This is a genomic window from Mycobacterium sp. 852002-51613_SCH5001154 (assembly GCF_001667425.1).
Lineage (GTDB): Bacteria > Actinomycetota > Actinomycetes > Mycobacteriales > Mycobacteriaceae > Mycobacterium.
Map to the genome: position 1 here is coordinate 1 of NZ_LZII01000058.1, position 56,032 is coordinate 56,032.

A 56,032-nucleotide genomic window follows, 5' to 3' on the forward strand; every position below is an offset into this window, starting at 1 on the left:
GCGGGGCCGATATCGGGCTGGCCTTCGACGGGGACGCCGACCGCTGCTTCGTCGTCGACGAACGCGGCCGGGGCGTGTCGCCCTCGACGGTGACCAGCCTGGTGGCCGCCCGCGAGCTGGGGCGCGAGATCGGCGCCACCATCATCCACAACGTGATCACGTCGCGGGCGGTGCCCGAGCTGGTCACCGAACGCGGCGGCACGCCGCTGCGCTCGCGCGTCGGGCACTCCTATATCAAGGCGATGATGGCCGACACCGGCGCCATCTTCGGCGGCGAACACTCGGCGCACTATTACTTCCGCGACTTCTGGGGTGCGGACTCCGGAATGCTCGCCGCGTTGCATGTGCTGGCCGCCCTCGGCGAGCAGGACCGGCCGCTGTCGGAGTTGACCGCCGACTACCAGCGCTACGAATCCTCCGGCGAGATCAACTTCACGGTGGCCGACGCCGCGCTGTGCACGGAGGCGGTGCTGAAGTCCTTCGGCAGCCGGATCCACTCCATCGACCACGTGGACGGGGTGACGGTCGACCTGGGCGACGGCAGCTGGTTCAACCTGCGCAGCTCCAACACCGAGCCGTTGCTGCGGCTCAACGTGGAGGCGCGCAGCACCGAGGACGTCGACGCGGTGGTCGCCCAGATCAGTGGGCAGATCCACGCGCAGTCGGCGCCCGCCGGGGCCGCGCCGTGAGCGCGGTCCGGGCGATCGATCTGGAGGACACCGAGGGCCTGCTGGCCGCCGACCGGGATGGCCTGCTGCGCTCGGCGTCGTCGGCCGGCGCGCAGGTGCGCGCGGTTGCCGCCGCCGTCGACGAGGGCGCGCTGGATGCGCTACGGGCCGACGACCGACCGCGCAGCCTGATCTGGGTCGCCGGTCGCGGGGCCGCCGAAACCGCCGGCGCCATGGTGGTCGCGACGGTGGGCGGTGCGGCGTCCGAGCCGATCGTGCAGACGGCCGAGGTTCCGCCGTGGATCGGCCCGCTCGATGTGTTGATCGTCGCGGGCGACGACCCCGGCGACCCGGCGCTGGTCACCGCCGCCGCGACCGGGGCACGCCGCGGGGCGCGGGTCGTCGTCGTTTCGCCCTACGAGGGTCCGTTGCGGGATGCCACGGCCGGCCGGGCGGCGGTGCTGGCGCCGCGGCTTCCGCTCCCGGACGAGTTCGGGTTGTGCCGCTACCTGGCCGCCGGCCTGGCCGTGATGCAAAGCGTGGACCAGCGACCCGGCATCGACCTGGGCGCGCTGGCCGACCAGTTGGACGCCGAGGCGCTGCGCAACAGCGCGGCCCGCGAACTGTTCACCAACCCGGCCAAGACGATTGCGGCGCGCATCGCCGACCGACAGGTGGCGCTGGCCGGCGACTGCGCCGCGACGCTGGCGCTGGCCCGGCATGGCAGTTCGGTCCTGCTGCGGATCGCCCACCAGGTGGTCGGCGCCACCGGATTGTCGGATGCGGTAGTCGCGCTTCGCGCCGGGGTGTCCGGCGGCTTCCGGGACCCCGCCGAAGCGCTGTTCCACGACGAACAGATCGACGGGCCGCTGCCCGCGCGCCCGCTGGTGCTGGCGCTCACCTTGTCCGCCGAACAACCGGTCGTGGCGGCCCGGACCGCCGGGCTTGACGACGTGTATCTGATCGCCGCCGAAGATGTGCCGGACGGGCCCGGCGGCTCGGCGGGCTCGACGGTCGCGCCGGCGTTGGGTGGCGCCATCAGCGCAGAGCAGCAACTGGCAGTATTGGCCGTTCGACTGGAGATGGCCGCGGTTTACGCGCGGCTGGTGCGGGGATAGATAGAACAGTGGAACTGCTTCGCGGAGCCTTGAGGACCTACGCCTGGGGATCGCGTACCGCCATAGCGGAGTTCACCGGGCGTGCGGTTCCGGCCGCTCATCCTGAGGCCGAGCTCTGGTTCGGCGCGCACCCGGGCGACCCGGCCTGGCTGGAAACCGACGCGGGCGAGGTGTCCTTGCTCGACGCGCTGGTCGCCGACCCGGAAGGGCAGCTCGGCCCCGGGGCGCGCGCCCGGTTCGGTGACGTGTTGCCGTTTCTGGTGAAGGTCCTCGCGGCCGACGAGCCGCTGTCCCTGCAGGCCCACCCGAGCGCGGCGCAGGCGGCCGAGGGTTACCTGCGTGAGGAGCGGCTGGGCATTCCGCTGTCCTCCCCGGTGCGCAACTACCGCGACACCTCGCACAAACCCGAGCTGCTGGTGGCGCTGCAGCCGTTCGAGGCGCTGGCCGGATTCCGGCAGGCCTCCCGCACCGTCGAGCTGCTGCGGGCCCTGGCCGTCTCCGACCTCGACCCCTTCATCGACTTGCTCAGCGACCAGTCCGACGCCGACGGCCTGCGCGCGCTGTTCACCACCTGGATCACCGCACCGCAGCCCGACATCGACGTGCTGGTGCCGGCCGTGTTGGACGGTGCCATCCAGTACATCAGCTCCGGCGCAACGGAATTCGCCGGGGAGGTCAAGACGGTGCTGGAGCTCGGGGAACGCTATCCGGGCGACGCCGGGGTGCTGGCGGCCTTGTTGCTGAACCGCATCACCCTGGCCCCGGGCGAGGCGATCTTCGTGTCGGCCGGCAGCCTGCACACCTACCTGCGGGGCTTCGCCGTCGAGGTCATGGCCAACTCCGACAACGTGTTACGCGGCGGCCTGACCCCCAAGCACGTCGACGTCCCCGAGCTGCTGCGGGTGCTGAACTTCACGCCGACCACCGAGGCCCAGGTGCGGCCCCACATCCGCCGCGAGGGCTTCGGCCTGATCTACGAGACCCCGGCCGACGAGTTCGCGGTCGCGCTGCTCGAACTCGACGGCGACTATCTGGGCCACGAGGTCGACGCCTCGTGCAGCCACGAGGGTCCGCAGATCCTGCTGTGCGCCGAGGGCTGCACGACCGTGCACGGCAAGTCCGGGTCGCTGACCCTGCAGCGGGGGATGGCCGCCTGGGTGGCGGCCGACGACGCCCCGATCCGGCTGGTCGCGCGCGAGCCCACCAAGCTGTTCAGGGCGACTGTAGGGCTGTAACGGCCCGCCGGTCCTTCGCGGCCTGACGGCGCTCGCCCAGCCACAGCCGCAGGTTGTGCGCGATGGTGCGTCCGACGATGCGCGGCGGCGGAACCATGTAGAGGCTGTCGAGCAGCGAGAAGCGGCGCAAAAACCATTCCGCCAGAACCGGATCGGTTTCCGCGGCCCCCAGGAACTGGTCGAACAGCGCACCGGAGGGCCGCCACCACCAGGGGATGGGCCCCTTGGTGCCGGCGTGGTGGAAAGTGACGTCGCCGATGGCGTTCATCGTCCACACCGGAAACGTGCTCTTGGCCGTCGCTCGGTTCAATGCGACGGCCACCTCGTCGTCCGGCAACTGCAGGGCGCGGCGTAGGTGACCGGCCTGCAGCGAGGTCATTGTCATGCCCTGCCCGAAGGTGGGGTTGAAGCTGGCGACGGCGTCGCCGAAAGGGATGATGCCCGCCGGCAAGCGGTCCAGCTTGTCGTAGCGGCGCCACTTGCTGGCCGGGAAGGCGTGGAACGCGGGCTCCCCGATGGGGTCGGCCTGCTTCAGCGCCGCGTTGACATGCGCCGGGACCAGCTCTTCGGCCAGTTCCAGCATCTCGGGAAAGGTCTGCGGCGGCTTGACGTTGGCCACCCCGAAGGTGGTCAGCACCCAGGTCCCGTCCTCGTAACACAGCATGCCCAGCCCCAGCGACTTGTCGTGTGAGGCGCCGGCGACCACCACCTTCTCGGCGATCAGGCCTTCGGGGATGCGGAACTGCTGGGTGGCGTAGTAGATGCCGATGTCGAGCAGGTCTTCCCTGGGGCGCTCGTACCCCCACTGCTCCAGCCACACCGGCAGCCGGGTGCCCCGCCCGGCCGCGTCGACGACTAGGTCGGCCCCGACGAATTCCGGTTCGCCGCCGTCGGCGGGATCCAGCACCACCCCGGTCACCCGCTGGCGCGCCGGATCGAACCGCGGTTCGGTCACGGAGCGGCGCGCCATTGTGACGTTGTCCGTGTTCTGGACTCGTTTGCGCAACTGCCACTCCAGGTGCGGGCGGCTGGGCACGTAGGCGGTGAATTCGTCGCGCAGGGTGTGCGCCGTCCCGAGCACGTGGCCCGCGGCGCCGAGGTGGATGCAGTCGGGCCTGTTCTCCAGAATCGGCACGCCGGCGGCCACCATGTCTTCCAGCAGCCCGGGGAACAGGCTCTCGAACTCCATTGCGCCGCGGGCCATCAGCATGTGTAGGTGCCGGTCCTGCGGGACCGTCGCCCGGTTCGTCGGTGTGCTCGGCAAGTCGTCGCGTTCGTAGACGGTGACGCGCGAATACGTATCCGAGAGCACCCGTGCGGCGCACAGGCCGGCGATGCTGCCCCCGATGACCACCGCATGGTCCCTGGTGTTTGCTTTGGTGTCCGGCATCTCGGCAGAGTACCCAGTACTGTCACGGACCAATGGGTCCCAGTGAATGGGAAAGGGCGGCGGATGGCCAACCGATGGCGCATGAAGTCGGTAGAACAATCGATCGCCGACACCGACGAGCCAGACACCCGGCTACGCAAGGAACTGACCTGGTTCGACCTGGTCGTTTTCGGGGTCGCCGTGGTGATCGGCGCCGGGATCTTCACGGTGACCGCGTCGACGACCGGCGACATCACCGGCCCCGCGATCTGGATTTCGTTCATCATCGCCGCGGTCACCTGCGCGCTGGCGGCCCTGTGCTACGCCGAGTTCGCCTCGACGCTGCCCGTCGCGGGCAGCGCCTACACCTTCTCGTATGCCACGTTCGGGGAGTTCCTGGCCTGGATCATCGGCTGGAATTTGCTGCTGGAGCTGGCGATCGGCGCGGCGGTGGTGGCGAAGGGCTGGTCGAGCTACCTGGGCAATGTGTTCGGATTCGCCGGCGGCACAAGCAGCCTCGGGTCTTTCGATCTGGACTGGGGCGCGCTGCTCATCGTCGCGGGGGTGGCCACCCTGATCGCCCTGGGGACCAAGCTGTCGTCGAGGTTCTCCGCGATCATCACCGGCATCAAGGTCTCGGTGGTGCTGTTGGTCGTGGTGGTCGGCGCCTTCTACATCAAGTCCTCCAACTTTTCGCCGTTCATTCCCAAGCCCGAAGCCGGGCACGAGGCCTCGGGCGTCAACCAGTCGGTGCTGTCGCTGCTCACCGGGGCGCACAGCAGCCACTACGGCTGGTACGGCGTGCTGGCGGGCGCATCGATTGTGTTCTTCGCGTTCATCGGGTTCGACATCGTCGCGACCATGGCCGAGGAGACCAAGCGGCCCCAGCGCGACGTTCCGCGGGGGATCCTCGCGTCGCTGGCGATCGTGACCGTGCTCTACGTGGCCGTCTCGGTGGTGCTGTCCGGGATGGTCTCCTACACCCAGCTCAAGACCGTCCCCGGCCACAAGCCGGCGAATCTGGCCACGGCGTTCACGGCGAACGGAATCCACTGGGCCAGCAAGATCATCGCGATCGGGGCGCTGGCCGGACTGACCACCGTGGTGATGGTGTTGATGCTCGGCCAGTGCCGGGTGCTGTTCGCGATGGCGCGCGACGGGCTGTTGCCGCGTCAGCTGGCGAAGACCGGCTCGCGCGGCACCCCGGTGCGGATCACCGTGCTCGTCGCGCTGGTGGTGGCCGTCACGGCGTCGGTGTTCCCGATCGCCAAGCTCGAGGAGATGGTCAACGTCGGAACGTTGTTCGCGTTCATCCTGGTCTCGGCCGGCGTCATGGTGCTGCGCCGCACCCGCCCCGACTTGGAGCGCGGCTTCCGGGCCCCCTGGGTTCCGGCCCTGCCGATCGCCTCGATCTGCGCGTGCGTGTGGCTGATGGTCAACCTCACCGCGCTGACCTGGGTGCGGTTCGGCGTCTGGCTGGTGGTGGGAACCGCGATCTACGCCGGCTACGGATACCGGCACTCGGTGCAGGGCCGCCGCGAGTCGGAGGGCGTCGAAGCGCCGGCGGGTGCCGAGCCCGGCGCCGTGCCCTAAACGGTCAGCTTTACAAAATGACGTCTTGTGTCTAGACACGAGACGCATATGGCGATATTGTCAATCTCCAACGTGGTGTGACTCACAAGGAGGTTTGGCATATGACCACATTCGAACCGCAGGTGACGCCCGAAGCGGCCGACCCGCCCGTCTGGCGCGACAAGAAGCGGCGCCTCTGGCTGATGGGGCTGATCGCGCCGACTGCGTTGTTCGTGGTGCTGCCGCTGGTCTGGGGGATGAACCGACTCGGCTGGCAGACCGGCTCGCAGGCGCTGCTGTGGATCGGTCCGATCCTGGTCTACGTCCTGCTGCCGATCCTGGACCTGCGATTCGGGCCCGACGGGCAGAATCCGCCCGACGAGGTGATGGAGCAGCTGGAGAACGACAAGTACTACCGCTACTGCACCTATATCTTCATCCCGTTCCAGTACCTCAGCGTGGTCTTCGGCGCCTACCTGTTCACCGCTTCGAACCTGAGCTGGCTGGGCTACGACGGCGCGCTGGGCTGGGCGGGCAAGCTGGGCGTGGCGCTGTCGGTCGGCGTCCTCGGCGGCGTGGGCATCAACACCGCCCACGAGATGGGCCATAAGAAGGATGCGCTGGAGCGGTGGCTGTCCAAGATCACCCTGGCGCAGACCTGCTACGGCCACTTCTACATCGAGCACAACCGCGGCCACCACGTGCGGGTGTCCACGCCGGAAGACCCGGCGTCGGCCCGCTTCGGAGAGACCTTCTGGGAGTTCTTGCCGCGCAGCGTCTTCGGCAGCCTGCGCTCGTCGCTGCGGCTGGAGGCCCAGCGCCTGCGCCGGCAAGACAAGAACCCGTGGAACCCGGTGACGTATCTGTCCAACGACGTGCTCAACGCCTGGCTGTTGTCGATCGTGTTGTGGGGAGTGCTGATCGCGGTCTTCGGCCCGGCGCTCATCCCGTTCGTGATCATCCAGGCCGTCTTCGGCTTCAGCCTGCTCGAGGCCGTCAACTATCTCGAGCACTACGGGCTGCTGCGGCAGAAGAACGCCAACGGTCGCTACGAGCGTTGCGCGCCGGTGCACAGCTGGAACTCCGACCACGTCGTCACCAACCTGTTCCTGTACCACCTGCAACGGCACAGCGATCACCACGCCAACCCCACGCGCCGCTACCAGACGCTGCGCAGCATGGAGGGGGCGCCCAACCTGCCGAGCGGGTACGCGTCGATGATCTCGCTGACCTACATCCCGCCGCTGTGGCGCAAGGTGATGGACCACCGGGTGCTGGAGCACTACGACGGCGACATCAGCAAGGTCAACATCCACCCGCGGATGCGCGAGCGGGTGCTGGCGCGCTACGGGGTGCGCGCATGATCGCCTACCGCTGCCCGGGTTGCGACTACATCTACGACGAAGCGAAAGGCGCCCCGCGGGAAGGCTTTCCGGCGGGCACGCCCTTCAGCGACATCCCCGACGACTGGTGCTGCCCCGATTGCGCGGTGCGCGAGAAGGCCGACTTCGAAACGGTAGGAGTGAATCAGTGACCGACTACAAGCTCTTCATCTGCGTGCAGTGCGGGTTCGAGTACGACGAGGCCAAGGGCTGGCCGGAAGACGGCATCGCGCCCGGAACCCGCTGGGACGACATCCCGGAGGACTGGAGCTGCCCGGATTGCGGCGCCGCGAAATCCGACTTCGAGATGGTGGAGATCGCCCGTTCGTGATCGCCACGAACACGGTTGAAGAAGCGGAAACGGTCGCAAAAGCAGCTATTGTCGCGCCTGTGAAGCGGATGCCGTACCCCGAGGCGTCGCGCGTCCTGCTGCGCGACTCGGTGCTGGACGCCATGCGCGAGTTGCTGGGGACCCGCGACTGGTCCGCCATCACGCTTTCGGACGTGGCCCGCGCCGCGGGCATCAGCCGGCAGACCATCTACAACGAGTTCGGGTCGCGGCAGGGCCTGGCGCAGGGTTACGCCCTGCGCCTGGCCGATCGCCTCGTCGACGCGGTCGGGGGCGCGATCGAGGCCAACGTCGGCAACATCTATGAAGCGTTCCTGCAGGGCTTTCGCGCCTTCTTCGCGGAGTCGGCGGCCGACCCGCTGGTGATCTCCCTGCTGACCGGTGTCGCCAAGCCGGACCTGCTGCAGATCATCACCACCGACAGCGGACCCATCATCACGCGGGCGTCGGAACGGCTGAGTGCGGCATTCACCCAAAGCTGGGTGGCCACCAGTGACGAGGACGCCGGCGTGCTCGCGCGCGCCATCGTGCGGCTGGCGATGAGCTACGTGTCGATGCCGCCCGAGGCCGACCACGACGTCGCGGCGGACCTGGCCCGGCTGATGACGCCGTTCGCGGAACGTCACGGCGTCGTCAACGTGCCCTGACGCCTGCTGCCCCCGCGGCCGCCGACTACAGTGGCGCAAGAGCGCATACCTAAGCTAAGTAATCCTCTTGGACCCTAAGCCGCAGAAGGAATGAGATTTATGACGACGACCGAAAGTTCGCTGACCGCCGACGTCCGCAACGGCATCGATTTCAAGGTCGCCGACCTGTCGTTGGCGGACTATGGTCGCCGGGACATCGAGCTCTCCGAGCAGGAGATGCCGGGTCTGATGTCGCTGCGCCGCGAGTACGCCGAAGTGCAACCGCTCAAGGGGGCGCGGGTCTCGGGCTCGCTGCACATGACCGTGCAGACCGCGGTCCTCATCGAGACCCTCGTCTCGCTGGGCGCGCAGGTCCGGTGGGCGTCGTGCAACATCTTCTCCACCCAGGACCACGCCGCCGCCGCGGTGGTCGTCGGCCCGCACGGCACACCCGAGGAGCCCAAGGGCGTCCCGGTGTTCGCCTGGAAGGGCGAGACGCTGGAGGAGTACTGGTGGGCGGCCGAGCAGATGCTCACCTGGCCGGACGAGCCGGCCAACATGATCCTCGACGACGGCGGCGACGCCACCATGCTGGTGCTGCGCGGCGCGCAGTACGAGAAGGCCGGCGTGGTGCCCCCGGCGGAGGACGACGACCCCACCGAGTGGAAGGTCTTCCTGGAGCTGCTGCGCAAGCGCTTCGAGACCGACAAGGACAAGTGGACCAAGATCTCCGAGTCGGTCAAGGGTGTCACCGAAGAGACCACCACCGGCGTGCTGCGCCTGTACCAGTTCGCCGCGGCCGGTGACCTGGCGTTCCCGGCGATCAACGTCAACGACTCGGTGACCAAGTCCAAGTTCGACAACAAGTACGGCTGCCGGCACTCCCTGATCGACGGGATCAACCGCGGCACCGACGTGCTCATCGGCGGCAAGAAGGTGCTGGTCTGCGGCTACGGCGACGTGGGCAAGGGCTGCGCCGAGTCGGTCAAGGGCCAGGGGGCGCGCGTCGTCGTCACCGAGATCGACCCGATCAACGCCCTGCAGGCCCTGATGGAGGGCTACGACGTCGAGACGGTCGAGGACGCGATCGGCCAGGCGGACATCGTCATCACCGCCACCGGTAACAAGGACATCATCACCCTCGAGCACATGAAGGCGATGAAAGACTATGCGGTGCTGGGCAACATCGGGCACTTCGACAACGAGATCCAGGTCGCCCAACTGGAGCGCTCGGGCGCGACCAAGACGAACATCCGGCCGCAGGTCGACGTGTGGACGTTCAAGGACAGCGGCAAGTCGATCATCCTGCTGTCCGAGGGGCGGCTGCTGAACCTGGGTAACGCCACCGGCCACCCGTCGTTTGTGATGAGCAACAGCTTCTCCAACCAGGTGATCGCCCAGATCGAGCTGTGGACCAAGAACGACGAATACGACAACGAGGTCTACCGGCTGCCCAAGCACCTCGACGAGAAGGTGGCCCGCATCCACGTCGAGGCGCTCGGCGGCAAGCTGACCAAGCTCACCAAGGAGCAGGCCGAGTACATCGGCGTCGACGTTGACGGCCCCTACAAGGCCGACCACTACCGCTACTGAGCCGGGTCGCTCTGCCGAACGTGAAACTAGTTTCACGTTCGGCACCGAGTGTGAAAGTAACTTCACGCTCGTCGGCCCGATAGGCTCGGCGCCGTGCTGATCGCGATCGAAGGGGTCGACGGCGCGGGCAAGCGGACGCTGTCCGACGGACTTCGCAGAGCCTTCGAGGCGGCCGGGAAGTCGGTCGCGATCGTGGCGTTCCCGCGCTACGGGAAAACGGTCACCGCCGACATCGCGGCCGAGGCCCTGCACGGCCAGCACGGTGATCTCGCGTCATCGGTATATGCGATGGCGTTGCTGTTCGCCCTCGACCGGGCGGGCGCCGTGGAGGACATCGAGGCCCTGCGCCGCGACCACGACGTGGTCATCATGGATCGCTACGTCGCATCCAACGCGGCCTACAGCGCCGCGCGCCTGCACGAGGATGCGGGCGGGGCGGCGGCCGCCTGGGTGCTCGAGCTGGAGTACCGGCGGCTCGGGCTGCCCGCCCCCGACTGGCAGGTGCTGCTGGCGGTGCCGGCCGAGCTGGCCGGGCAGCGCGCCCGCAGCCGGGCGGAGTCCGACCCTGGCCGGGCGCGCGACAGCTACGAACGCGACCACGAACTGCAGCTGCGCACGGGCGCGGTCTACGCCGAGCTGGCAGCCGCGGGCTGGGGCGGACCCTGGCTGGTCGCCGACGCGCAGGTCGATCCGGACCGGCTGGCCGCCACCCTCATCGGCGCCAAAGAGGTCCCCGCAACCGCCCGGGAGGGCACGCCGGGAGCGTCGAGCACCGGAATTTGACCGAATTTGCATCCATTTTTGCGGCTCGGCGCAAGAAACGCCCGTGTGGCGCGCCGGGTTTGTCCCGATCTGGTGACACCATGGACTCCATGAGGCAAAGGATCTTAGTCGTCGATGACGACGCTTCGCTCGCCGAGATGCTCACCATCGTGTTGCGTGGGGAGGGTTTCGACACCGCGGTCATCGGTGACGGCACCCAGGCCCTGACTGCGGTGCGCGAACTGCGCCCCGATCTGGTGTTGTTGGACCTGATGCTGCCGGGCATGAACGGCATCGACGTCTGTCGCGTGCTGCGCTCCGATTCGGGCGTGCCGATCGTGATGCTCACCGCCAAGACCGACACCGTCGACGTGGTCCTCGGCCTCGAGTCGGGCGCCGACGACTACATCATGAAGCCGTTCAAGCCCAAGGAGCTGGTGGCCCGGGTGCGCGCGCGGCTGCGGCGCAATGACGACGAGCCGGCCGAGATGCTGTCCATCGCCGACGTCGAGATCGACGTGCCGGCGCACAAGGTGACCCGCAACGGCGAGCAGATTTCCCTGACACCGCTGGAATTCGACCTGCTGGTCGCGTTGGCGCGCAAACCGCGGCAGGTGTTTACTCGTGATGTGCTGCTCGAACAGGTGTGGGGCTACCGTCACCCAGCGGACACCCGCTTGGTGAACGTGCATGTCCAGCGTCTGCGGGCCAAGGTTGAGAAAGACCCTGAGAACCCGACCGTGGTGTTGACCGTTCGAGGAGTGGGTTACAAGGCCGGACCTCCGTGATCCGCATCGGAGACGATGCAGAACGGAGCGATGCTGAGGAGCGCCGTCATTGATCTGGGGCTCCCGGCGACGCACTCGGAGCCGTTGGGGGCGCTCCGGCCCCATGACTCGCGGCGTGGGTGCGGTGAGTCGAGCCGTTGCCGTTGCGTGGCGCCGGTCGTTGCAGCTGCGTGTCGTGGCGCTGACGCTCGGGTTGTCCCTGGCGGTGATCCTGGCGCTCGGCTTCGTGTTGACCAGCCAGGTGACCAATCGGGTTCTCGACGTCAAGGTCAAGGCCGGCATCGAACAGATCGAGCGCGCGCGCACCACCGTCGGCGGGATCGTTAGCGGCGAGGAGACGCGCTCGCTGGACAGCAGCCTGCAGCTGGCCCGCAACACGTTGACGTCCAAGACCGACCCCGCGTCGGGCGCCGGGTTGGCCGGAGCGTTCGACGCGGTGCTGATCGTGCCGGGCGACGGGCCGCGCGCGGCGACCACGGCCGGGCCCGTCGACCAGGTGCCGAATTCCCTGCGCGGCTTCGTCAAGGCCGGGCAGGCGTCGTACCAGTACGCCACCGTGCACACCGACGGCTTTTCCGGTCCGGCGCTGGTCATGGGCACGCCCGCGTCGTCCCAGGTTGCCAACTTGGAGCTGTACCTGATCTTCCCGTTGAAGAACGAGCAGGCCACCATCACGCTGGTGCGCGGCACCATGATCACTGGCGGCGCCGTCCTGCTGGTGCTGCTCGCCGGGATCGCGCTGCTGGTCTCGCGCCAGGTGGTGGTGCCGGTGCGGTCGGCGTCGCGGATCGCCGAACGCTTCGCCGAGGGGCACCTGTCCGAACGGATGCCGGTGCGCGGCGAAGACGACATGGCCCGGCTGGCGGTGTCGTTCAACGACATGGCCGAGAGCCTGTCGCGCCAGATCACCCAACTCGAGGAGTTCGGCAACCTGCAGCGCCGGTTCACCTCCGACGTCAGCCACGAACTGCGCACCCCGCTGACCACCGTGCGGATGGCCGCCGACCTCATCTATGACCACAGCGCCGACCTCGACCCCACGCTGGCGCGGTCCACCGAGCTGATGGTGAACGAGCTGGACCGGTTCGAGTCGCTGCTCAACGACCTGCTGGAAATCTCCCGGCACGACGCGGGTGTGGCCGAGTTGTCCGTCGAGGCAGTGGATCTGCGCACCACCGTGCAAAGCGCGCTGAGCAACGTGGGCCACCTGGCCGAAGAGGCCGGCATCGAGCTGCTCGTCGACCTGCCCGACCAGGAGGTGATCGCCGAGGTCGACACCCGGCGGGTGGAGCGGATCCTGCGCAACCTGATCGCCAACGCCATCGACCACGCCGAACACAAGCCCGTGCAGATCCGGATGGGCGCCGACGAGGACACCGTCGCCGTCACCGTCCGCGACTACGGGGTGGGGCTGCGGCCCGGCGAGGAGAAGCTGGTGTTCAGCCGGTTCTGGCGCGCCGACCCGTCGCGGGTGCGCCGGTCCGGCGGCACCGGGCTTGGCCTCGCGATCAGCGTGGAGGATGCGCGCCTGCACCAGGGCCGGCTGGAGGCCTGGGGCGAGCCGGGCGAGGGCTCGTGCTTCCGGCTCACACTTCCGCTGGTTCGCGGCCACAAGGTCACCACCAGCCCGCTGCCCATGAAGCCCATTCCGCCGACCGCCGGCGCGAATCCGGCGGGCCCGCCAACCGCGAAAGACCGCTCGCGCCAACGTGAACACGCCGAGAGGAGCGGGTGATGCGGCGCCTGCTCGGGTTGTTGCTGGTGGCGCTGCTGCTGGGCGGCTGCGCGGGGGTGCCCAGCTCGTCGGCGCCTCAAGCCATCGGCACCGTCGAACGGCCGGCCCCGTCGAATCTGCCCAAGCCGACGCCGGGCATGGACCCCGACGTGTTGCTGCGCGAATTCCTCAAGGCCACAGCCGATCCCGCGAACCGGCATCTGGCGGCCAGGCAGTTCCTCACCCAGTCGGCGTCCAACGCGTGGGACGACGCCGGTAGCGCGCTGCTGATCGACCACGTGGTGTTCGTGGAAACCCGTGCCGCCGAACGTGTTTCGGCGACCATGCGGGCGGACATCCTGGGATCGCTGTCGGACATGGGGGTGTTCGAAACCGCCGAGGGGGTGCTGCCCGACCCGGGTCCGATCGAGTTGGTCAAGACCTCGGGCGGGTGGCGGATCGACCGCCTGCCCAACGGGGTCTTCCTGGACTGGCAGCAGTTTCAGTCCACCTACAAGCGCAACACCCTGTACTTCGCCGACCCCACCGGCAAGACCGTGGTCCCCGATCCGCGCTACGTCGCGGTCGCCGACCACGATCAGTTGGCCACCGAGCTGGTGTCCAAGATGATCGCGGGGCCGCGGCCGGAGATGGCCCACACGGTCCGCAACCTGCTCGCCCCGCCGCTGCGGCTGCGCGGACCGGTGACCCGCGCCGACGGCGGCAAGAACGGGATCGGGCGCGGCTACGGCGGCGCGCGCATCGATCTGGAGAAGCTGTCCACCACCGATCCGCACAGCCGGCAACTGCTTGCCGCGCAGATCATTTGGACGCTCGCCAGGGCCGATATCCGGGGTCCCTACGTCATCAACGCCGACGGTGCGCCGCTGGACGACCGGTTCGCCGAGGGGTGGACGACCTCCGACGTCGCCGCCACCGACCCGGGCGTGGCGGACGGCGCGGGCGCCGGGCTGCATGCCCTGGTGAACGGCTCGCTGGTCGGCCTGGACGGACAGCGCATCAGCAACGTGCCGGGGGCCTTCGGGCGGATGGGGGATCAGACCGGGGCCGCACTGTCGCGCAGCGGGCGGCAGGTGGCGTCCGTCGTCACGCTGCACCGCGGCGCCCCGGACGAGGCGGCGTCGCTGTGGATCGGTGACCTCGGCGGCGAAGCGGTCCAGTCCGCCGACGGGCACAGCCTGTCGCGGCCGAGTTGGTCGTTGGACGACGCGGTCTGGGTGGTGGTGGACGGCAACAACGTGCTGCGCGCGATCCAGGAGCCGGCGTCGGGGCAACCCGCCCGCATCCCGGTCGATTCCGTCGCGGTGTCCACCCGGTTCCCGGGGCCGATCACCGACCTGCAGCTGTCCCGCGACAGCACGCGCGCCGCGATGGTGATCGGCGGCCAGGTGATCCTGGCCAGCGTCGAGCAGACGCAGGCCGGCCAGTACGCGCTGACCTACCCGCGGCGGCTCGGCTTCGGGCTGGGCAACTCGGTGGTGTCGCTGTCCTGGCGAACCGGCGACGACATCGTGGTGACCCGGACCGACGCCAGCCATCCGGTGTCGTACGTCAACCTCGACGGGGTGAACTCGGACGCGCCCGCCCGGGGTCTGCAGATGCCGGTGATCACGGTCGCGGCCAACCCGTCCACGGTCTACGTCGGCGCACCCCAAGGGGTGCTGCAGTATTCGGCCTCGGCGGCCGAAAGCCAGCAGGGCTGGTCGGAGGTGCCGGGTTTGACGTTGTTCGGCGCGGCGCCGGTGCTGCCGGGCTGAGACGGCCAAGGCCTTGTCGGTCCCGCCCGCGACACTGGCCCCATGCTCGACCTCATCCTGCCGCTGCAGTGCGGCGGCTGCGGGGCGCCGTCGGCCCGATGGTGTGACGCGTGCGCGCGGGAGCTGTCGGTGGCCGCCGACCAACCGCACGTGGTGAACCCCCGGATCGACCCGCAGGTGCCGGTGTTCGCCCTCGGGCGCTACGCCGGCGCGCGCCGGCAAGCGATCCTGGCCCTCAAGGAGCAGGGCCGCGTCGATCTCGTCGGGCCGTTGGCGGTCGCGCTGGCCACCGGCGTGCACCGGCTGCTGTCGTGGGGAATCGTCGAGACCCCGCTGACCGTCGTGCCCGCGCCGACGCGTCGTTCGGCGGCGCGCCGGCGCGGCGGCGACCCGGTCACCCGGCTGGCGCGCACCGCGGTGGGCCGCCACCCGGGCATCGCCGTCGCCCCGGCATTGCGGATGCGGGCCCTGGTTCGCGACTCGGTGGGCCTGGGCATCACCGCCCGCGAGCGCAATGTCACGGGGCGGGTGGTGCTGCGCGGAACACCGCCGCGAACCGAGGTTTTGATCGTCGACGACATCGTCACCACCGGGGCGACGGCCCGCGAGTCGGTGCGAGTGCTGGACGCCGCGGGCGTCCGGGCGACCGCCGTGTTGGCGGTCGCTGTCGCGTGAGGCTGTGCGGTCGCCAAGCGGATGTGAAGAACTCGCAACAGCTCAGCGAAATTAGTGGCATGGCGAGGCGAACAAGAGCTAACGTCGAGAACAACGTTAACCAACTCACTGGTCTGCCTCACTGGTCGCGACATTCCCAAAGTTGAGACCCCACTCGCGGGAAGGGGTGAGTATTCGACACCTTGCATCGGCGAGCACTCTGCGGCGGTGACTTCTCCTAAGGACCGCTCTCCCACCTCGTCGGCGCGTCGTTAGCAAGCCGGGCACGCAGGGCGCGTGCGACGTGAAAGAGAAACGAGTTGTCACGTATGTCAAGGCTATCCGTGGATTCCGGTCAGATTCTCGACCAACCGCCGACGCAAACCGACGGCCAACCTCAACCGACGACCACTGCCGAAGTCGTTTTCAAGGGCCGCAATGTAGAAATTCCCGACCACTACCGGCTGTACGTCTCCCAGAAACTTGCCCGCCTCGAGCGGTTCGATCGCTCCATCTATCTCTTCGATGTCGAGCTCAAACACGCGCCGAACCGGCGCCAGCGCAAATCGTGTCAACGCGTGGAGATCACCGCCCGCGGCCGCGGGCCGGTCAGCCGGGCGGAGGCCTGCGCCGACAGCTTCTATGCGGCGTTCGAGTCCGCGGTGGACAAACTGGAGAACCGGCTGCGTCGCGTCAAGGACCGCCGCAAGGTCCACTACGGCGACAAGACGCCGGTGTCGCTGGCCGCCGCCACGGCGGTCGTCCCGCCGCCGCGGCAGGAACGCATGCCGGAGCCAGCCGTCGACCATGACGGCGCCGACGCCGGCCACGAGCCAGGGCGGATCGTGCGGACAAAGGAGCACCCGGCCACGCCGATGACGGTCGACGACGCGCTCTACGAGATGGAGCTCGTCGGGCACGACTTCTTCTTGTTCCACGACAAGCAGACCGAACGGCCGTGCGTGGTCTACCGCCGGCACGCCTACGACTACGGGCTGATCAGGCTTTCCTGACGGGGCCTTCGGGCGGCGGCCCGCAGCGCCCGGCGGTGCCGCGCTTGCGATCGCCGCTACGACGGCCTTTGGGGGGTTGTCACCTACCATGGGAGTCGCTTAAGAGAAGAGACTCCTACCAACAGGGGACATAGCTGTGCTGTCGAAGTTGCTGCGCCTTGGCGAAGGTCGCATGCTCAAGCGTCTCAAGCGGGTGTCTGACTACGTCAACACCTTGTCCGACGAGGTCGAAAAGCTGACCGACGCGGAGCTGCGGGCCAAGACCGACGAGTTCAAGAAGCGGCACGCCGACGGTGAAAGCCTCGACGACCTGCTGCCCGAGGCGTTCGCGGTGGCCCGCGAGGCGGCCTGGCGGGTGCTCGACCAGCGCCCGTTCGACGTGCAGGTGATGGGCGCCGCGGCGCTGCACTTCGGCAACGTCGCCGAGATGAAGACCGGTGAGGGCAAGACCCTGACCTCGGTGTTGCCGGCCTACCTCAACGGGATCGGCGGCAAGGGCGTGCACGTCGTCACGGTCAACGACTACCTGGCCAAACGCGACAGCGAGTGGATGGGCCGTGTGCACCGCTTCCTCGGCCTGGACGTCGGCGTGATTCTCGCCCAGATGACGCCGGACGAGCGCCGCGTGGCCTACGCCGCCGACATCACCTACGGCACCAACAACGAGTTCGGCTTCGACTACCTGCGCGACAACATGGCGCACTCGCTCGACGACCTGGTGCAGCGCGGGCACAACTTCGCCATCGTCGACGAGGTCGACTCCATCCTGATCGACGAGGCCCGCACCCCGCTGATCATCTCCGGGCCCGCCGACGGGGCCTCCAACTGGTATCTCGAGTTCGCCCGGCTGGCGCCGCTGATGGAAAAGGACGTCCACTACGAGGTGGACCTGCGCAAACGCACCGTCGGCGTGCACGAGCTGGGCGTCGAGTTCGTCGAGGACCAGCTCGGCATCGACAACCTTTACGAGGCCGCCAACTCACCGCTGGTCAGTTACCTCAACAATGCGCTGAAGGCCAAGGAGCTGTTCAACCGCGACAAGGACTACATCGTCCGCGACGGCGAGGTGCTCATCGTCGACGAGTTCACCGGCCGCGTGCTCTATGGCCGCCGCTACAACGAGGGCATGCACCAGGCGATCGAGGCCAAGGAGCACGTCGAGATCAAGGCCGAGAACCAGACGCTGGCCACCATCACGCTGCAGAACTACTTCCGGCTCTACGACAAGCTCGCCGGCATGACCGGTACCGCCCAGACCGAGGCGGCCGAGCTGCACGAGATCTACAAGCTGGGCGTGGTGCCCATCCCGACAAACAAGCCGATGGTCCGCACCGACTGCTCCGACCTCATCTACAAGACCGAGGAAGCCAAGTACATCGCGGTGGTCGACGACGTCGCCGAGCGTTACGAGAAGGGCCAGCCCGTCCTGATCGGTACCACCAGCGTCGAGCGCTCGGAGTACCTGTCGCGGCAGTTCCAGAAGCGCCGCGTCCCGCACAACGTGCTCAACGCCAAGTACCACGAGCAGGAGGCGACCATCATCGCCGTGGCGGGCCGCCGCGGCGGGGTCACGGTGGCCACCAACATGGCCGGCCGAGGCACCGACATCGTGCTGGGCGGCAACGTCGACTTCCTCACCGACCTGCGGCTGCGCGAGCGTGGCCTCGATCCGGTGGAGACGCCCGAGGAGTACGAGGCGGCCTGGCACGAGGAACTGCCGCTGGTCAAGGAGGAGGCCGGCAAGGAGGCCGCCGAGGTGGTCGAGGCCGGCGGTCTGTACGTGCTGGGCACCGAGCGTCACGAGTCGCGTCGCATCGACAACCAGCTGCGCGGCCGCTCCGGCCGGCAGGGTGACCCGGGCGAGTCGCGCTTCTACCTGTCGCTGGGCGACGAGCTCATGCGCCGGTTCAACGGAGCCGCGCTGGAGGCGATGCTGAACCGGCTGAACCTGCCCGACGACGTGCCGATCGAGGCCAAGATGGTCACCCGGGCGATCAAGAGCGCGCAGACGCAGGTCGAGCAGCAGAACTTCGAGGTCAGAAAGAACGTCCTCAAGTACGACGAGGTGATGAACCAGCAGCGCAAGGTCATCTACGCCGAGCGTCGCCGCATCCTGGAAGGCGAGAACGTCAAGGATCAGGCGCTGGGCATGGTCCGCGACGTGGTCACCGCGTACGTCAACGGCGCGACGGCCGAGGGCTACGCCGAGGATTGGGACCTGGAGGCGTTGTGGACGGCGCTCAAGACGCTGTACCCGGTCGGCATCGAGCACGAGACGTTGATGCGTCTGGACGGTGACTCCGAGCGCGACGACCTCACCCGCGAGGAGTTGCTCGACGAGCTGCTCAAAGACGCCGAACGTGCTTATGCCACAAGGGAAGCCGAGCTCGAAGAGCTCGCGGGCGAGGGCGCGATGCGGCAGCTGGAGCGCAACGTGCTGCTCAACGTCATCGACCGCAAGTGGCGGGAGCACCTCTATGAGATGGACTACCTCAAGGAAGGCATCGGGCTGCGCGCGATGGCGCAGCGCGATCCGCTGGTGGAGTACCAGCGCGAGGGCTACGACATGTTCATGGCCATGCTCGACGGCATGAAAGAGGAGTCGGTCGGCTTCCTGTTCAACGTCACCGTCGAGGCGGTGCCGTCCCCGCAGGTCGCGCCGGTGGAAACGCCCGAGGGGCTCAAGGATCTCGCAACCGCCGCAGACCAGGGCGAGGCCACCCCGCCCGCGCGGGAAGAGCCCCCAACTCAGTTGCGTGCCAAGGGCATTGACAACGAGGCGCCGGCCATGACCTACTCCGGGCCGTCGGAGGACGGCTCGGCGCAGGTGCAGCGCAACGGCGGCGACGGGAAGGCCCCGGCCGGGGTTCCCGGCGGGGCGAGCCGGCGCGAGCGGCGGGAAGCCGCCCGCCGGCAGGGCCGCGGCGCCAAGCCGCCCAAATCGGTGAAACGGCGCTAGCCCCCACCTTTTCGCGAGTGTGCGGCTGGCTTCACGTTCGGCGCCGAGTGTGCGGCTGGCTTCACGCTCGGCGGTGCCGGAAAATTTGAGGCCCCAGCACGTACGCGCTGCGCAACGGACTAGTCAAAAATGCCTAGGGCCCGGCTCGCGGAAGATGAGGCAAACGACCTATATCCGAACGTGCCTGGCCGGCGGACACTTAACCCCATGAATCGATACTTGACGCTTGGTTACGGCGCCGCGGCGTACCTGCTCTTCCTCGCGGCCTTTCTGTATCTCATTGGTTTCGTGGGCAACCTCGTGGTGCCCCGAAGCGTCGACCATGGGCTCGCGGCGCCCGTCGCCGCGGCGATACCGATCAACGTGGCGTTGGTCGTCTTGTTCGGCGTCCAGCACAGCGTGATGGCCCGGCCCGCGTTCAAGCGATGGTGGGCGCGGTTTGTGCCTTCGTCGATCGAACGCAGCACCTACGTGCTGCTGTCGAGTGTGGTGCTGGCCCTGCTGTACTGGCAGTGGCGAACGATGCCAACGGTCATCTGGGATGTGCGGATGCCGGCGGCCCGCGCGGTGCTGTGGGCGCTGTTCTGGCTCGGCTGGGCGATTGCGCTGCTGGCGACGTTCCTGATCAACCATTTCGATTTGTTCGGGCTCCGGCAGGTATATCTGGCGTCGCGCCAAAAGCCTTACACCAGCGTGGAATTCCGCGTACGACTGCTCTACCGCGTGGTGCGCCACCCCCTGATGCTCGGGATGCTCATCGCGTTCTGGGCGGCGCCGGCCATGACGGCGGGGCACCTGCTGTTCTCGATCGGCATGACGACCTACATCCTGATCGCCACGCAGCTCGAGGAGCGTGACCTGGTCGCGTCTCTCGGCCACCCGTACCGCGAGTACCGCCGCGAGGTGTCGATGCTGCTGCCGATTCCGCGCCGCCAGGCCACGAGCATTGCCCGGCAGGGCTGAATCTTTGTAATTCGTTAGCAGCTCGGCGATCGGGTGCGGCGCCTGCGGCCGACCTGTCAGGATTGACGGATGGATGTCAAGGAGGTGCTGCTGCCGGGCGTCGGCCTTCGCTACGAATTCACTGATCACAAAGGCGACCGCATCGGCATCATTGCGCGGCGGAGCGGCGATTTCGAGGTCGTCGTCTATGCCCGGGAGGACCCGGACGAGGCCCGGCCGCTCCTGCACCTCAGTGACGAAGAGGCCGAGGCGGTGGCCCAGATCCTGGGGGCACCGCGCATCGCGGAGCGGTTCACCGAGCTGGCCCGCGAAATACCCGGACTCGAGACGGGGCAGGTCCACATCCTGGCCGATAGCCCCTTCGTGGGCCATCCCTTGGGCGACACCCACGCCCGCACCCGCACCGGCGCCTCCATCGTCGCGATCGTGCGTAACGAGGAAGTGCTCGCCTCGCCGGGTCCGGCCGAAATGCTCTATGCCCGAGATGTTTTGATCGTCATCGGCACCCAGGACGGCATCGCCGGCGTCGAACAGATCATCGACAAGGGCTGAGCCGGTGCAGGTTTCGTGGGCGCTGCTGTTACAACTCGGCGCCCTCCTGGCCACGCTGGCCGTAGTGGGCGCCATCGCACGCCGATTCGCCTTGTCTCCGATCCCGGTGTACCTGCTGGCGGGCCTGTCGCTGGGTAAGGGCGGGATTCTGCCGCTGGATGCCGGCGGCCAGTTCATCACCACGAGCGCGCCCATCGGCGTCGTGCTGCTCCTGCTCACCCTGGGCCTGGAATTCTCCGCGGCCGAGTTCGCCGCCAGCCTGCGCCACCACCTGCCGTCGGCGGGGGTCGACATCGTCCTCAACGCGGCGCCCGGCGCGATCGCCGGCTGGCTGCTGGGATTGGACGGCGTGGCAATCCTGTGCCTGGCCGGCGTCACCTACATCTCCTCCTCGGGTGTCATCGCGCGGCTGCTGGAGGACTTGCACCGGCTCGGTAACCGGGAGACGCCGGCGGTGCTCTCCGTGCTGGTCCTCGAGGACTTCGCGATGGCGGCCTACCTGCCGCTGTTCGCCGTCCTGGCATCCGGGGGCGGCTGGTTGCACGCCGTCGTCGGCATGGTGGTGGCGGTGGCCGCGCTGTTGGCGGCGTTCGCCGCGTCCTACCGCTGGGGCCACCATGTCGGCCGGCTGGTCGAGCACCCCGACTCCGAACAGCTGCTGCTGCGGGTGCTGGGCATCACGTTGATCGTGGCGGCGCTGGCCGAATCCCTGCATGCGTCGGCCGCGGTCGGCGCGTTCCTGGTGGGGCTGACGCTGACCGGGGAAACGGCGGACCGAGCGCGCCGGGTGCTGGGGCCGCTGCGGGATCTGTTCGCCGCCATCTTCTTCCTTGCTATCGGCTTCTCGGTCGATCCGCACGCGCTGATCCCGATGCTTCCCGCGGCGCTGATCCTCGCCGCGGTGACCGCGGCGACCAAGGTGGCCACCGGGATCTTCGCCGCCCGGCGCGACGGAGTCGCGCGGCGCGGGCAACTGCGCGCGGGCACCGCGCTGGTCGCCAGGGGAGAGTTCTCGCTGATCATCATCGGCTTGGCGGGCACGTCGATCCCCGCGGTCGCCGCGCTGGCGACGGCGTACGTGTTCATCATGGCGATCGTCGGGCCGGTGCTGACCCGCTACACGGGCGGCCCGCTGGTACCGACTGCCGGGGCCCCGCACTGACCTCGCGATCAACCGATGTGCAAGGCCACCACCAGCCAGCGGGCGCCGGCGCCGGCGGACACCCGCTCGATGCGGCAGGCGATGGCGTGGATCCGGTTGCCGCGGCTATACGAGCCGGAAACCTCGGCCGCGGCCTCGGGGTCCCGACCGGCCGGCTGCAGGCGCAGCCGCCGAAGCACCGCCGCGCCCTGCTGACCGGCGGCCGCCTGGCCCATCGAGACGACGGAATCCACCAGGCTTGGCGTCAGCAACGGGCGCAGCTGGGCGGCGGGGCGGCGGCGGTCGATGACCTCCAGCACCCGGCGCAGCGCCGCGTCGGCGAATATCGCGGCCTGCCGCGTCGGCTCCGATATCGCGGCCCGCGGCTCCTCGGCCGGCTGCCTGCCGGGCGGGCAGGGAAGATGCGGCGGGTGGGCGCTGCGCCTGCGCAACGGCGCTCGCGACGACAGGCAGGAAGCGACGCTTCGTGGTACGTCTTGTGCCGGGGGCTCGTAGTCGACGACGGGTAGGACGGCGAACGCGCCGGGTGGACCCGCGACAGGACTGATGTTCAACGCGCACTCTCCAACTCTTCGGTCGAACCGGGAGCCCGCTGGAGAGTGGCAGGCAGTGGTCATCATGGCACAACTCGGGCCCGCGCGTACCCGCGCTCGGACGCTGCCCCGCCGGACGATTACCGTGGGCGCAACATCTCCTTCAGCAACAGGGCAATGATTCGGTGAGGAGGACTGCGCCCTATGGTGACCCGGCTGTCCCCATCGGACGCGGCGTTTTTTCGGCTGGAAAACACGGCCACCCCGATGTACGTCGGATCACTGTCGATCCTGCGCCGACCGCGCGCCGGATTGAGCTACGAGACGCTGCTGGCCACCATCGAGCGGCGGCTGCCGCAAATTCCGCGCTATCGGCAAAGGGTCCGGGAGGTGCGGGTGGGATCGGCCCGGCCCGTCTGGGTCGACGACGGCGACTTCGACATCACCTATCACGTCCGGCGCTCCGCCCTGCCCTCCCCGGGCAGCGACGAACAACTGCACGAGCTGATCGCCCGGCTGGCCGCCCGGCCGCTGGACAAGTCGCGGCCGCTGTGGGAGATGTATCTGGTCGAGGGCCTGTCCAAGAACCGCGTCGCCCTCTACACCAAGTCGCATCAAGCCCTCATCAACGGCATGACGGCGCTCGAGATCAACCACGTCATCGCCGATCGCACCAAGCGCCCGCCGTCCTTCCCCGAAGACATTTGGGTGCCGGAACGCGACCCGGGTGGCGCGCGGCTGATCTTCGGGGCCATCGGCGACTGGTTCGTGGGGCCGGGCACCCAGCTGCAGGCCGTCGGTTCGGCCATCGGCGGCCTGGCGACCAACCATGGCGAACTGCTCGCCGCCGGCCGCCGGGTCCTCGATTTCGCGCGCACCGTGGCGCGCGGCACCGCACCCAGCAGCCCGCTCAATGCCACCGTGTCGCGCCACCGGCGCTTCACGGTCGCATGCGGCAACCTCGACGACTACCGCACCGTGCGCGCCCGGTACGACTGCGACGTCAACGACGTGGTGCTCGCGGTGATCGCCGGCGCCCTGGGCAGCTGGCTGATGTCACGCGGGGTGGCTGTGTCGGCGACCGCGACGGTGCGGGCCATGGCGCCGCTGCCCATCTACGCCGACGGTCAGCTCGATGCGACCGGCCCCGGTCAGGCCATCAGCCAGGTGACGCCGTTTCTGGTCGACCTGCCGGTGGGGGAGCCGAACGCGGTGGTGCGGCTGTCGCAGATCGCGCATGCCACCGAATCGAACCCGACGGCCGCGCGCCTGGTGGACGCCAGGACCATCGTCACGCTGTCGGGATTTGCGCCACCCACGCTGCACGCCATGGGTATTCGGGTGGCCACCAGCTTCCCCAGCTTTTCCAGGCGGACGTTCAACCTGCTGATCACCAACGCGCCCGGGGCACAGTCGCAGATGTACATCGCCGGCACCAAGTTGCTGGAGACCTACGCCGTCCCACCGCTGTTGCACAACCAGGCGCTGGCCATCAGCGTGACGTCGTATAACGGCATGCTGTACTTCGGCATCAATGCCGACCGCGAAGCGATGAGCGACGTCGAGCTGCTGCCGGGCCTGTTGAACCAAGCGCTCGAGGAATTGCTGGAAGCTTCCCGCCCGTAGTCGGAGGTGAACCTTGCTGCCTGGAACTATCATCCGTTGATATGAGCATCGGGACCAAAGACGGCGAGTCTGCGAAGGCGCACACAAAGAAATCGGCTTCGCCGCCTGTGCGGAAGGTCCCCGACGAGGTATATCGAGCTGAATTGTTCCGCCTGCAAACCGAATTCGTCACGTTGCAGGAGTGGGTGCGGAACACCGGCGCCCGCGTAGTGGTCATCTTTGAAGGCCGCGACGGAGCGGGTAAGGGCGGAACCATCAAGCGGATCACCGAATACCTGAACCCACGGGCCGTCCGCATCGCGGCACTGCCCGCGCCGACGGAGCGGGAGCGCGGACAGTGGTACTACCAGCGCTATATCGCCCATTTGCCCGCCAAAGGGGAGATCGTGCTGTTCGATCGGTCGTGGTACAACCGCGCCGGTGTCGAGAAGGTGATGGGATTCTGCACGCCGCAGGAGTACGTGTTGTTCTTGCGGCAGACGCCCATCTTCGAGCAGTTGCTGATCGATGAGGGGATCCTGCTCCGCAAGTATTGGTTCTCGGTTTCCGAGGCCGAACAGCTGCGCCGGTTCAGGGCGCGGCTGAATGACCCTGTGCGGCAATGGAAACTGTCCACCATGGACCTGCAATCGGTCTACCGATGGGAAGAATATTCGCGGGCCAAGGACGAGATGATGGTGCACACCGATACCTCGTTCAGCCCTTGGTATGTGGTGGAATCGGATATCAAGAAGCACGCGCGGCTGAACATGATGGCCCATTTGTTGTCCACGATCGACTACCACGAAGTGGAGCGGCCGAAGATCAAACTGCCGAAACTTCCGCTCCCTGCCGTGAGTTACCGGCGCCCGCCGCGCGACCTGGCGACGTATGTCGACGACTACGTGGCCACGCTGATCGGGGACTGAGCCATCCAGGTCTACATTCCGGCCACGCTGGCCATGTTGCAGGGGCTCGTCGCCGACGGCTCGTTGCGGCCCGTCAACGGCACCGCGTTCGCCCTGACTCCGACGTTGCGCGAGGCGTACGCCGAGGGCGACGACGACGAACTCGCCGAGGTCGCCCTGCGCGAGGCGGCGCTAGCGTCGCTGCGGCTGCTGGCCGACACCGAACCCGAAGGGGTGGCCGGATCCCTGCCGCCGCGGCGCGCGGTGCTGGCCGCCGAGGTCGGCGACGTCAGCTTCCGTCCCGATCTCGACGACGCGGTGGTGAGACTCGCCGGGCCCGTCGCGCTGGAGGACGTGATCGCCGCGTACGTCGACAACGCGGATGCCGAGCCAGCCGTGAAGAAGGCGATTGAGGCCATCGACGCCGCCGACCTCGGCGACGAGGACGCCGAACTGATCGTCGGCGACGCGCAAGACCACGACTTGGCGTGGTACGCCAACCAGGAGCTGCCGTTCCTGCTCGAGCTGCTGTAGGGGCAAAGGGGATGTGATCGCGGCCACCGAGAGCTGGCTACGCAACCGTAGGTTACGGTACCGTAGGTTTCGTGAGGCCCACCGAATCGACCACAATGGTCAACACAAGCAAGACACCGCGTAGTGAGCAGGAGCCTCCCCTGGGCAGACGTAACCCATCGATCACGGGCAACGTCGTCGAGACCAAGCGGCCAGTCGTCGCGGGCGCCGACCGGCACCCCGGTTGGCACGCAGTGCGCAAGCTGGCCGCCCGCATCACGACGCCGCTGTTGCCCGACGACTACCTGCATCTGGCCAACCCGCTGTGGTCGGCGCGGGAAGTGCGGGGCCGCATCCTCGAGGTGCGCCGCGAGACGGAGGATTCCGCGACCCTGGTGATCAAGCCGGGGTGGGGCTTCAACTTCGACTACCAGCCGGGCCAGTACATCGGGATCGGCCTGCTGATGGACGGACGCTGGCGCTGGCGGTCGTATTCGCTCACGTCCAGCCCCGCCGCGACGTCCGGATCCGGCTCGGCACGCACGGTGACCATCACGGTGAAGGCGATGCCCGAAGGATTTCTGTCGTCGCACCTGGTGGCGGGTGTGGAGCGGGGGACCATCGTCCGGCTGGCCGCCCCGCAGGGCAACTTCGTGCTGCCCGACCCGGCGCCGTCATCGATCTTGTTCCTCACCGCCGGATCCGGAATCACGCCGGTGATGTCTATGCTGCGAACACTGTTGCGCCGCAACCAGATCGGCGATATCGCGCACGTCCATTCGGCACCCACCGAATCCGACGTGATGTTTCGGGCCGAGTTGGCCGCGCTGGCGGCCGACCATCCGGGCTATCGCCTACTACTGCGGGAGACCCGTACCCAGGGCCGTCTCGACCTCGCCCGGCTCGACCACGAGGTACCGGACTGGCGCGAACGACACACCTGGGCCTGCGGCCCGGAAGGCATGCTGACCCAGGCCGAAAAGATCTGGTCGGCGGCGGGCATCGGCGACCGGCTGCACCTCGAGCGGTTCGCGGTGTCCAAGGCCGCGCCGGCCGGTGCCGGTGGGACGGTCACCTTCGCCCGCAGCGATCGCGCCGTCGCCGCCGACGCTGCCACGTCGTTGATGGACGCGGGGGAGGGCGCGGGCGTGCAGATGCCGTTCGGCTGCCGAATGGGTATATGTCAGTCGTGCGTGGTTGGTCTGGTGGAGGGGCACGTCCGTGACCTGCGCACCGGCGCGGAGCACGATCCGGGCACCCGGATTCAGACCTGCATCTCGGCCGCTTCCGGCGACTGCGTGCTCGACATCTAAAGGCTACTCACTGGTAACCTACGGATTCGTAGGTTACGATAGCGTAGGTCTGGACCTGGTCTAGGACGGACAAAATCGACCGCAGGGAGAAGGAACGATGGCGATCACCGACATCGACGTATTCGCCCATCTGACGGACGCCGACATTGAAAACCTGGCCGTTGAGCTGGACGCGATCCGCCAGGACGTTGAAGACTCGCGCGGCGCGCGGGATGCCCGCTACATCCGGCGCACCATCGCGGCCCAGCGGGCGCTGGAGGTGTCCGGCCGGCTGCTGCTGGCCGCCGGTTCCCGCCGCTCGGCCTGGTGGGCGGGGACGGTAACGCTGGGCGTGGCCAAGATCATCGAGAACATGGAGATCGGCCACAACGTCATGCACGGCCAGTGGGACTGGATGAACGACCCGGAGATCCACTCCTCGACGTGGGAGTGGGACATGAGCGGGTCGTCGAAGCACTGGCGCTACACCCACAACTTCGTGCACCACAAGTACACGAACATCCTCGGGATGGACGACGACGTCGGCTACGGCCTGCTGCGCGTTACCCGCGACCAGCGCTGGAAGCGCTTCAACATGTTGAACCTGTTCTACAACACCATGCTTGCCCTCCTCTTCGAGTGGGGTGTCGGCCTGCAGCACGTGGAGCTCGGGAAGATCGCCAAGAAGCGGATGGATTCCGACGACGCGCGCCAGCGGGTGGACGAGTTCCTGGCCAAGGCGGGCCGCCAGGTGGTCAAGGACTATGTTGCGTTCCCGGCGCTGACCGCGCTGTCGCCCGGCGCGACGTACCGCTCCACGTTGAAGGCCAACGCGGTCGCCAACGTGATCCGCAACGTGTGGGCCAACGCCGTCATCTTCTGCGGCCATTTCCCCGACGGCGCAGAGAAATTCACCAAGACCGACATGATCGGCGAGACCAAGGGGCAGTGGTACCTGCGCCAGATGCTGGGCAGTGCCAACTTCGAGGCCGGGCCCGCGCTGCGGTTCATGAGCGGCAACCTGTGCCACCAGATCGAGCACCACCTGTTCCCGGACCTGCCGAGTAACCGGTACGCGGAGATCGCGGTGCGGGTGCGCGAGATCTGCGACAAGTACGACCTGCCCTACACCACCGGCTCGTTCCTCGTGCAGTACGGCAAGACCTGGCGCACGCTCGCCAAGCTTTCGCTGCCGGACTCCTACCTGCGCGATGACGCCGACAACGCTCCGGAAACCCGCAGCGAGCGCATGTTCGCCGAATTGGAGCCCGGTTTCGCGGGCATCGACCCGGAGACGGGCCGGCGGCGGGGGCTGAAGACCGCCATCGCGACCGTGCGTGGCTGGCGGCGCGCCAAGCGCGCGCAGCGGGATGCGCAGCGCGCGGTCGGCGGCGCGGACGACCTGGCGGCCTAGCGCTCTTCGCATCGAGCGTGTACTCAGGGCGAGATTTCGGGCTATCTTTCGCCGTAAGTGCACGTTCGGCGTTGGGGGCGATCTAACCGCCCGTCACACCGCCGTTCGCCATACTGGGACACGTGCAGGTGTTCGTCGGGTCGCAGGTTTCGCACTGGGATTTCCCGCGTAGCACGGCCAGCGTTGCGTTGATGACCGAGTTCGGTTGCGAGAACGGCCTTGCCGTGGCGGACCTGCTCGAGGGAACCGGTCTGTCGCAGGCCGACCTGCACGACCACAACCGGATGATCGTCGGGCGCCAGGAGCTGGCGGTCGTGACGAACCTGGTGAACCTGCTCGGGGACCCGGCCGACCTCGGCGTTCGGGTGGGCGCCGGCTATCACGTCGGATCGCTGGGCATCTTCGGATTCGCCTGCCTGACCAGTTCGACGCTGGGTGACGCCGTCCGGTTCGCGGCCCGGTTCTACGAGCTGAGCTACGGCTTCTGCCTGCCGACCGTCACCCTTGACGGGCCGGTGGTGGCGATGTGGCTCGACCTGCCCGACCTGACCGGTCCGGTGGCGGAGTTTTTGGTGCGGCGCGACCTGGCGGCCATCGCCCGGATCATGGCGGAGATGCTGGGCCGCCCCGTCCCATTCACCTCGATCGAGTTCGCGAGCCCGGCGCCGGCATCGGGAGACGCATTGGCCCGCAAGGTATTCGGCGTCACACCGCGTTACGACTCACCCGCCAACGTGGCGCGCTGGCCGGCCGCGTTGCTGGACAACCCGCTGCCCCGGGCCAGTGAGATAACGGTGGCCATGTGCGAGCAGCAGTGTCGAGCTTTGTTGGAACGCCGCCGGGAGCGCACCGGTGTCGCTCGGCTGGTGCGCGAGCGCCTGGCGTCGATCGACGGCGAACCCCACACGATCGCGGCCGTCGCCCGGCAACTGGCGATGAGCGAGCGGACGCTGCGGCGGCGCCTGGCGGAGGAGAACACGACCTTCCGCGATCTGGTCGAGGAGGTGCACCGGGTCCTCGCCGAGGAGCTGTTGGCAACCGGCGCACTGTCGGTTGAGGACGTCGCGCTGCGGCTGGGCTACGCCGAGGCGACGAGCTTCATCGCCGCGTTCAAGCGGTGGACGGGCACCACCCCCGCGCGCTATCAGCGGTCGGTGGCGCCGCGGGCCCGGCTCCAGGCCGTCTGATCGTGGCCGGAATCATGGATTTGCCGACCGCAATCGGCTGCCCGCAACCCGCAGCCCGCCCCTAGCGTTGGAGTCATGACTTCGACTCGTCCTCGCGTGCTGGTGATCGGCGCCGGATTCGGCGGCCTCGCCGCCGCCTACGAGCTGTCCAGGGATGGCCTCGCCGACGTGACGGTGCTGGAGAAGGCCGACGACATCGGCGGCGTCTGGCGGGAGAACACCTACCCGGGTGCCGCCTGCGACGTCCCGTCGAACCTGTACTCCTACTCCTTCGCCCGGAAGACCGACTGGGGCCGGCGATACGCCGAGCAGCCCGACATCCTCGGCTACATCCACGACACCGCCGACCGGTTCGGCCTTCGCGACGTGGTGCGCACCGGTGTGGAGGTCACCTCGGCCTGCTACGACGACGGCACCGCCACCTGGCGGGTGGAGACCTCGACGGGCGATGTGTTCGAGGCCGATGTGTTGGTGCCCGCGGTCGGGCAGCTGTCGCGGCCGGCGCTGCCGAACATCCCGGGACTCGACACGTTCGCGGGCCCCTCGTTCCATTCGGCGCAGTGGCGCCATGACGTCGACCTGGCCGGCAAGCGCGTCGCCGTCCTGGGCACCGGCGCGTCGGCGATCCAGTTCGTGCCGCGCGTTCGTGAGACCGCCAAGCATGTCACCGTCTTTCAGCGATCCGCCCCATATGTGCTGCCGAAGCCGGATCGTGCCTACACGCATGCCCATCAGGCCGCCTTCCGGACGGTGCCCGGGTTCGCGGCTGCGATGCGGAACCTGATTTGGGAGATCTCGGAATTCTTCGGCCTCGCGCTGACCAGGGTGGCTCCGCTCGCCCGGCTGATCGGCATCGCCGCGTCGGCAAACCTCAAGCGCCACATCAAAGATCCGGTCTTGCGGGCCAAGCTCACGCCCGACTACCCGATCGGCTGCAAGCGGGTGCTGTTCAGCAGTGACTGGTATCCGGCGCTGGCCAGTGCCAACGTCGACGTCGAGACCGAGGCGATCACCGAGGTGACACCCGCGGGTGTACGCACGGCCGACGGCCGGGTGCACGAGGTAGACGCCATCATCTACGGCACCGGGTTCAAGGCGACCGAATTCCTCGCGCCGATGACGATCACCGGCCGCGACGGGCGGGACCTGCAGTCCGAATGGGCGGAGGGAGCGCGGGCACATCTCGGCATGGCCGTGCCGGGTTTCCCTAACATGTTCCTGATCTACGGCCCCAACACCAATCTCGGCAGCAGCTCGATCATTTTGATGATGGAGCAGCAGGCCGGTTACATCCGCCAGATCGTCGAGGAGCTGGCCCGCGGGGGCGTGGCCCGCGCGTTCGAGGTGCGGCGCGCCGTGGAGCAGGTCTACGACGCGGAGGTCCAGGCCCGCCTGGACGCCGGCGTCTGGACTACCTGCGATTCCTGGTACCGCGTCGCCTCCGGTCGGGTCACCACCAACTGGCCGGGGCTGGTGCACGAATACCAGCACCGCACAACGGCAGTGGCCTTCGCGGACTACGACGTGGTCCTTCCCGACCGCGCGGCGAATAAGGTCGGCGCTTAACCCGGTCCGACGGCCGGGACTACGCTTGCAGACATGCTCGCAGCGTTTGGATTCGAAACCCTGGGCGTCGTCGTCGGGGACATGTTCTTCGTCGACCCGAACCCCAACAAAGGTCAAGAAACCCCGGAGCGGGGAGTCAGACTGGAGCTGCGCCTCGTCGACCGGGATGAGCCGCAGGGGTCGATCTACGCCGGTGTCCCGATCGGCTTCAACCGCCCGGTGTGGCGGGTGGACCTCTTCGGCTCCACCGAGAGCCCGCCCGGGACGCTGGACCGGGCGCATCACCATCCCCGGTTCGACGGGTGGGAACCCGGCCGGCGGCATTTCGTTCCCGAGCTGTCCGCCGATCCGGTTGCCTGGCTGGCCGATCAGCTGGCCGACCCGGCCGCGGTGCTGGCCCGGGCGGGCGTCGACCCCGACGAGATTCCCGAAGCCGACAAGGCCGGCCTGGCCGCGGCGGCCCCGGACATCGTCGCCGCGGTGAAGCGGATGCTCGACGGCGTGCGCGACGGCGACTTGGCCCCGGCGCCGCCCGAGCCGGTGGCCGCCGCCCGCACCGGCTGGCTCTGAGTTCTCGAGTTCGGTTGCCTAGCAAAGGCTACCGGGAGTCTTCCGCGGAAAAGACGTCGATCGCTCGCACGGGCGTCAACATCACCAGCGGGATCTGACGGCTGGTTGACTGCTGATAGGTGAGGTACGGCGGATACAGGTGAGACATGTACGCCCACACCTGATGGCGTTCCTCGGCTTCGGGCTCGCGCCAGGTGGCCTCGAATGCTTGGGTGGCGATCTGGACGCCGATCGTGTTGCTCTGCACGACATTTAGGTACCACTCCGGATGCGTGTCGGCGCCTCCCTTGGATGCGACGACTACGATCTCGCCGCCGACGTTGCCGTAGATCAACGGCCTGACATAGCTCTTGCCCGATCTGCGGCCCACACACCTGATCAAGCAATGGGTGGTCAGTACCCGGCCCCCGACCGCGCTCACGTCCATGATGTGCCCCCGCGCGCCACCGGAGGTCAGATACGTGTCGAGGTGCTCGGCGATCCAGTCGCTGCGTGCGGCTCGGATCGATGCGGCGTCGGCGTCGCTCATGGGTGACTCCTAACATAAACGGGGCGAAGGTCATTGGATCACACCGCTCCGTCGCTGGCTGTGCCAGGCGGATCATGCAACCGCGTCGAACCGGATCGCGGGCGGCGGTCTGGCCCAACCGCTCGATCATTGTCGCGCTGGGCACGCCGCCGCCCTCGCACACCGTTTGCAGCCCATACCGCCCGCCGCGCTGCTCGAGCGCGTTGACCGGTGCGGTCCTGATGCAGGCACCACAGCGCCGAGCGGGTGGCCGATCGCGATTCAGGACGTGAAACACTGCCAGAGCAACTCCGCGAGGCGGGAGGACGCCCATGGCGCTTACCCTGAAGCAGGCCCGTGCGGTCTACAACCGAATCGGACGCATCCAGGACTGGCAAGCCTTCTACGAGGACGCGACCACGGACCGTCTCGTGGCCAACGCAGCCCTGGCGGGAGGCCAGACGATTTTCGAGTTTGGTTGCGGCACAGGCCGGTTGGCCGCGCGTCTGCTGGAGACTCTGCCTGCAGGCGTCAACTACCTCGGGGTCGACATCAGCCCGGTCATGATCAACATAGCTACCGGTCGGCTCGCCGCCTGGTCCAAGCGGGCCAGCGCGGTGCTGGTCGACGGCTCACTGCCGCTACCCGCCGATGGCGGGTCCGCGGACCGTGTGCTGTCCACGTTCGTGTTCGACCTGCTGGCTGAAGACTATGCACGGGCAGTCCTGGACGATCTGCGGCGAATCCTCAAACCCGACGGCAGGCTCTGCCTTGCCAGCCTCAGCTACGGAGACCAGCTGCTTGAACGAGCCGTCTGCCGGGCCTGGACCGGCCTGTGGCGTCTTGCGCCACAGCTTGTGGGCGGGTGTCGCCCCATCACCGTGAGCGCCCTGCTGGATCACGACTGGCGGATTCAGCATCACTCACGGGTGCATCAGTGGGGGCTTGTCACCGAAGTCGTCATCGCAACTCCAAGCACATACCAACAGTGACGGCAACGGTGCGCTCTTCGACGGCGGCCCGCTTGCCGACATTCCCGTGGCATCGCGTCTGGAAGACGCAACATTCGGTCGCATCGTAACTATCAAGCGGCAGAAGGATGTATCCCCTTTACCTGCTCCCCATCTACGTCCTTGGCCCAGAAGAGTAAGACGGGGGCCGAACGCATCGTTTCCCACTGCCGTTAGTTATCGGGTTCGGTGAAGGCGAAGCCAACGTGATGGAGCCTCAGGACTTCACTTCGATCACCACTTTGCCCATCGGGCCGTCAGCCAGGCGTTCGAAGGCTTGCGGCAACTTCTCGAACGGAAACACACGGTCGACCAGTGGCCGAGCTCCGGAGCGGGCCAGGATGCCCAAGAGGTCGTGCCAGCCGGCGCGATGCTGCTCCGGTGTGTAATAGCTGAGAGCCATTGCGCCAATTCGCAGCCAGCGCGAAAACAGCGTGCCCGTGTAAAAGTTGGGCACCGGGCCGCCAAGTTCTCCCACCAGGCTGAGTCTTCCCGAATCGCCCATCGTGTCGATGACTTCAGGAAGCAGCGTGCCCCCGATCGTGTCGACTGCCAGGTTCACCCCGCCTCCATTCAGGGCATTTCTTACACCAGCTCGCCACTGCGGGTCCTCGGGGTTGAATGTGAACGTCGCTCCGAGTTCTTTGAGGCGTCGTTGCTTTTCCTCGCTGCGCGAAAGCGCTATGACCGTGTGGCCCATCGCCGCCGCCAGTTGCACAGCCGCAACTCCGACCCCGCCTGATGCGCCGGTGACCAGGACCACTGAGTTCGGCTTGAGCGGTTCCCACATGGTGAGCGCGCGGTACGCCGATAGATAAACGACGGCGGCCCCCGACGACTGCTCTTTGGTCCAACCCGCGGGGATCTCCGCTAAGTTAACCGCCGGTATCGACACTTGCTCGGCAAACATGCCCCAGCGAAGAAGTCCGACATCACTGCGCAGAAGAACGCGCTGGTCGCCCACCTGCACATCTTCGACGCCCTTACCAATTTTGATCACTTCCCCGACGCCGTCCCGCCCCAGCACGTGCGGCGCTGGGGGGTATACCGGATACGGGTATCGCCTCTCTGCCATCATCCGGTCGGCAGGATTCAAGCCCGCGTAGTGGACTTGCATCAGCACTTCACCTTCGTTCGGGACCGGATCAGGCACGTCAGCCAGGGTCAAATGATCTATCCCTGCATGTCCATCCCAGAGCCAAGCTTTCATAACTGCTTCTCCTCGCGCCTATTCGTGTAGCCCAGCAACCACGACCACTATGCGATCCAATGAGTCGAGTGCGGTATCTGTGCTGCGGGCGCCTCAGATGAGCGGATGCAACATGCCATGGCCGGTGCTTTCGCCACGGCAGCGTTTCGAACTCTTGGGCGTTCTTGCGGTGCCAGCGAAAGATTACTTACCGACTGGATCTCCCGACGTCAATCGTCTGCAGCGCCTCCACAGTATTTCCCGCAACGACGGCCGCGCTGAGCAAGTTGCGTCATGGGCCGCTGGTCACCTTTTCGGCGAGTGCCGCCAGCTTGGCGTCGAGTTCCTCCGCGGCGCTGAGCAATTCGGGGTTAGGCTCGACGAGCATCAGCGACGACGGCTTGACGTAGGTCAGGCTGCTGCCGGCGCCCTCGTCGGCGATCAGCAGCTCGACCGGGGCGAACAGGCCCGCCGTCACGTCGTGGCGCAGCATCGTGATCGCGATCAACGGGTTGCCTAGGATCACGCGCATCGCCTTGCGGTCGATGCCGGCCTTCGGGATCCACGCCCCGTGGTCGACCACGCCGAACAACATGAATCCGCTTGGCCCGACGTGCGGTTCGACGCGCCCACGGTACTCCTCAAAGCTGCCGGAGGTCGCCGCGATGTCGTTGATGGGGACGGGCCGCTCGCCGATGTCGGCCAGCAGCGCGGCGAGCAGCTCGTCGTAGCTCTTGGCGCTGTCGTAGCGCACCCGCACGCCGTCGAACCGGGTCTCGGTCATCGGACCGCCCCGAAAAGACCAGTTGAATTCGAAGAGTCCATGTCTCAGTGCACCTTTCAGACGCCGGGCCTACAATTTCCCTGTCCGTTGATCCTCACCAATCTTGAGGATCGGAGTCCGGTTCTCCGGTTGAACCCGCTCCCACAGGCCGCCCTTGCCCAGCGCCCGTCCCAGCTGGTCTTCTCTGCGCAACCACTCCTCGGCGGTCCTGATCCGGTTCGGGTGAATCTCGTCGAGCAGATGGTAATCGCGGTCGATGACCCCGTATTTCCACAGGTTCCAGAATCCCGTGAAGTTGTCGCGGATGTTCATGGTGCTCTTGTCGTTCGGGTCGGCGTTGTACCCAGCGGGCGCACCTGCGGCCCTGCTGAGGGGACCGGTTTTCCAGTACGTGTCGAGATCGGTGTCGATGTACCGCGCCGGATGCCCGGTGACCTTCTCGAACGCCGCGGCAAGATCCGCATAGGCGATGTGGCCGATGGCGACTTCGAGGTCCATGCCGTTCGCGCGCTCGGGATGGTCGAACAGCCAACGAACGTAGAATCCGCAATCTTCAAGGGATACATGGGGAACGGCGCCCGCACCGAGCGGAACCCGCCACGTCACGACACCGTCCTCGACGGTGGGCGTCATGGGTGTCCCGGGCGAGATCGCCATCTCGATGTATGGCCCCGTCGTGAAGACCGCCGCCCCCATCCGATCAGCGTTCACCCGGTTCTGGAACAAGATCCATTCGCCGACCCGCCCCTTGCCGTCATAGTGGCCGGTGCGGAATCGGGAATCGTAGCCCGACTTCTTGAGCCCGTAGTCGAGGTTCCCGTAGACGAAGAACTTGACGCCCTCTTCGAGGGCGATCTCGTAACTGCGGATCGCCCAGTAGATTTCGGTCTTCTCGCCGGTGTTGAATCCGTCGATGTTGACGAATGCTGCGTCGCAACCGCGGAAACCTTCGCGCAGGGTGGCCTCGTCGGCGAATGAGCCTTCCAGGACGGACACGTTGTCGAGGGCGAGCAGTTCCTTCGCGCGACGCGAAGCGGGGTCGCGGCTCAGAAATCGAACCGAGTATTTGTTGTCGGCGACCAGGGCACGGATGATGGGCATGCCCTGGGCGCCCGTTCCTCCTACGACGAAGACCTTCGAGACGGAGGACATTACAGCCGCTCGATGATCGTCGCGTTGGCCATACCGCCGCCCTCGCACATCGTCTGCAGCCCATACCGCCCGCCGCGCTGCTCGAGCGCGTTGACCAGTGTGGTCATGATGCGCGCGCCGCTGGCGCCCAGCGGGTGGCCGATCGCGATGGCGCCGCCGTTGACGTTGGTCTTGGCCAGATCGGCGCCGGTGTCGTGCGCCCACGCGAGCACGACGGGAGCAAACGCCTCGTTAACCTCGAACAGGTCGATGTCGGCCAGCGTCAACCCTGCCCGGTGGAGCACCTTTTCGGTCGCCGGGATGACCCCGGTCAGCATGTAGAGCGGGTCGGAGCCCACCACGGTGGTGGTGTGGATGCGGGCCAGCGGCCGCAGGCCGAGCTTCTTCGCAACGTCGCTGGTGGTGATCATGACCGCGGCGCTGCCGTCGGAGAGCGGCGAGGAGTTGCCGGCGGTGATCTCCCAATTGATCTGCGGGAAACGGGCTTTCATCGCCTCGCTGTAGAACGCGGGCCGCAGGCCGGCGAGAGTTTCGACCGTCGTGCCGGGCCGGATGAATTCGTCGGTGGCCAGGCCGGCGATCGGGATCAGCTCGTTGTCGAACAGGCCGTCCTTGGTGGCGCGGGCGGCCTTGTCGTGGCTGCCTGCGGAGAACTCGTCGAGCTGGGTCCGCGAGAAGCCCCACCGCGCGGCGATGAGTTCGGCGCTGATGCCCTGCGGCACCAGGCCGTCGGGGTAGCGCCGGGTCATGTCGTCGCCGAAGGGATTGCTGCCCGGCAGCACCGAGGTGCCCATCGGGACGCGGCCCATGGATTCCACGCCGGCGGCGACGACGATGTCGTAGGCGCCGGAAAGCACGCCCTGGGCGGCGAAGCTGATGGCCTGCTGGCTGCTACCGCACTGCCGGTCGATCGTGACGCCGGGAACCGACTCCGGAAATCCGGCGCCCAGCAACGCGTTTCGGGCGATGTTGACCGCCTGGTCACCGACCTGGGCGACGGCACCCGCGATGACGTCGTCGATCTGCGCGGGGTCCACACCGGTGCGCGCCACCACTTCACGCAGGCTGTGCGCGAGCAGGTCGGCGGGCAGCACATCGTGCAGCGCCCCGCTGGGCTTGCCCTTGCCGATCGGGGTGCGGACGGCTCCGACGATCACGGCGTCGCGGTTCATGGCTCCTCCTTGAGTCCCAGCATCTAGGTATAGATGGCTGTACCCAGGTAAACATCTAGGTACACTAAAAGCAACCCAGCTTGGGAGGTGATTTATGACACTGCTGCAGGGACCACTGGCCGACCGCGATGCCTGGTCGGCCGTGGGCGAGTGCGCGATCGAGAAGACGATGGGGCTGGTGGGCACCAAATCCGCGATGCTCATCATGCGCGAGGCGTACTACGGCACGACGCGCTTCGATGACTTCGCCCGCCGGGTGGGCATCACCAAGGCCGCCACCTCGGCGCGGCTGTCCGAGCTGGTCGAACTGGGGCTGCTGAAGCGTCAGCCGTACCACGAGCCCGGGCAGCGGCGTCGGGAAGAGTATGTGCTCACCGAGGCCGGCATCGACTTCATGCCCGTGGTCTGGGCGATGTTCGAGTGGGGCAGGCGCCATTTGCCGGGGCGCAATCGCCTCCGGCTCACCCATCTCGGCTGTGGCGCCGAGGCAAGCGTCGAAATCCGTTGCTCTGAAGGGCATAAGGTGGCGCCCGACGAACTCGGCATGCGGCTGGCTAAGTCTGGTTGAGCGCTTTCAGCAGCCGCCGGGCCGCGGCCACCCGGCTGGCGGCGGGGCCGGACAGGGTGTCGAGCGCGCATTCCGGGTCGGCCGGCGGCCCCATGTGCCCGCAGCCGCGCGGGCAGTCCTCGATCGCACCGGCCAGATCCGAGAAGGCCATCAGTACGTCGTCGGGCTCGATGTGCGCCAGCCCGAACGAGCGGATCCCCGGGGTGTCGATCACCCAGCCGGAGGTCGCCAGGGGCAGCGCGACCGACTGGGTGGAGGTGTGCCGCCCGCGACCGATGTCGGTGACCTCGCCGACGGCCCGTTCCGCCTCGGGCACAAGGCGATTCACCAACGTGGACTTGCCGACGCCGGAATGCCCCAGCAGCACCGTGATCTTGCCGGCCAGCAGGTCGGCCACCGCGAGCAGCGGATCGTCGCGGCCGGCAACCACCACCGTCAAGTCCAGGTCCACGAAATGCGAGGCGAACGGCTCCGGCGGGGCGAGGTCGGTCTTGGTCAGGCACAGAATCGGCTTCAACCCGCCGGCAAAGGCCGCGATGAGCGTTCGGTCGACCAGGCCGGTGCGCGGCGGCGGGTCGGCCAGCGCCACCACGATCAGCAGCTGGTCGGCGTTGGCGACCACCACGCGTTCGGTCGGATCGGTGTCATCGGCCGTGCGCCGCAACACCGTTCGCCGTTCCCCGCGCCGCACGATGCGTGCCAGCGTGTCCAGCCGCCCGGACAGGTCGCCGACCACGTCGACGTCGTCACCGACGACGATTGGGGTGCGGCCCAGTTCGCGGGCCCGCATCGCCGTGACCCGGCGATCGGGGTCCCCGCCGAGCACGCATCCCCAGCGGCCGCGGTCGACGCTGACCACCATCGCGGCCTCGGCGTCGGCGTGCTCGGGACGGGTCTTGGTGCGCGGTCGCGAGCCCCTACCGGAGCGGACCTTTACGTCGGACTCGTCGTAATCGCCGGGCCTCAAATATCGGACCCCAGCATGTGCGCCCAAAGCTGCGGAAACTCCGGCAGCGTCTTGGACGTCGACCCGATATCGTCCACCTCGACCCCGGCCACCCGCAGGCCGACGATCGCGCCCGCCATCGCCATCCGGTGGTCGGCGTAGGCGCGCCAGACGTCCGCGCGCAGCGGTGTCGCGGTGATCACCAGGCCGTCGGGGGTTTCGGCGCAGTCGCCGCCCAGGCGATTGATCTCGGCGCTCAGAGCGGCGAGCCGATCGGTCTCGTGACCGCGCAGGTGGCCGATGCCAGAGAGGCGGGACACCGATCCCGGCTTGGCCAGCGCGGCCAGCGCCGCCACCGCCGGGGCCAGCTCGCCGACCGCGCGCAGGTCGACATCGAAACCGGGGTAGTCGGCGGACCCCTGTACCTCGAGGAACGAATCCCCCTGGGTGACAACGGCGTTCAGCTTGCCCAACACGGTCAGGATCTGGTCGGCGGGCTGCACGCTGGCCGCGGGCCAGCCGGTGACGCGCACGGTCCCGCCGCTGACCACGGCCGCCGCCAGGAACGGAACGGCGTTCGTCAGGTCGGGTTCCACCTCCCAGTGCCGGGCCGCGACCGGGCCGGGGCGCACCCGCCAGCGGTTGGGCACCGAGTCGTCGACGTCGACCCCGGCCTGCCGCAGCATCACCACGGTCATCGCGATGTGTGGCGCCGACGGCAGCGTCGCGCCGGTGTGCTGCACGGTAAGTCCCTCGGTGAACGACGCCGCACACAGCAGCAGCCCCGACACGAACTGCGACGACGCCGATGCGTCGATGGCCACGGTGCCCCCGGCGACCGATCCGCTGCCGTGCACCCGGAAGGGCAGACCCGCGCCCTCGATCGGCACGCCCAGGCCGCGCAGGGCGTCGAGCAGCGGCGCGATGGGCCGCACCCGGGCCTGCTCGTCCCCGTCGAACTCGACGACCGCCTCGGCCAGCGCCGCCAGCGGCGGGACGAACCGCAGGACCGTACCGGCCAGCCCGCAATCCACACGCGCGTCGGGCCCGGGAGCGATCCGCCCGGCGACCGTCAGCTCGGAACCATCGCCCTCGACGCGCAGGCCCAGAGCGCGCAGCGCACCGATCATCAAATCGGTGTCTCGGCTGCGCAGCGCGCCGCTGATGGTCGGCGTGCCGTGGCCTTGCGCGGCCGCCAGCGCCGCCAGCACCAGCGCCCGATTGGTCTGCGACTTCGAGCCCGGAACGGTCACGGTCGCGTGCACCGGTTTCGGCGCGCTGGGGGCCGTCCACATACTCACCGGTCCATCATGGCGTGTCACCGGCTTCTGCCACCATGGAAGGTATGTGTGGACGGTTCGCGGTCACCACCGATCCGGCGCTGCTGGCCCAGAAGATCAAGGCGATCGACGAGGCCACCGGCGCGGCCGAAAGTGCCGGGGCGCCCAACTACAACGTGGCCCCCACCTCGACCATCGCGACCGTCGTGAGCCGGCACACCGACCCCGACGACCAGCCCACCCGCCGGGTGCGGCTGATGCGCTGGGGCCTGGTGCCCCCGTGGGCCAAAGCCGGTTCCGACGGTGCGCCCGAGACCAAGGGCCCGATGCTGATCAACGCCCGCGCGGACAAGGTGACCACGTCGCCCGCCTTCCGGTCGAGCGCCAAGTCGAAGCGGTGCCTGATCCCGATGGACGGCTACTACGAATGGCGCGTCAACGACGCCGTCGCGGGCAAGAAGTCGCGCAAGACACCGTTCTTCATGTACCGCGAGGATGGCGAGCCGCTGTTCATGGCCGGGCTGTGGTCGGTCTGGAAACCCGCCAAGGACGCTCAGCCGCTGCTGAGTTGCACGATCATCACCACCGACGCGCCCGGCGAGCTGGCCGAGATCCACGACCGGATGCCGCTGGTGGTCCCGGAGCGGGAGTGGGACCGCTGGCTGGACCCGGACGCCCCGGTCGACGAAAAGCTGCTGGCCCACTCGCCCGACGTGCGCGGCATCCGCATGCGCGAGGTGTCGACGCTGGTCAACAACGTCCGCAACAACGGGCCCCAGCTACTCGAGCCGGCCGGCCCGGAGCCCGAGCAGGCGACCCTGCTTTAGTTGCTGAGAACCAGCTTCCAGTTGCCGTTGACGTTGCGATCCGGCACACACCAGAAGTTGTTCCAGTTTCCCGGGGTGCTGGCCTTCACGCCGGGCCCGGCGTCCTGACAGGCCGCCCGCGTCGGGTAGTTGCCCTCGGTTTGAATCGTGTCGGCGTTGCCGGTGCCCACACCGATCGTCATCAGCCCGGAGAAAGCCAGCACACCGGCGGCGACAATCGTCGCGCCGCGGGATCGCTTCGTCGTCATGGCGCGAGCGTAACGCCGCGGACAGCATTCGGCCCGGTTTTCGCCGTGGCGCTGCGCCCGCACGGCTACGCGCGGATCCGGGCGGTGACCGCCCCCGTCAACCGGATCAGGTCCCGCGGTGAAACCCCGACGTCCCAGCCGCGCCGGCCGGCGCTGCAGTACACCCGATCCCAGGCCAGGGCGCCCGCGTCCACGACGGTCGGCAGGGCCTTGCGTTGCCCGAACGGCGACACGGCGCCGACGACGTAGCCGGTGGCGCGTTCGGCGGCGGCGGGCTCGGCCATGCCGGCCCGGGCCACCCCCAGCGCCGCGGCGGCCGCCTTCAGCGAGAGCCGGTCCGGCACCGGCAGTATCGCGACCGCGAGCCCGTCCGGCACCGCGACGACCAGGGTCTTGTAGATCTGCTCGGGCGCGATGCCGCGCTCCGTCAGCGCGTGCACCGCTTCGACGCCGAACGAGCGTTCCCGCCGATCGTGGTCGAAAGTGATGACCTCATGCGGCACACCGGCTTTCGTCAATGCGGCCAGCGCGGGCGTGGCGGCGCGAGCCACCGGCTTCTTCAATGGTCGTGACCCGCGGCGCCCGGTTCCGCCGGGCTTGCGATCACGACTAAGGACCCGAGTACCCCGGCGGGTTGACGCCGTCCACCCAGAAGTCGACGCCGAGCTGCCCGCCCGGCACGCAGTTGTAGACCGACAGGTCGGTGACGCCGGACTCCACCAGCACGTCCTCGCACAGCAGGGTGTTGCCGGTGTATTCGCGGGCGGGCTTGTTGAGGATGACGTAGGCCGCGTCGGAGTACACCTCGGGCTTGCGGGCGCGTCCCATCGCCTCGTCACCGCCGAGCAGGTTCTGCACCGCGGCGGTGGCCACCAGCGTGCGGGGCCACAACGTGTTGGACGCGATGCCCGCCTCGCGCATCTCCTCGGCGATTCCCAAGGCGCACAGCGTCATGCCGAACTTGGCCATCATGTACGCGGTCGGCTTCAGCCACTCCTTGCCGAGCAACACGGGCGGCGACAGCGTCAGGATGTGCGGGTTCTGGGCGGCCTTCAGGTGCGGGATGCAGGCCTGCGACACGGCGTAGGTGCCCCGCACCTGGATCCCGTTCATCAGGTCGAACCGCTTCATCGGCACCTCGGTGATGGACCCCAGGTTGATGGCCGACGCGTTGTTGACGCAGATGTCGATGCCGCCGAATTGCTCGACGGTCTTGGCCACCGCCGACTCGACGGACTCCGGGTCGCGGACGTCCCCGACGATCGGCAGGGCCGCACCGCCCGCCTCCTCGAGCTCCTTGGCGGCGGTGTACACCGTGCCCGGCAGCTTGGGGTGCGGCTCGGCGGTCTTGGCGATCAGGGCGATGTTGGCACCGTCTTCTGCGGCGCGTTTGGCGATCGCCAGGCCGATACCGCGGCTGGCGCCGGAGATGAACATGGTCTTGCCGTTGAGGGACATGGCGTCACATTAACGTCCTGCCGCCATGGGCCCGATGGGGCCCGGAAATAGCACGTCCGTTAACGCTGTTAAACGAGGCGGTCTCTGATGTTATGTGGGCGCACCCGGGCAGACACTGTCGGTGGCAGCCTCTAGATTGGGAGGAGCGGTTTGGTGTCAGCGGCGACGAGCCTGTTGGACAGTCCAACGGGTGCCGAGCAGTTGGCTTGCTTTCTCGCAAGCCCGGTGGCGCTTTCAGTGCTGTCCGGCGACACCGCAGCAGAAGGGACCGGGGTTATCGACATGGCCGACACAGACGGCGCAACAGCACAGGAGATTCCCGATCCCGCCCCGCCGGAGACGGACGCCGAGCTGATGGCGCGCTTCGAGCGCGACGCGATTCCGCTGCTCGACCAGCTCTACGGCGGCGCGCTGCGCATGACGCGCAATCCCGCCGACGCCGAAGACCTGCTGCAAGAGACGATGGTGAAGGCCTACGCGGGGTTCCGCTCGTTCCGGGCCGGCACCAACCTCAAGGCCTGGCTGTACCGGATCCTGACCAACACCTACATCAACAGCTACCGCAAGAGGCAGCGCCAGCCGGCCGAATACCCGACCGAGGAGATCACCGACTGGCAGTTGGCGTCCAACGCCGAGCACTCGTCCACCGGGCTGCGGTCGGCCGAGGTCGAGGCGCTCGAGGCACTGCCCGACAACGAGATCAAGGAAGCGCTGCAGGCGCTGCCGGAAGAATTCCGGATGGCCGTCTACTACGCCGATGTCGAGGGTTTTCCGTACAAGGAAATCGCCGAGATCATGGACACGCCCATCGGGACGGTAATGTCACGGCTGCATCGCGGCCGACGTCAATTGCGTGGGCTGTTGGCTGACGTGGCCAAGGAGCGTGGCTTCAACCGCGGCCACCAGGCGCACGAGGAGGTGTCGTCATGAGTGAGTTCTCCAGCTCCGGCGACACGTGCCCCAACGACGACGCCCACGGCGCGGTCGGCTGTGCCGAGGTGATCCGCCAGGTTTGGCTCCTGCTCGACGGTGAATGCACCCCGGAGTCCCGGGACCAGCTGCGCCGCCACCTCGAGGCGTGCCCCGGCTGCTTCAAGCATTACGGCCTCGAGGAGCGGATCAAGGCGTTGATCGCCACCAAATGCAGAGGCGAGAAGGCCCCCGAGGGCCTGCGTGAGCGGCTACGGCTGGAGATCCGTCGGACCACCATCATCCGCGAGACGCGGTAGCGATCCTCAGGCGTTGGGCCGCTTGCCGTGGTTGGCTTTGCTGTGCTTGCGGTCGCGCTTCTTACGGCCACGCTTGGCCATGGGTCGAACCTCCGTTGAATTTGGTCGTTGATCCGGGCGCCCGGCGCCCGTCAGCCTGCCGCACAGTCTCTCACGAAAGACCCGCGCGGCCACAACGCCCCGTGCGCCGCGGTCCCGACCCCTCCTATGGTTCGATGTACGTGAGCCTGACGAAAGCTTGATGGACCAGCAGCCAGCCTGCGCGAAGGCCGAAATGAGTGGGGTGAAGATGGCCGAGGATGTGCGCGCCGAGATCGTGGCCAGCGTGCTCGAAGTCGTAGTGAACGAGGGTGACCAGATCGGCAAAGGCGACATCGTGGTGCTGCTGGAGTCGATGAAGATGGAGATTCCCGTCTTGGCTGAGGTCGACGGCACCATCAGCAAGGTGAGCGTCGCGGTGGGCGATGTCATCCAGGCGGGCGACCTGATTGCTGTGATCAGCTAGCCCGCGGAAAACTTTGGACCGTTCTATCTGCTGCCGGGGAATGGCCCGGGGAGTGAGTGATGTCGACTCTCGGTGATCTGCTTGCCGAACACACCGTGCTGCCGGGCAATGCGGTGGACCACCTGCACGCGGTCGTGGGGGAGTGGCAGCTGCTGGCGGACCTGTCGTTCGCCGACTATCTGATGTGGGTTCGCCGCGACGACGGCATGTTGGTGTGTGTGGCGCAGTGCCGGCCGAACACCGCGCCCACGGTCCTCGTCACCGACTCGGTGGGCAGTGTCGTCGCCGCCGACCAGCTGGCGCTCGTCGCCGAGACCTTCAACTCCGGCATCGCCCAGCGGGATGGCGATGCGGGCCAACAGGATTCGTGGCTGCCCGGCCCGCACGTCGAGGCGACCCCGGTGCGGTACGGCGGCCGGGTGGTGGCCGTGCTCACCCGGCATCAGACCGCCGTCGCGGCCGACCGCACGTCCGGCCAGCTGGAGACGGCATACCGGGAATGCGCCGGCGATCTGGTCCACATGCTCGCCGACGGCACCTTCCCCGACGTGGGCGACGTGGTCATGTCCCGCTCCACCCCGCGGGCGGGCGATGGCTTCATCCGGTTGGACGTCAACGGCGTCGTCGCCTATGCCAGCCCCAACGCGGTGTCGGCCTACCACCGGATGGGCCTGACGTCCGAGCTGGAGGGCCGCAACCTGGTCAAGGTGACCCGGCCGCTGATCTCGGACCCGTTCGAGGCGCAGGAGCTGGCCGAGCACGTCCTGGACCTGCTGGCCGGCGGCAAGAGCATGCGCATGGAGGTCGACGCCGGCGGCGCCACGGTACTGCTGCGGACGCTCCCGTTGGTGGTCGACGGCGCGAGCGCCGGTGCCGCCGTGCTGATCCGGGATGTCACCGAGGTGAAGCGCCGCGACCGGGCCCTGATCTCCAAGGACGCCACCATCCGCGAGATCCACCACCGGGTGAAGAACAACCTGCAGACGGTGGCGGCGCTGCTGCGTCTGCAGGCCCGCCGGACGGTCAACGCCGAAGGGCGCGAAGCCCTGATCGAGTCGGTGCGCCGGGTCTCGTCGATCGCGTTGGTGCACGACGCGCTGTCGATGTCCGTCGACGAACAGGTCAACCTCGACGAGGTCATCGACCGGATTCTGCCGATCATGAACGACGTGGCGTCGGTGGACCGGCCGATCCGGATCAACCGGGTCGGCGACCTCGGCGTGCTGGACTCCGACCGGGCGACGGCCCTGATCATGGTGATCACCGAACTGGTTCAGAACGCGATCGAGCACGCGTTCGATCCTGCGGTCGAAGAGGGATCGGTGACCATCCGCGCCGAGCGTTCGGCGCGCTGGCTCGACGTCGTTGTCCACGACGACGGCCGCGGGTTGCCGGAAGGCTTCAACCTGGAGACGTCCGACAGCCTCGGCCTGCAGATCGTGCGGACGCTGGTGTCGGCGGAACTCGACGGCACGCTGGGCATGCGCCAAGCCCCGGCTCGCGGCACCGATGTGGTGTTGCGGGTGCCGATCGGGCGGCGGGCCCGACTGGCCATCTAGGCGTTGTGCGCCTTACACAACAGTGCGGCCCCGACTCTCGTCGAGGCCGCACTGTTTGCTCTGACTGAGTCAGACTCCGCTACGGGCCTTCGTCCGGGCATTGCGACGCTTGAGTGCGCGCCGCTCGTCTTCGCTCATGCCGCCCCAGACGCCCGAGTCCTGGCCGGTGTTCAGGGCCCACGACAGGCAATCCGTGGTCACCGGGCACCGATTGCAGACCAGTTTCGCGTCAGCGATCTGCGCGAGCGCCGGGCCGCTGTTCCCTACCGGGAAGAACAGCTCCGGGTCCTCGTCGCGACAGACCGCCTTGTGGCGCCAATCCATACGTCCTACTCCTCACTGAGTGCGCAGCAAGGCGCACGGCCAATTTTCTTCGGCTGTTAACGCGTGCACAAGAAAAGGGTCCGTACCCCTATCTAAATTCCTGCATGCAACCTTTTGATCGTTTCACAGGCCCAACAGATGTCAATAGCCCCGAGTTCGCTCGTGGGCTATCTCACTTCGATCGATCCGTAGTCGAGCCATTACTCCGTTGTACTACACTCACCGGCCACTCACGAGGAAAAACTTCGTCGCGTGGCCCGCGGACGCTTCGTATGCGCAGCTCAGAACGTGTTTTTCTGGGGAGGTGCTACCACCGCCAGCGCGTCGGGTACCGCTTTGAACGTCATGCTTTCGCGCACGCCGAGGTAATCCCCGTCGAACTGGCAGGCGACCGGGCCGCCGGTCGAGGTGACGCGCAAGCAGGGCACGTCGTCCTCGGTGACGAGGTGGTCGAAGTCGAACTTGGGCCGCTTGGCGAACATCTGCCGCACGATGCGAAGGGTGGGGATCGTTTTCATGCTCTTGGGTGCGAACACGCCCAGCCCGGACTCGAAGCTGCAGCCGGGATTGGTCCACACTGGCCGCTCGTTGGCGAACGTCCACGGGCTGGAGTTGGACACGAACGCGAAACTCACCCCCGTAATGGGTTCGCGACCGGGCAGTTCAAGGGTGAGCATCGGTTCGCGGCGCGTGTAGCCCCACACGGCGGGCACCGCCGCGCGAATGTAGCGCCAGGCCGTCACCTTGCCGCCCTTGTCGCGTTCGGCCTCGACCGCGGCCACCACCTCGGCGTCGACCCCCATGCCGGTGTTGAACACGGCCCACCGCTCACCGCAGTCGATCAGGCCGATCCGGCGCCAGGTGTGGTGGTGGCGATAGTCGTCGAGGAGCTGGATGAGCTGGTTGGTGGCGGCCACCGGGTCCCGCGAGATCCCCAGCGACCGCGCCAGCACATTCGCCGAACCGCCGGGAACCACCGCGACCGCCGGCATCGGGCCGGTGTCCCCCGAAACCGCGCCGGGACGCCCGAGCAGGCCGTTGACCACCCCGCTCACCGTGCCGTCACCGCCGTGCACCACGACCAGGTCGACGCCGTCCGCGACCGCCTTCTCGGCGAGTTCGGTGCCGTGACCGCGGTGGCTGGTGTGTTCGACGGTGAGCTGCAGGCGGCTCTTGAGCGCGTTCGCCAGCAGGTCGCGACCGGCCGGGGTGGTGGTGGTGGCTGTGGGGTTCACGATCAGCACGGCGCGCATGAAGCACGAGCTTATGCGGGCCGGTTAAGGCCACGCTGTGGGGAACTCCTCGCCGGCCGGGGTGACTACGCTGACGCGGGTGACAGCTTTCCGCCGCAACCCAGGGGCCGCTCCAGCCGCCGTGCGCGGCGCTGGGCTCCTCGTGGTGGTGCAAGGGCTGGCCGCGCTGGTGGTGGCGGCGGTGCTGGTGGTGCGCGGCGTCGCGGGCGCCGACCAGCGCGTGGTCAACGGGTTGGGCACGGCGGTGTTTTTCGTTCTGGTCGGGGCGGTGGTGCTGGCCGCCGGACGGGCGCTGATCCTCGGCAAGCGCTGGGGGCGCGGGCTGGCCGTGATCACCCAGCTGCTGCTGGTGCCGGTGGCGTGGTACCTGACGGTGGACTCGCACCGGCCCGGCTTCGGGATTCCCGCCGGCATTGTGGCGCTGAGCGTGTTGGGCCTGCTGTTCAGCCCCGCGGGCGTGCGGTGGGCCGCCGGCGATCAGCGCGATTCCGCCAGCTCGGCCAACCGGGGGCCGGACAGCCGATAGGTGGTCCACTCGCGCTGGGGTTCGCCGCCGACGCCGTCGTACAGCGTGAGGGCGCCGGCGTTCCAGTTCAGCACGGCCCAGGACAACCGCGTGTAGCCGTGGTCGAGGCATTCGGCCGCCAGCGTGGCCAGCAGCGCGCGGGCCAGGCCGCGGCGGCGAAATCCCGGCCGCACGAACAGGTCTTCGAGGTAGATGCCCGCCACGCCGTCCCAGGTGGAGAAGTTGAGAAACCACAGCGCCATCGCGGCGATCTCGCCCTCGACTTCCGCGACGTGCCCGTACACCGTCGGGGCTGCTCCGAAAAGTGCTGCCGCAATTTGCTTTTCGGTGACCGTGCATTGCTCGGCGGCGTGTTCGAATTCCGCCAGTTCGTGGATCATTCCGGTGATTGCGGCGGCGTCTTCCGGCGCGGCGCGGCGAATGGTCATTGCTCGACGTCCAATGCGTTGAGAATCGTCGCGAATTTCGTTGTTGTTTCCGCGAGTTCTTCGTCGGGGTCGGATTCGGCGACGATGCCGCCACCGGATCGTGCGAGCGCGGTGCGGCGGTCCGCCGACAGCTGCGCGCAGCGGATCGCCACCACCCAGCGGCCGTCGCCCCGGGCGTCGCACCAGCCGACCGCCCCCGCGTAGAACCCGCGGTCGCCTTCCAACTCGGCGATGAGCTCGACCGCGGCCTTGGTCGGCACCCCGCCGACCGCCGGGGTGGGATGCAGCGCCAGGGCCAAATCGATTGCGGTGGTGGACGTATCGCGAAGCCGGGCGCTGATCGGTGTGCACAGGTGCCACACCGCCGCGGTGCGGCTCAACTCGGGCTCGGCGGCGATCGTCAACTCGTCGCACAGCGGCTCGAGGGCGGCCCGGATGGTTTCGATGACCAACTGGTGCTCGTGCCGATCCTTGGCCGAACCGGCCAGCGCGGCGCCGTTGGCGGCGTCGACGTCCGGGTCGGCGGCGCGGGGCGCCGAGCCGGCGAACGGCCGGCACGTGACTCGATCTCCGTTGCGCGCCACCAGAAGCTCCGGGCTGGCGCCCACCAGCGCCACACCCGCGTAGTCATCGCCTGCGGCGGTCAGGTCGACCAGATAGCCGTAGGCGGCCGGGTCGGCGGCGATGAGCCGGCGCAGGATGACGCGGGCGTCCAGGGGGGCGTCGGCGACCAGCCGCAGCGCGCGGGACAGCACCACCTTGCTCAGCAGGCTGTCGGGGGCGGTGAGCTGATCGCGGGCCCGGCTGATGCGGCGGCGGTAGTCGGCCGGCGATGGGTCGGCGGCGGCGATACGCACCGGCGGCAGCGGGCCGGTCGGCCAGTCGGGCGGGCCGTAGGTGCGTCGCACCGCGTCGGGCGTCAGCAGCGCTGCGGGCCGGTTCACGTCGAAGGGCAACGCGCCCAACACTATTGGGGCTGAGCCCGATCGCAGCGCGTCCTGCGCCGCCGCGACGTCGCGGTAGCGCTCCCGCACACCCTCGGCGACCAGGGTCTGCTTCGGTCCGCACAGCGCGAACGGCGATTGGGCGCTCACCCGGGTTTGATCGCCTGCGGCTGGGCGGTCAATCCGAGCGCGGCCAACTGTCGCACGCCATGCTCGAAACCGCACACCGCGATGGAGCCGGCCAGCATCCAGAAGCGGCTGCCCTCGACGAGCGGCAGCTCCACCCAGCGGGTGATGACCGAACGGGAGAAGTGGCTGTGCCCCACGAACACCACGTCGCGCGAGCTCATGTGCTCCAGCGCGAACGCGACCGCCCGATCGGCGCGGTCGCTGACCTGCTGCACGCTTTCGCCACCGGGACAGCCGTGCGTCCAGACCAGCCAATCGGGCACCTTTTCGTGGATCTGCGGCGTCGTCAACCCCTCGTAAGAGCCGTAATCCCATTCGGCGAGCAGGGGAGAGACCTCGTCCACGGCGAGGCCGGCCAGCTTCGCTGTGGTCAGGGCGCGGATGCGCGGGCTGCTGATCACCAACGGGTCGGTGAGGTTCAGTTCTCGCAGGACGCGGCCGGCCAGCTCGGCCTGGACGCGGCCGGTGTCGGTCAGTTCGAGGTCGGTCCGGCCCGTGTGCTGGCCGGATTTCGACCACTCGGTCTCGCCGTGGCGGAGCAGGACCAGTCGATGATTGTGCAAGCCCATATCGACCGATTCTGCCGGACGACATGCCGGGCACGTCGGCCGCAGCGCGTGGCGAGCGAACGTGCCAGGATGGGCACTGTTGACCGCATGGCAACGATGCAGAGGGGAGAGCCGCGCCTATGGCTGCTAAGACCCGGGTACTGGCAGTGGCCAACCAGAAGGGCGGGGTAGCCAAGACGACGACGGTCGCCTCGCTGGGCGCAGCGATGGTGGACGAGGGACGCCGGGTGCTCCTGGTCGACCTCGATCCGCAGGGCTGCCTGACCTTCTCGCTCGGTCAGGATCCCGACAAACTCCCGGTGTCGGTGCACGAGGTGCTTCTCGGCGAGGTCGAGCCGAATGCCGCGCTGGTCACCACCATGGAGGGGATGACCCTGCTGCCGGCCAACATCGACCTGGCGGGAGCCGAGGCGATGCTGTTGATGCGCGCCGGCCGCGAATACGCGCTCAAACGCGCGCTGGCCAAGCTCTCCGACGACTTCGACGTGGTCATCATCGACTGCCCACCGTCGCTGGGTGTGCTCACCCTCAACGGGCTGACCGCCGCCGACGAGGTGATCGTGCCGCTGCAGTGCGAGACGCTCGCGCACCGGGGAGTCGGCCAATTCCTGCGCACGGTCGCCGATGTCCAGCAGATCACCAACCCGGAGCTGCGGCTCCTCGGCGCGTTGCCGACGCTGTACGACTCGCGGACCACCCACACCCGGGACGTGTTGGTGGACGTCGCCGACCGCTACAACCTGCCGGTGCTGGCCCCGCCGATACCGCGCACAGTGCGTTTCGCCGAGGCCAGTGCCTCGGGGTCGTCGGTGATGGCCGGGCGCAAGAACAAGGGCGCGTCGGCTTACACCGACCTGGCGAAGGCGTTGCTCAAGCACTGGAAGACCGGCAAGCCGCTGCCGACGTTCGCCGTCGAGGTGTAGCGGCTTTGATTGCGCGCCTAGGGCTTTGAGCGCCTACGGCGCGGCACGCCGGCGTGTCGCCGCCCTGTACGCATGCGCAACGCCTTGAGCGCGCACGGCAGGCGGCGTCAGCCCAGGGCCGTCACGGTGTCGCCCCGCTGCTCGAACACCTGGGACCCCGCGACGGCCGGGACCACCGCCCGTCCGGGTGTGCTCGGCGCCCGGTTCACCGGGATGTAGCGCTCGTTGGCGCCGCTGACCGGGTCGTAGACTCCGATCGCGCCGGTGACCGGCACCAGCAGACGGCCCGCCATCATCGCGCCCGGGCCCAACGGTGCCGTCGTGGAGCCCGCGGCGATGGTGTAGCGCAGCGACAGGTTGCCCGTCTCGAAGACCATGACGGAATCGCCGGTCCACCAGGTGATCAGGCTGCCCGCGTGCGACACGGCACCGGGGCTCGTCGGCGGCTTGGGCAGCAGTGTGCTCGACACGGTGGTGCCGGTCTCGTCGATCACATCCACCCGGGGCTGCGGGGACGGCAGGTACACCGCTGTGTTGTTCTCCCAGACGGCCAGCACCCGGGCGCCCGAATCCGCCGTGATCCCGGGTTCGGCCACGATGCGCTGCTGGGGTTCGTCGTCGTCCTTGCCTGGCCGCAGCAGCACGAGCCGCAGGTCGGCCTGGTTGGCGCAGCCCTCCAGCACTGACACCGCCGACGAGCTGGCCGCCGCCGAGACCAGCTTGCAGCCGGAGTGCGGCCCGCGTGCCGAGGGCTTGACGCGGGCGTCCGTCTCGCCGTACGCGACCATCCGGACCATGTCGGAGCGCCACAGCTCGAGCCGGGTGCCGCCGGCCGCCAACACGGTCGTGCCGTCGGACGACAGCTGCACGTGCGGGTCGGCGTAGCCGCTGCGGGCAGGCCCGCGGCGACCGGTGGACCCGTCAAGCGTGCTCGCCTGCCCGCACCCGCGGTCGTCCCGGTAGACGGCGACGGCGTAGTGGTAAACCCAGGAGACCCCGCACAGGTCGGCGTCGCGCTGGTAGCTCCACCGGGACTGGCCCGACGCGGGGTCGCGGCCGTCGACCCGGCGGCCGTCGCCGGTGACGACCGTCCCGCCGACGGCCACGGGTGCGGTGGTGGCCGGACTGGATGCGGTCCACAGCTCCTTGAGCGCGGCCGGGACCTGTCGGGCCGGGGTCGGGTTGGGCGCCGCAACGGCGGCCGGCCGGCTGATGGTGGCCCGGGCGTCGCTGGTCCACCAGATCAGTGAGGCGACGGCGACTACCGCGACCGCTATCGCAGCGGCGGCCAAGACGTCGCCCTTGGTCCGGCGTTCGGGTCTGACCATCCGCGGGCGGGCGACTCAGCTGGCGTTTGCGCCGGCTTCGGCGGGCTTGCGGCGCCGACGGCGGCGGCGGCTGGTCCCGCCGTTACCGGGGGCTTCCGCGGCGGCTTCGCCGCCGGCGGCGCCGGCCCCGGCATTCCCGCCCGAATGTGCGGAGGTGGGTTGGCCGCCGCGGGTCCGCCGCCGCGGCGCGCCGGAGCGGGCACGCCCGGACCGGTCCGCCTTCTGGCCGTCGCGCTCGCTGGTGCGGCGCTGGCCCTGCGGCTTCTTCGGCGAGCCGATGGCGCTGCCCGCTTCGGCCGGGATGCCCATCTCTTCGTAGAGGTGCGGCGAGTTCGAGTAGGTCTCGGCGGGTTCGGGGGTCTCCAGGCCCAGCGCCTTGTCGATCATCGACCAGCGGGGCAGCTCGTCCCAGTCCACCAGGGTGACGGCGATGCCGGTCTTGCCGGCGCGGCCGGTGCGGCCGATGCGGTGCACGTAGGCCTGTTCGTCCTCGGGGATCTGGTAGTTGATGACGTGGGTGATGTCGTCGATGTCGATGCCGCGGGCGGCCACGTCCGTGGCGACCAGGACGTCGATGTCGCCGCTGCGGAAGGCCTTGAGCGCCTTCTCGCGGGCGATCTGACCGAGGTCGCCGTGCACGGCGCCGACCTTGAAGCCGCGCTCGGCCAGTTCGTCGGCGACCTTCTGGGCGGTGCGCTTGGTGCGGGTGAAGATCATCGTCGCGCCGCGGCCCTCGGCCTGCAGTATGCGGCTGACCATCTCGACCTTGTCCAGCGCGTGGGCGCGGTAGACGAACTGCTCGGTGGTGTCGTGCGTGGCGGCCGAGTGCGGCGCCTCCGCCCGGATGTGGGTGGGCTGGTTCATGAAGGTGCGGGCCAGCGTGATGATCGGGCCCGGCATGGTCGCCGAGAACAGCATGGATTGCCGGTCCTCGGGGATCTGACGCAGGATGCGCTCGATGTCGGGCAAAAAGCCCAGGTCGAGCATCTCGTCGGCCTCATCGAGGACGAGCATGGACAGCCCGCCGAGCTGCAGGTGGCCCTGCTGGGCCAGGTCGAGCAGGCGGCCGGGGGTGCCGACCACGACGTCGGCGCCGGCCTGCAGCGCCTCGAGTTGCGGCTCGTAGGCCCGCCCGCCGTAGATCGAGACGACGGACAGCCGCCGGCCCTCGTCGGCGGTGAGGTACTTGGCCGCGGCGGCCAGGTCCTCGGTGACCTGAAGGCACAGCTCACGGGTCGGGACCACGACCAGGGCCCGGGGTGTGCCGTTGAGCTCCCGCACGCCGACTCCGGACGTGATGCGGTTCAGCAGCGGCACGCCGAAGGCGAGGGTCTTGCCCATACCGGTGCGGGCCTGGCCGATCACGTCGTCGCCGGCGAGCGCCAGCGGCATGGTCAGTTCTTGGATCGCAAAGGGGCGTTCGATGCCCTTTTCGGCGAGGGCGCGGACGATTTCGTCGCGAACGCCGAGCTGGGCAAAGGTCAATTCAGTTGTGCTGGTGAGTTCGCTCATGCGTGGGTAGTAAGCCTTTCGGTGACGTATCGGTTTGTGTCGGTGTTTCTCTGTCGCGGTCACGCGCGCACGAGTTCCGACTCCGAATACGTCGCCGAGTCGCGGGCCCCTGCCCAATCTGGGCCGGCCAGCTGTGCACGCACATTTCGCCGATAGCGGCTTGGGAAAAGAAATACAACCGCTACCTACATACATGATAGCTGGTCGACAGCTGGCGCCCCGTTAGCGCCGGGTCCGCCGACTACAGTGTTGCCATGACCCGGCCCTCTTGCCAGCCTTCCGAAGCCGAACTGGAAGCCGACCAGGTGGACGATTCGCCCGCCCCGCGTCTGTCGGCCGACCACCCGGGCGTCAACGAGTTGTTCGCGGTCTTGGCATACGGCGAGATCGCCGCGTTCTATCGGCTCACCGACGAGGCGCGGATGGCCCCGGACCTGCGCGGACGGATTTCCATGGCCAGCATGGCCGCCGCCGAGATGCAGCACTACGAGCTGCTGCGCGACGCCCTGGAAAGCCGGGGCGTCGACGTGGTGAAGTCGATGTCGAAGTACGTCTCGGCGCTGGAGAACTACCACCGGCTGACGATGCCCAGCACGTGGCTGGAAGCCCTGGTGAAAACCTATGTCGGCGACGCCCTGGCCGCCGACCTGTACCTGGAGATCGCCGACGGGCTACCCGACGAGATCGCCGACGTGGTGCGGGCGGCGCTGTCCGAGACGGGACATTCGCAGTTCGTCGTCGCCGAGGTGCGCGCCGCCGTGACCTCCAGCGGCAAGCAGCGCAGCCGGCTGGCGCTGTGGTCGCGCCGCCTGTTCGGCGAGGCGATCACGCAGGCTCAGTACTTGCTGGCCGACCACGACGAGCTGGTCGACCTGGTGATGTCGGGCGCCGGTGGCCTGGGCCAGCTCAACGCGTTCTTCGACCGGTTGCAGCACACCCACGACCGGCGGATGCACGAACTGGGTCTGAGCTGACGTTCAGCCGTGATCGCAAGCGCGGCGCAGCCGGGCGCAGCGGGTCACGGCCATCGGACCCAGCCGTGATCGCAAGCGCGGCGCAGCCGGGCGCTGGGGGGCACCACCGCGGAGCTGGGGGACGGGTCACTCAGCGCGCGCAGGTCGCCAGGCTCGCGTTGGTGGTCGACGCGGCCACCAGCTGACCGGCGGCGTTGACGATCGAGCAGTTGAGCCGGCCGTAGAAGCTGGTCGCGACGACCGACGGGTTCTGGACGCTCGGACTCAAGATCACCGCCTTGGTCCACGGCAGCGAGACGTTGAACTCGGTCTGGGAGTAGCCGCTCCCGTCGGTGTAGACGATGTTCACCAGGTCCAGCAGTTGCTTGCTGCCGGTCACGCTGTAGACGACGGTGCGCGGGTTCAGCGCGGCCGGCGGGGGCGTCAGCGTCAGGGGCGGAGCGGCGGTGGGCGTTCCCGTCGGCGCCAGGCTCGGCGACGCGCTGGGCGTGGTGACGGTGGTGACCGTTTCGGGCGGCAACGGCGTCCCTGGGGGGCGGGGCTGGGCGCTGGGCGGGACGGAGCTTCTCGTCGTCGCCGGCGCGGACGTCACCGGTTGCGGAGCCGGTGCCACGGTGGCCTTCGTCGAGGCGCTGTCGCCGCTGTTGATGATGACGGCGGTCGCGATCGCGCCGACGGCCACCACGGCGCCGAGGATCGCCGTGACCGGACGCCAGCGAAGCTCGGCGGGCCAGCCGGTCCAGGTGTAGTCGCCCTCGGGGTAGGCGTCGGCTCCGTAGAGC

General features: G+C 68.3%; 57 protein-coding genes and 2 pseudogenes (1 of these 59 cut by a window edge). 37 read left to right on the forward strand and 22 right to left on the reverse strand.

All coding sequences use genetic code 11. From position 1 onward, the window contains the following. The 3 genes and pseudogenes from manB to manA form a co-directional block, all read left to right on the forward strand. A pseudogene (gene manB / locus A5750_RS16210) lies at positions 1-689 on the forward strand (phosphomannomutase/phosphoglucomutase); the annotation flags it as partial. Continuing rightward, on the forward strand, positions 686-1,786 hold the full coding sequence (locus tag A5750_RS16215; RefSeq protein ID WP_066956276.1) for a TobH protein: 1,101 nt from the start codon (positions 686-688) through the stop codon (positions 1,784-1,786). The pseudogene manB and the gene A5750_RS16215, both read left to right, overlap by 4 nt. Positions 1,787-1,794: 8 nt before the next feature. Further along, entirely contained in the window at positions 1,795-3,021 is a 1,227-nt protein-coding gene (gene manA, locus A5750_RS16220) for a mannose-6-phosphate isomerase, class I (RefSeq protein ID WP_066956273.1), read from the forward strand. On the opposite strand, the gene A5750_RS16225 is transcribed toward manA, so the two are convergent. Next, positions 2,999-4,375, reverse strand: a complete 1,377-nt coding sequence (locus tag A5750_RS16225) for an NAD(P)/FAD-dependent oxidoreductase (RefSeq protein WP_197505444.1) — start codon at positions 4,373-4,375, stop codon at positions 2,999-3,001. The genes manA and A5750_RS16225 overlap by 23 nt on opposite strands. 99 nt (positions 4,376-4,474) lie before the next feature. On the opposite strand from A5750_RS16225, the gene A5750_RS16230 reads away from it, so the two are divergent. The 16 genes from A5750_RS16230 (at position 4,475) to A5750_RS16305 (ending at position 22,257) form a co-directional block, all read left to right on the forward strand. Then, a complete protein-coding gene (locus A5750_RS16230) occupies positions 4,475-5,983 on the forward strand; it encodes an APC family permease (RefSeq protein WP_067264218.1) in 1,509 nt (502 codons plus the stop codon). A 101-nt stretch (positions 5,984-6,084) separates the two neighbouring features. Further along, complete coding sequence (locus A5750_RS16235) at positions 6,085-7,326, forward strand: alkane 1-monooxygenase (RefSeq protein ID WP_066956264.1); 1,242 nt, start codon at positions 6,085-6,087, stop codon at positions 7,324-7,326. Further along, positions 7,323-7,496, forward strand: a complete 174-nt coding sequence (locus A5750_RS16240) for a rubredoxin (protein WP_067264221.1) — start codon at positions 7,323-7,325, stop codon at positions 7,494-7,496. Before A5750_RS16235 ends, A5750_RS16240 begins: the two co-directional genes overlap by 4 nt. Next, complete coding sequence (locus A5750_RS16245; RefSeq protein ID WP_066956259.1) at positions 7,493-7,675, forward strand: rubredoxin; 183 nt, start codon at positions 7,493-7,495, stop codon at positions 7,673-7,675. Before A5750_RS16240 ends, A5750_RS16245 begins: the two co-directional genes overlap by 4 nt. Positions 7,676-7,743: 68 nt before the next feature. Then, positions 7,744-8,340, forward strand: coding sequence for a TetR family transcriptional regulator (locus A5750_RS16250; protein WP_156664345.1), 597 nt, complete (start codon positions 7,744-7,746; stop codon positions 8,338-8,340). Positions 8,341-8,439: 99 nt separating this feature from the next. Beyond that, positions 8,440-9,912, forward strand: a complete 1,473-nt coding sequence (ahcY, locus tag A5750_RS16255; protein WP_066956256.1) for an adenosylhomocysteinase — start codon at positions 8,440-8,442, stop codon at positions 9,910-9,912. A 93-nt stretch (positions 9,913-10,005) separates the two neighbouring features. Continuing rightward, complete coding sequence (locus A5750_RS16260) at positions 10,006-10,695, forward strand: dTMP kinase (protein WP_067264228.1); 690 nt, start codon at positions 10,006-10,008, stop codon at positions 10,693-10,695. An 80-nt stretch (positions 10,696-10,775) separates the two neighbouring features. Further along, the gene (mtrA, locus tag A5750_RS16265) at positions 10,776-11,462 is read left to right on the forward strand and encodes a two-component system response regulator MtrA (protein ID WP_046187325.1); all 687 of its coding nucleotides are present in this window, start codon (positions 10,776-10,778) and stop codon (positions 11,460-11,462) included. A gap of 49 nt (positions 11,463-11,511) precedes the next feature. Continuing rightward, positions 11,512-13,197 carry an MtrAB system histidine kinase MtrB gene (mtrB, locus tag A5750_RS16270; RefSeq protein WP_082959133.1) on the forward strand — a complete coding sequence of 562 codons (1,686 nt, stop codon included), beginning with the start codon at positions 11,512-11,514 and terminating at the stop codon, positions 13,195-13,197. Then, positions 13,197-14,954: an MtrAB system accessory lipoprotein LpqB gene (gene lpqB / locus A5750_RS16275; RefSeq protein ID WP_197505439.1), complete on the forward strand. Its 1,758-nt coding sequence runs from the start codon at positions 13,197-13,199 to the stop codon at positions 14,952-14,954. The genes mtrB and lpqB overlap by 1 nt, the downstream gene beginning before the upstream one ends. A 42-nt stretch (positions 14,955-14,996) precedes the next feature. Next, the gene (locus A5750_RS16280; RefSeq protein ID WP_067264235.1) at positions 14,997-15,629 is read left to right on the forward strand and encodes a ComF family protein; all 633 of its coding nucleotides are present in this window, start codon (positions 14,997-14,999) and stop codon (positions 15,627-15,629) included. Between the two features lie 323 nt (positions 15,630-15,952). Continuing rightward, entirely contained in the window at positions 15,953-16,621 is a 669-nt protein-coding gene (gene hpf / locus A5750_RS16285) for a ribosome hibernation-promoting factor, HPF/YfiA family (protein ID WP_066956243.1), read from the forward strand. A 136-nt stretch (positions 16,622-16,757) separates the two neighbouring features. Further along, entirely contained in the window at positions 16,758-19,580 is a 2,823-nt protein-coding gene (gene secA, locus A5750_RS16290) for a preprotein translocase subunit SecA (protein WP_067264238.1), read from the forward strand. Between the two features lie 207 nt (positions 19,581-19,787). After that, entirely contained in the window at positions 19,788-20,543 is a 756-nt protein-coding gene (mddA, locus tag A5750_RS16295; protein WP_067264242.1) for a methanethiol S-methyltransferase, read from the forward strand. A gap of 69 nt (positions 20,544-20,612) precedes the next feature. Then, positions 20,613-21,095, forward strand: a complete 483-nt coding sequence (locus A5750_RS16300; RefSeq protein WP_066956234.1) for a cation:proton antiporter regulatory subunit — start codon at positions 20,613-20,615, stop codon at positions 21,093-21,095. 4 nt (positions 21,096-21,099) lie between these two features. Further along, complete coding sequence (locus A5750_RS16305; RefSeq protein WP_067264246.1) at positions 21,100-22,257, forward strand: cation:proton antiporter; 1,158 nt, start codon at positions 21,100-21,102, stop codon at positions 22,255-22,257. 8 nt (positions 22,258-22,265) lie between these two features. Here the strand turns inward: A5750_RS16305 and A5750_RS16310 are convergent, their stop codons facing one another. Further along, positions 22,266-22,811 (reverse strand): Rv3235 family protein, encoded by a 546-nt coding sequence (locus A5750_RS16310; RefSeq protein ID WP_067264249.1) that lies wholly within the window; start codon positions 22,809-22,811, stop codon positions 22,266-22,268. Positions 22,812-22,994: 183 nt separating this feature from the next. On the opposite strand from A5750_RS16310, the gene A5750_RS16315 reads away from it, so the two are divergent. The 8 genes from A5750_RS16315 (at position 22,995) to A5750_RS16350 (ending at position 31,845) form a co-directional block, all read left to right on the forward strand. Next, positions 22,995-24,416 (forward strand): wax ester/triacylglycerol synthase family O-acyltransferase, encoded by a 1,422-nt coding sequence (locus tag A5750_RS16315; protein ID WP_066956225.1) that lies wholly within the window; start codon positions 22,995-22,997, stop codon positions 24,414-24,416. A 41-nt stretch (positions 24,417-24,457) separates the two neighbouring features. Beyond that, entirely contained in the window at positions 24,458-25,324 is an 867-nt protein-coding gene (ppk2, locus tag A5750_RS16320) for a polyphosphate kinase 2 (RefSeq protein WP_066956222.1), read from the forward strand. Between the two features lie 33 nt (positions 25,325-25,357). Then, positions 25,358-25,837, forward strand: a complete 480-nt coding sequence (locus A5750_RS16325) for a hypothetical protein (protein WP_067264252.1) — start codon at positions 25,358-25,360, stop codon at positions 25,835-25,837. A gap of 95 nt (positions 25,838-25,932) precedes the next feature. Continuing rightward, positions 25,933-27,129 (forward strand): ferredoxin reductase, encoded by a 1,197-nt coding sequence (locus A5750_RS16330; protein ID WP_369817369.1) that lies wholly within the window; start codon positions 25,933-25,935, stop codon positions 27,127-27,129. 97 nt (positions 27,130-27,226) lie between these two features. Next, positions 27,227-28,522, forward strand: a complete 1,296-nt coding sequence (locus tag A5750_RS16335) for a fatty acid desaturase (RefSeq protein ID WP_066956215.1) — start codon at positions 27,227-27,229, stop codon at positions 28,520-28,522. Between the two features lie 122 nt (positions 28,523-28,644). Then, the gene (locus tag A5750_RS16340) at positions 28,645-29,709 is read left to right on the forward strand and encodes an AraC family transcriptional regulator (RefSeq protein ID WP_082959134.1); all 1,065 of its coding nucleotides are present in this window, start codon (positions 28,645-28,647) and stop codon (positions 29,707-29,709) included. Positions 29,710-29,784: 75 nt separating this feature from the next. Beyond that, positions 29,785-31,275, forward strand: coding sequence for an NAD(P)/FAD-dependent oxidoreductase (locus A5750_RS16345; RefSeq protein ID WP_067264255.1), 1,491 nt, complete (start codon positions 29,785-29,787; stop codon positions 31,273-31,275). Positions 31,276-31,308: 33 nt separating this feature from the next. After that, the gene (locus A5750_RS16350) at positions 31,309-31,845 is read left to right on the forward strand and encodes a hypothetical protein (RefSeq protein WP_066956208.1); all 537 of its coding nucleotides are present in this window, start codon (positions 31,309-31,311) and stop codon (positions 31,843-31,845) included. 28 nt (positions 31,846-31,873) lie between these two features. On the opposite strand, the gene A5750_RS16355 is transcribed toward A5750_RS16350, so the two are convergent. Both A5750_RS16355 and A5750_RS25890 read right to left on the reverse strand, forming a co-directional pair. Next, entirely contained in the window at positions 31,874-32,374 is a 501-nt protein-coding gene (locus tag A5750_RS16355) for a nitroreductase/quinone reductase family protein (protein ID WP_066956205.1), read from the reverse strand. A 115-nt stretch (positions 32,375-32,489) separates the two neighbouring features. Continuing rightward, positions 32,490-32,635: pseudogene (locus A5750_RS25890) on the reverse strand (steroid 3-ketoacyl-CoA thiolase); the annotation flags it as partial. A gap of 50 nt (positions 32,636-32,685) precedes the next feature. On the opposite strand from A5750_RS25890, the gene A5750_RS16360 reads away from it, so the two are divergent. After that, positions 32,686-33,345, forward strand: coding sequence for a class I SAM-dependent methyltransferase (locus A5750_RS16360; RefSeq protein WP_066956203.1), 660 nt, complete (start codon positions 32,686-32,688; stop codon positions 33,343-33,345). 235 nt (positions 33,346-33,580) lie between these two features. Here A5750_RS16360 and A5750_RS16365 read toward each other — a convergent pair whose 3' ends face one another. From A5750_RS16365 to A5750_RS16385, 4 genes are all read right to left on the reverse strand, one after another. Continuing rightward, a complete protein-coding gene (locus A5750_RS16365) occupies positions 33,581-34,531 on the reverse strand; it encodes a zinc-binding alcohol dehydrogenase family protein (RefSeq protein WP_197505440.1) in 951 nt (316 codons plus the stop codon). Positions 34,532-34,844: 313 nt separating this feature from the next. Beyond that, positions 34,845-35,336: a DUF302 domain-containing protein gene (locus A5750_RS16375; protein WP_066956195.1), complete on the reverse strand. Its 492-nt coding sequence runs from the start codon at positions 35,334-35,336 to the stop codon at positions 34,845-34,847. A gap of 69 nt (positions 35,337-35,405) precedes the next feature. After that, positions 35,406-36,488, reverse strand: a complete 1,083-nt coding sequence (locus tag A5750_RS16380; RefSeq protein ID WP_066956192.1) for an NmrA family NAD(P)-binding protein — start codon at positions 36,486-36,488, stop codon at positions 35,406-35,408. After that, on the reverse strand, positions 36,488-37,660 hold the full coding sequence (locus A5750_RS16385) for a thiolase family protein (protein ID WP_066956189.1): 1,173 nt from the start codon (positions 37,658-37,660) through the stop codon (positions 36,488-36,490). Before A5750_RS16385 ends, A5750_RS16380 begins: the two co-directional genes overlap by 1 nt. A gap of 94 nt (positions 37,661-37,754) precedes the next feature. Here A5750_RS16385 and A5750_RS16390 point away from each other — a divergent pair, with 94 nt between their 5' ends. After that, positions 37,755-38,228 carry a helix-turn-helix domain-containing protein gene (locus A5750_RS16390; protein WP_066956186.1) on the forward strand — a complete coding sequence of 158 codons (474 nt, stop codon included), beginning with the start codon at positions 37,755-37,757 and terminating at the stop codon, positions 38,226-38,228. Here the strand turns inward: A5750_RS16390 and rsgA are convergent. Beyond that, a complete protein-coding gene (rsgA, locus tag A5750_RS16395) occupies positions 38,215-39,195 on the reverse strand; it encodes a ribosome small subunit-dependent GTPase A (protein WP_066956183.1) in 981 nt (326 codons plus the stop codon). The two genes, A5750_RS16390 and rsgA, sit on opposite strands and share 14 nt — an antisense overlap. After that, the gene (gene aroA / locus A5750_RS16400) at positions 39,192-40,475 is read right to left on the reverse strand and encodes a 3-phosphoshikimate 1-carboxyvinyltransferase (protein WP_156659679.1); all 1,284 of its coding nucleotides are present in this window, start codon (positions 40,473-40,475) and stop codon (positions 39,192-39,194) included. Before aroA ends, rsgA begins: the two co-directional genes overlap by 4 nt. A gap of 44 nt (positions 40,476-40,519) precedes the next feature. On the opposite strand from aroA, the gene A5750_RS16405 reads away from it, so the two are divergent. Continuing rightward, positions 40,520-41,281, forward strand: coding sequence for an SOS response-associated peptidase (locus A5750_RS16405; RefSeq protein WP_066956178.1), 762 nt, complete (start codon positions 40,520-40,522; stop codon positions 41,279-41,281). Here A5750_RS16405 and A5750_RS16410 read toward each other — a convergent pair. From A5750_RS16410 to A5750_RS16420, 3 genes are all read right to left on the reverse strand, one after another. Further along, positions 41,278-41,529: a hypothetical protein gene (locus A5750_RS16410; protein ID WP_066956297.1), complete on the reverse strand. Its 252-nt coding sequence runs from the start codon at positions 41,527-41,529 to the stop codon at positions 41,278-41,280. The genes A5750_RS16405 and A5750_RS16410 overlap by 4 nt on opposite strands. Positions 41,530-41,594: 65 nt before the next feature. Beyond that, positions 41,595-42,080 carry an aminoacyl-tRNA deacylase gene (locus tag A5750_RS16415; RefSeq protein WP_066956175.1) on the reverse strand — a complete coding sequence of 162 codons (486 nt, stop codon included), beginning with the start codon at positions 42,078-42,080 and terminating at the stop codon, positions 41,595-41,597. Between the two features lie 58 nt (positions 42,081-42,138). Continuing rightward, the gene (locus A5750_RS16420; RefSeq protein ID WP_066956172.1) at positions 42,139-42,987 is read right to left on the reverse strand and encodes an NAD(P)-dependent oxidoreductase; all 849 of its coding nucleotides are present in this window, start codon (positions 42,985-42,987) and stop codon (positions 42,139-42,141) included. Between the two features lie 282 nt (positions 42,988-43,269). Between A5750_RS16420 and A5750_RS16425 the strand changes: the two genes are divergently transcribed. Together A5750_RS16425 and rsrA are read left to right on the forward strand one after the other, a co-directional pair. Further along, complete coding sequence (locus A5750_RS16425) at positions 43,270-43,917, forward strand: sigma-70 family RNA polymerase sigma factor (RefSeq protein ID WP_066956169.1); 648 nt, start codon at positions 43,270-43,272, stop codon at positions 43,915-43,917. Then, the gene (gene rsrA / locus A5750_RS16430; protein ID WP_066956166.1) at positions 43,914-44,216 is read left to right on the forward strand and encodes a mycothiol system anti-sigma-R factor; all 303 of its coding nucleotides are present in this window, start codon (positions 43,914-43,916) and stop codon (positions 44,214-44,216) included. Before A5750_RS16425 ends, rsrA begins: the two co-directional genes overlap by 4 nt. A gap of 6 nt (positions 44,217-44,222) precedes the next feature. On the opposite strand, the gene A5750_RS26645 is transcribed toward rsrA, so the two are convergent. Then, positions 44,223-44,297 (reverse strand): 50S ribosomal protein bL37, encoded by a 75-nt coding sequence (locus A5750_RS26645; RefSeq protein ID WP_011728008.1) that lies wholly within the window; start codon positions 44,295-44,297, stop codon positions 44,223-44,225. A 208-nt stretch (positions 44,298-44,505) separates the two neighbouring features. Here A5750_RS26645 and A5750_RS16435 point away from each other — a divergent pair, with 208 nt between their 5' ends. Further along, positions 44,506-44,721 (forward strand): biotin/lipoyl-binding carrier protein, encoded by a 216-nt coding sequence (locus A5750_RS16435; protein WP_066956294.1) that lies wholly within the window; start codon positions 44,506-44,508, stop codon positions 44,719-44,721. A 59-nt stretch (positions 44,722-44,780) separates the two neighbouring features. Next, on the forward strand, positions 44,781-46,280 hold the full coding sequence (locus A5750_RS16440; RefSeq protein ID WP_066956164.1) for a sensor histidine kinase: 1,500 nt from the start codon (positions 44,781-44,783) through the stop codon (positions 46,278-46,280). A gap of 69 nt (positions 46,281-46,349) precedes the next feature. On the opposite strand, the gene whiB1 is transcribed toward A5750_RS16440, so the two are convergent. Together whiB1 and A5750_RS16450 are read right to left on the reverse strand one after the other, a co-directional pair. Then, positions 46,350-46,604: a transcriptional regulator WhiB1 gene (whiB1, locus tag A5750_RS16445; RefSeq protein ID WP_007168139.1), complete on the reverse strand. Its 255-nt coding sequence runs from the start codon at positions 46,602-46,604 to the stop codon at positions 46,350-46,352. 281 nt (positions 46,605-46,885) lie between these two features. After that, positions 46,886-47,857 carry a diacylglycerol kinase family protein gene (locus A5750_RS16450; RefSeq protein ID WP_067264258.1) on the reverse strand — a complete coding sequence of 324 codons (972 nt, stop codon included), beginning with the start codon at positions 47,855-47,857 and terminating at the stop codon, positions 46,886-46,888. Positions 47,858-47,936: 79 nt separating this feature from the next. Here A5750_RS16450 and A5750_RS16455 point away from each other — a divergent pair, with 79 nt between their 5' ends. After that, positions 47,937-48,383: a hypothetical protein gene (locus A5750_RS16455; protein ID WP_156659677.1), complete on the forward strand. Its 447-nt coding sequence runs from the start codon at positions 47,937-47,939 to the stop codon at positions 48,381-48,383. Here the strand turns inward: A5750_RS16455 and A5750_RS16460 are convergent. The 3 genes from A5750_RS16460 to A5750_RS16470 are packed head-to-tail and all read right to left on the reverse strand — an operon-like array spanning position 48,335 to position 50,513. Further along, complete coding sequence (locus A5750_RS16460) at positions 48,335-48,811, reverse strand: GNAT family N-acetyltransferase (protein ID WP_066956156.1); 477 nt, start codon at positions 48,809-48,811, stop codon at positions 48,335-48,337. The two genes, A5750_RS16455 and A5750_RS16460, sit on opposite strands and share 49 nt — an antisense overlap. Then, positions 48,808-49,905, reverse strand: a complete 1,098-nt coding sequence (locus A5750_RS16465) for an isochorismate synthase MenF (RefSeq protein ID WP_067264261.1) — start codon at positions 49,903-49,905, stop codon at positions 48,808-48,810. The genes A5750_RS16460 and A5750_RS16465 overlap by 4 nt, the downstream gene beginning before the upstream one ends. Further along, positions 49,902-50,513 carry an acid phosphatase gene (locus tag A5750_RS16470; RefSeq protein ID WP_066956150.1) on the reverse strand — a complete coding sequence of 204 codons (612 nt, stop codon included), beginning with the start codon at positions 50,511-50,513 and terminating at the stop codon, positions 49,902-49,904. The genes A5750_RS16465 and A5750_RS16470 overlap by 4 nt, the downstream gene beginning before the upstream one ends. Before the next feature lie 119 nt (positions 50,514-50,632). On the opposite strand from A5750_RS16470, the gene A5750_RS16475 reads away from it, so the two are divergent. Continuing rightward, positions 50,633-51,436: a ParA family protein gene (locus tag A5750_RS16475; RefSeq protein ID WP_066956147.1), complete on the forward strand. Its 804-nt coding sequence runs from the start codon at positions 50,633-50,635 to the stop codon at positions 51,434-51,436. A gap of 107 nt (positions 51,437-51,543) precedes the next feature. On the opposite strand, the gene A5750_RS16480 is transcribed toward A5750_RS16475, so the two are convergent. Further along, positions 51,544-52,764: a hypothetical protein gene (locus A5750_RS16480; RefSeq protein WP_067264264.1), complete on the reverse strand. Its 1,221-nt coding sequence runs from the start codon at positions 52,762-52,764 to the stop codon at positions 51,544-51,546. 15 nt (positions 52,765-52,779) lie between these two features. Continuing rightward, positions 52,780-54,276: a DEAD/DEAH box helicase gene (locus tag A5750_RS16485; protein WP_067264267.1), complete on the reverse strand. Its 1,497-nt coding sequence runs from the start codon at positions 54,274-54,276 to the stop codon at positions 52,780-52,782. A 254-nt stretch (positions 54,277-54,530) separates the two neighbouring features. Here A5750_RS16485 and A5750_RS16490 point away from each other — a divergent pair, with 254 nt between their 5' ends. Further along, positions 54,531-55,250 carry a ferritin-like fold-containing protein gene (locus tag A5750_RS16490; protein ID WP_066956137.1) on the forward strand — a complete coding sequence of 240 codons (720 nt, stop codon included), beginning with the start codon at positions 54,531-54,533 and terminating at the stop codon, positions 55,248-55,250. A gap of 130 nt (positions 55,251-55,380) precedes the next feature. Here A5750_RS16490 and A5750_RS16495 read toward each other — a convergent pair whose 3' ends face one another. After that, positions 55,381-56,032 carry the 3' portion of an MmpS family transport accessory protein gene (locus A5750_RS16495; RefSeq protein ID WP_067264270.1) on the reverse strand. Its footprint extends 62 nt past the window's final position, so 652 of the gene's 714 nt are visible here — the last part of the coding sequence; its start codon lies beyond the right edge, outside the window; its stop codon occupies positions 55,381-55,383.

Bases quoted from the DNA above. Each gene is read 5' to 3' on its own strand.
- A5750_RS16230 (WP_067264218.1), top strand. From the start codon at position 4,475: ATGGCCAACCGATGGCGCATGAAGTCGGTAGAACAATCGATCGCCGAC.
- A5750_RS16235 (WP_066956264.1), top strand. From the start codon at position 6,085: ATGACCACATTCGAACCGCAGGTGACGCCCGAAGCGGCCGACCCGCCC.
- A5750_RS16240 (WP_067264221.1), top strand. From the start codon at position 7,323: ATGATCGCCTACCGCTGCCCGGGTTGCGACTACATCTACGACGAAGCG.
- A5750_RS16250 (WP_156664345.1), top strand. From the start codon at position 7,744: ATGCCGTACCCCGAGGCGTCGCGCGTCCTGCTGCGCGACTCGGTGCTG.
- ahcY (WP_066956256.1), top strand. From the start codon at position 8,440: ATGACGACGACCGAAAGTTCGCTGACCGCCGACGTCCGCAACGGCATC.
- mtrA (WP_046187325.1), top strand. From the start codon at position 10,776: ATGGACTCCATGAGGCAAAGGATCTTAGTCGTCGATGACGACGCTTCG.
- lpqB (WP_197505439.1), top strand. From the start codon at position 13,197: ATGCGGCGCCTGCTCGGGTTGTTGCTGGTGGCGCTGCTGCTGGGCGGC.
- A5750_RS16280 (WP_067264235.1), top strand. From the start codon at position 14,997: ATGCTCGACCTCATCCTGCCGCTGCAGTGCGGCGGCTGCGGGGCGCCG.
- mddA (WP_067264242.1), top strand. From the start codon at position 19,788: ATGAATCGATACTTGACGCTTGGTTACGGCGCCGCGGCGTACCTGCTC.
- A5750_RS16300 (WP_066956234.1), top strand. From the start codon at position 20,613: ATGGATGTCAAGGAGGTGCTGCTGCCGGGCGTCGGCCTTCGCTACGAA.
- A5750_RS16315 (WP_066956225.1), top strand. From the start codon at position 22,995: ATGGTGACCCGGCTGTCCCCATCGGACGCGGCGTTTTTTCGGCTGGAA.
- ppk2 (WP_066956222.1), top strand. From the start codon at position 24,458: ATGAGCATCGGGACCAAAGACGGCGAGTCTGCGAAGGCGCACACAAAG.
- A5750_RS16325 (WP_067264252.1), top strand. From the start codon at position 25,358: ATGTTGCAGGGGCTCGTCGCCGACGGCTCGTTGCGGCCCGTCAACGGC.
- A5750_RS16330 (WP_369817369.1), top strand. From the start codon at position 25,933: ATGGTCAACACAAGCAAGACACCGCGTAGTGAGCAGGAGCCTCCCCTG.
- A5750_RS16335 (WP_066956215.1), top strand. From the start codon at position 27,227: ATGGCGATCACCGACATCGACGTATTCGCCCATCTGACGGACGCCGAC.
- A5750_RS16345 (WP_067264255.1), top strand. From the start codon at position 29,785: ATGACTTCGACTCGTCCTCGCGTGCTGGTGATCGGCGCCGGATTCGGC.
- A5750_RS16350 (WP_066956208.1), top strand. From the start codon at position 31,309: ATGCTCGCAGCGTTTGGATTCGAAACCCTGGGCGTCGTCGTCGGGGAC.
- A5750_RS16355 (WP_066956205.1), bottom strand. From the start codon at position 32,374: ATGAGCGACGCCGACGCCGCATCGATCCGAGCCGCACGCAGCGACTGG.
- A5750_RS16360 (WP_066956203.1), top strand. From the start codon at position 32,686: ATGGCGCTTACCCTGAAGCAGGCCCGTGCGGTCTACAACCGAATCGGA.
- A5750_RS16375 (WP_066956195.1), bottom strand. From the start codon at position 35,336: ATGACCGAGACCCGGTTCGACGGCGTGCGGGTGCGCTACGACAGCGCC.
- A5750_RS16380 (WP_066956192.1), bottom strand. From the start codon at position 36,488: ATGTCCTCCGTCTCGAAGGTCTTCGTCGTAGGAGGAACGGGCGCCCAG.
- A5750_RS16385 (WP_066956189.1), bottom strand. From the start codon at position 37,660: ATGAACCGCGACGCCGTGATCGTCGGAGCCGTCCGCACCCCGATCGGC.
- A5750_RS16390 (WP_066956186.1), top strand. From the start codon at position 37,755: ATGACACTGCTGCAGGGACCACTGGCCGACCGCGATGCCTGGTCGGCC.
- A5750_RS16405 (WP_066956178.1), top strand. From the start codon at position 40,520: ATGTGTGGACGGTTCGCGGTCACCACCGATCCGGCGCTGCTGGCCCAG.
- A5750_RS16410 (WP_066956297.1), bottom strand. From the start codon at position 41,529: ATGACGACGAAGCGATCCCGCGGCGCGACGATTGTCGCCGCCGGTGTG.
- A5750_RS16420 (WP_066956172.1), bottom strand. From the start codon at position 42,987: ATGTCCCTCAACGGCAAGACCATGTTCATCTCCGGCGCCAGCCGCGGT.
- A5750_RS16425 (WP_066956169.1), top strand. From the start codon at position 43,270: ATGGCCGACACAGACGGCGCAACAGCACAGGAGATTCCCGATCCCGCC.
- rsrA (WP_066956166.1), top strand. From the start codon at position 43,914: ATGAGTGAGTTCTCCAGCTCCGGCGACACGTGCCCCAACGACGACGCC.
- A5750_RS16435 (WP_066956294.1), top strand. From the start codon at position 44,506: ATGGCCGAGGATGTGCGCGCCGAGATCGTGGCCAGCGTGCTCGAAGTC.
- A5750_RS16440 (WP_066956164.1), top strand. From the start codon at position 44,781: ATGTCGACTCTCGGTGATCTGCTTGCCGAACACACCGTGCTGCCGGGC.
- whiB1 (WP_007168139.1), bottom strand. From the start codon at position 46,604: ATGGATTGGCGCCACAAGGCGGTCTGTCGCGACGAGGACCCGGAGCTG.
- A5750_RS16450 (WP_067264258.1), bottom strand. From the start codon at position 47,857: ATGCGCGCCGTGCTGATCGTGAACCCCACAGCCACCACCACCACCCCG.
- A5750_RS16460 (WP_066956156.1), bottom strand. From the start codon at position 48,811: ATGACCATTCGCCGCGCCGCGCCGGAAGACGCCGCCGCAATCACCGGA.
- A5750_RS16470 (WP_066956150.1), bottom strand. From the start codon at position 50,513: ATGGGCTTGCACAATCATCGACTGGTCCTGCTCCGCCACGGCGAGACC.
- A5750_RS16475 (WP_066956147.1), top strand. From the start codon at position 50,633: ATGGCTGCTAAGACCCGGGTACTGGCAGTGGCCAACCAGAAGGGCGGG.
- A5750_RS16480 (WP_067264264.1), bottom strand. From the start codon at position 52,764: ATGGTCAGACCCGAACGCCGGACCAAGGGCGACGTCTTGGCCGCCGCT.
- A5750_RS16485 (WP_067264267.1), bottom strand. From the start codon at position 54,276: ATGAGCGAACTCACCAGCACAACTGAATTGACCTTTGCCCAGCTCGGC.
- A5750_RS16490 (WP_066956137.1), top strand. From the start codon at position 54,531: ATGACCCGGCCCTCTTGCCAGCCTTCCGAAGCCGAACTGGAAGCCGAC.